This is a genomic window from Pseudomonas sp. NFPP02 (assembly GCF_900119355.1).
GTDB classification, from domain to species: Bacteria; Pseudomonadota; Gammaproteobacteria; order Pseudomonadales; family Pseudomonadaceae; genus Aquipseudomonas; species Aquipseudomonas paracarnis.
In genome coordinates, this window is record NZ_FPJI01000002.1 from 476698 (window position 1) to 534368 (window position 57671).

General features: G+C 61.0%; 47 protein-coding genes (2 of these 47 only partly in view). 18 read left to right on the forward strand and 29 right to left on the reverse strand.

Annotation, left to right across the window (positions count from 1 at the left end; genetic code table 11):
- Window position 1 carries a 1-nt sliver of a hypothetical protein gene (locus BT204_RS05510; protein ID WP_034125662.1) on the reverse strand. 182 nt of this gene lie to the left of the window's left edge, so just 1 of its 183 coding nucleotides falls inside the window; only part of the start codon is in view: it crosses the left edge, with 1 base visible at window position 1; the stop codon falls past the left edge of the window.
- Between the two features lie 333 nt (window positions 2-334).
- Between BT204_RS05510 and azu the strand changes: the two genes are divergently transcribed.
- Entirely contained in the window at window positions 335-781 is a 447-nt protein-coding gene (gene azu, locus BT204_RS05515) for an azurin (RefSeq protein WP_003188091.1), read from the forward strand.
- A 136-nt stretch (window positions 782-917) separates the two neighbouring features.
- Here the strand turns inward: azu and nadE are convergent, their stop codons facing one another.
- The 3 genes from nadE to BT204_RS05530 all read right to left on the reverse strand — a co-directional run bounded on the left by nadE (window position 918) and on the right by BT204_RS05530 (window position 4002).
- Complete coding sequence (gene nadE, locus BT204_RS05520; RefSeq protein ID WP_014716685.1) at window positions 918-1745, reverse strand: ammonia-dependent NAD(+) synthetase; 828 nt, start codon at window positions 1743-1745, stop codon at window positions 918-920.
- 3 nt (window positions 1746-1748) lie between these two features.
- The gene (pncB, locus tag BT204_RS05525; RefSeq protein WP_003188094.1) at window positions 1749-2963 is read right to left on the reverse strand and encodes a nicotinate phosphoribosyltransferase; all 1215 of its coding nucleotides are present in this window, start codon (window positions 2961-2963) and stop codon (window positions 1749-1751) included.
- Between the two features lie 148 nt (window positions 2964-3111).
- On the reverse strand, window positions 3112-4002 hold the full coding sequence (locus BT204_RS05530) for a LysR family transcriptional regulator (RefSeq protein ID WP_019818295.1): 891 nt from the start codon (window positions 4000-4002) through the stop codon (window positions 3112-3114).
- A 153-nt stretch (window positions 4003-4155) separates the two neighbouring features.
- On the opposite strand from BT204_RS05530, the gene BT204_RS05535 reads away from it, so the two are divergent.
- The 9 genes from BT204_RS05535 to BT204_RS05575 all read left to right on the forward strand — a co-directional run bounded on the left by BT204_RS05535 (window position 4156) and on the right by BT204_RS05575 (window position 15384).
- Window positions 4156-5646 carry an L-piperidine-6-carboxylate dehydrogenase gene (locus tag BT204_RS05535; RefSeq protein ID WP_019818294.1) on the forward strand — a complete coding sequence of 497 codons (1491 nt, stop codon included), beginning with the start codon at window positions 4156-4158 and terminating at the stop codon, window positions 5644-5646.
- Between the two features lie 154 nt (window positions 5647-5800).
- On the forward strand, window positions 5801-7084 hold the full coding sequence (locus tag BT204_RS05540; RefSeq protein ID WP_057975446.1) for an L-pipecolate oxidase: 1284 nt from the start codon (window positions 5801-5803) through the stop codon (window positions 7082-7084).
- Window positions 7085-7458: 374 nt separating this feature from the next.
- Window positions 7459-8595 carry a branched-chain amino acid ABC transporter substrate-binding protein gene (locus BT204_RS05545; protein ID WP_034125665.1) on the forward strand — a complete coding sequence of 379 codons (1137 nt, stop codon included), beginning with the start codon at window positions 7459-7461 and terminating at the stop codon, window positions 8593-8595.
- Window positions 8596-8879: 284 nt separating this feature from the next.
- Window positions 8880-9794: an ABC transporter permease subunit gene (locus BT204_RS05550; RefSeq protein WP_034125666.1), complete on the forward strand. Its 915-nt coding sequence runs from the start codon at window positions 8880-8882 to the stop codon at window positions 9792-9794.
- 2 nt (window positions 9795-9796) lie between these two features.
- Window positions 9797-11074 carry a high-affinity branched-chain amino acid ABC transporter permease LivM gene (gene livM / locus BT204_RS05555; RefSeq protein ID WP_072445902.1) on the forward strand — a complete coding sequence of 426 codons (1278 nt, stop codon included), beginning with the start codon at window positions 9797-9799 and terminating at the stop codon, window positions 11072-11074.
- On the forward strand, window positions 11071-11946 hold the full coding sequence (locus BT204_RS05560; RefSeq protein ID WP_005784285.1) for an ABC transporter ATP-binding protein: 876 nt from the start codon (window positions 11071-11073) through the stop codon (window positions 11944-11946). Before livM ends, BT204_RS05560 begins: the two co-directional genes overlap by 4 nt.
- A complete protein-coding gene (locus tag BT204_RS05565; protein WP_005784287.1) occupies window positions 11943-12659 on the forward strand; it encodes an ABC transporter ATP-binding protein in 717 nt (238 codons plus the stop codon). The genes BT204_RS05560 and BT204_RS05565 overlap by 4 nt, the downstream gene beginning before the upstream one ends.
- Before the next feature lie 822 nt (window positions 12660-13481).
- Window positions 13482-14249, forward strand: a complete 768-nt coding sequence (locus BT204_RS05570; RefSeq protein ID WP_034125868.1) for an SDR family oxidoreductase — start codon at window positions 13482-13484, stop codon at window positions 14247-14249.
- 229 nt (window positions 14250-14478) lie between these two features.
- Window positions 14479-15384 (forward strand): cation diffusion facilitator family transporter, encoded by a 906-nt coding sequence (locus BT204_RS05575; RefSeq protein ID WP_003188105.1) that lies wholly within the window; start codon window positions 14479-14481, stop codon window positions 15382-15384.
- A 109-nt stretch (window positions 15385-15493) separates the two neighbouring features.
- Here BT204_RS05575 and BT204_RS05580 read toward each other — a convergent pair whose 3' ends face one another.
- The 5 genes from BT204_RS05580 to ureE all read right to left on the reverse strand — a co-directional run bounded on the left by BT204_RS05580 (window position 15494) and on the right by ureE (window position 19160).
- Window positions 15494-16603 (reverse strand): AGE family epimerase/isomerase, encoded by a 1110-nt coding sequence (locus tag BT204_RS05580; RefSeq protein ID WP_054918835.1) that lies wholly within the window; start codon window positions 16601-16603, stop codon window positions 15494-15496.
- A gap of 161 nt (window positions 16604-16764) precedes the next feature.
- Window positions 16765-17337, reverse strand: a complete 573-nt coding sequence (locus tag BT204_RS05585; RefSeq protein ID WP_034125669.1) for a HupE/UreJ family protein — start codon at window positions 17335-17337, stop codon at window positions 16765-16767.
- A gap of 22 nt (window positions 17338-17359) precedes the next feature.
- The gene (gene ureG / locus BT204_RS05590) at window positions 17360-17974 is read right to left on the reverse strand and encodes an urease accessory protein UreG (protein WP_003188109.1); all 615 of its coding nucleotides are present in this window, start codon (window positions 17972-17974) and stop codon (window positions 17360-17362) included.
- 14 nt (window positions 17975-17988) lie between these two features.
- Entirely contained in the window at window positions 17989-18663 is a 675-nt protein-coding gene (locus tag BT204_RS05595) for an urease accessory protein UreF (protein ID WP_072445904.1), read from the reverse strand.
- Window positions 18660-19160, reverse strand: a complete 501-nt coding sequence (gene ureE, locus BT204_RS05600; RefSeq protein WP_054896372.1) for an urease accessory protein UreE — start codon at window positions 19158-19160, stop codon at window positions 18660-18662. The genes BT204_RS05595 and ureE overlap by 4 nt, the downstream gene beginning before the upstream one ends.
- Before the next feature lie 340 nt (window positions 19161-19500).
- Here ureE and BT204_RS05605 point away from each other — a divergent pair, with 340 nt between their 5' ends.
- On the forward strand, window positions 19501-20007 hold the full coding sequence (locus BT204_RS05605) for a C40 family peptidase (RefSeq protein WP_060764595.1): 507 nt from the start codon (window positions 19501-19503) through the stop codon (window positions 20005-20007).
- Window positions 20008-20012: 5 nt separating this feature from the next.
- Here the strand turns inward: BT204_RS05605 and BT204_RS05610 are convergent, their stop codons facing one another.
- Entirely contained in the window at window positions 20013-20645 is a 633-nt protein-coding gene (locus tag BT204_RS05610; RefSeq protein ID WP_003188114.1) for a TetR family transcriptional regulator, read from the reverse strand.
- Window positions 20646-20796: 151 nt separating this feature from the next.
- A complete protein-coding gene (locus BT204_RS05615; RefSeq protein WP_003188116.1) occupies window positions 20797-21117 on the reverse strand; it encodes a hypothetical protein in 321 nt (106 codons plus the stop codon).
- A gap of 357 nt (window positions 21118-21474) precedes the next feature.
- Here BT204_RS05615 and BT204_RS05620 point away from each other — a divergent pair, with 357 nt between their 5' ends.
- Window positions 21475-23541: an AsmA family protein gene (locus BT204_RS05620; protein WP_072445906.1), complete on the forward strand. Its 2067-nt coding sequence runs from the start codon at window positions 21475-21477 to the stop codon at window positions 23539-23541.
- Window positions 23542-23654: 113 nt separating this feature from the next.
- Here BT204_RS05620 and BT204_RS05625 read toward each other — a convergent pair whose 3' ends face one another.
- Together BT204_RS05625 and BT204_RS05630 are read right to left on the reverse strand one after the other, a co-directional pair.
- The gene (locus tag BT204_RS05625) at window positions 23655-24185 is read right to left on the reverse strand and encodes a ferritin-like domain-containing protein (protein ID WP_034125674.1); all 531 of its coding nucleotides are present in this window, start codon (window positions 24183-24185) and stop codon (window positions 23655-23657) included.
- Between the two features lie 97 nt (window positions 24186-24282).
- On the reverse strand, window positions 24283-25173 hold the full coding sequence (locus tag BT204_RS05630) for a DMT family transporter (RefSeq protein ID WP_072445907.1): 891 nt from the start codon (window positions 25171-25173) through the stop codon (window positions 24283-24285).
- Window positions 25174-25271: 98 nt separating this feature from the next.
- Here BT204_RS05630 and BT204_RS05635 point away from each other — a divergent pair, with 98 nt between their 5' ends.
- From BT204_RS05635 to BT204_RS05645, 3 genes are all read left to right on the forward strand, one after another.
- Window positions 25272-26060, forward strand: coding sequence for an AraC family transcriptional regulator (locus BT204_RS05635; protein WP_072445909.1), 789 nt, complete (start codon window positions 25272-25274; stop codon window positions 26058-26060).
- Between the two features lie 71 nt (window positions 26061-26131).
- On the forward strand, window positions 26132-26431 hold the full coding sequence (locus BT204_RS05640; RefSeq protein ID WP_072445911.1) for a PsiF family protein: 300 nt from the start codon (window positions 26132-26134) through the stop codon (window positions 26429-26431).
- Window positions 26432-26673: 242 nt separating this feature from the next.
- Window positions 26674-27687 (forward strand): AI-2E family transporter, encoded by a 1014-nt coding sequence (locus BT204_RS05645; RefSeq protein WP_003188124.1) that lies wholly within the window; start codon window positions 26674-26676, stop codon window positions 27685-27687.
- A 549-nt stretch (window positions 27688-28236) separates the two neighbouring features.
- Here the strand turns inward: BT204_RS05645 and BT204_RS05650 are convergent.
- Window positions 28237-29505: an Hsp70 family protein gene (locus BT204_RS05650; protein WP_034126391.1), complete on the reverse strand. Its 1269-nt coding sequence runs from the start codon at window positions 29503-29505 to the stop codon at window positions 28237-28239.
- Window positions 29506-29663: 158 nt separating this feature from the next.
- Between BT204_RS05650 and BT204_RS05655 the strand changes: the two genes are divergently transcribed.
- From BT204_RS05655 to BT204_RS05665, 3 genes are all read left to right on the forward strand, one after another.
- On the forward strand, window positions 29664-36605 hold the full coding sequence (locus tag BT204_RS05655; protein WP_072445913.1) for a dermonecrotic toxin domain-containing protein: 6942 nt from the start codon (window positions 29664-29666) through the stop codon (window positions 36603-36605).
- 230 nt (window positions 36606-36835) lie between these two features.
- The gene (locus BT204_RS05660) at window positions 36836-37774 is read left to right on the forward strand and encodes a DnaJ C-terminal domain-containing protein (protein ID WP_034126393.1); all 939 of its coding nucleotides are present in this window, start codon (window positions 36836-36838) and stop codon (window positions 37772-37774) included.
- 84 nt (window positions 37775-37858) lie between these two features.
- On the forward strand, window positions 37859-43030 hold the full coding sequence (locus tag BT204_RS05665) for a dermonecrotic toxin domain-containing protein (protein WP_072445915.1): 5172 nt from the start codon (window positions 37859-37861) through the stop codon (window positions 43028-43030).
- Here BT204_RS05665 and ureC read toward each other — a convergent pair.
- The 15 genes from ureC to BT204_RS05745 form a co-directional block, all read right to left on the reverse strand.
- Complete coding sequence (ureC, locus tag BT204_RS05670; protein ID WP_054896378.1) at window positions 43027-44727, reverse strand: urease subunit alpha; 1701 nt, start codon at window positions 44725-44727, stop codon at window positions 43027-43029. The two genes, BT204_RS05665 and ureC, sit on opposite strands and share 4 nt — an antisense overlap.
- Window positions 44728-44897: 170 nt before the next feature.
- Window positions 44898-45203, reverse strand: a complete 306-nt coding sequence (locus BT204_RS05680; RefSeq protein ID WP_054896379.1) for an urease subunit beta — start codon at window positions 45201-45203, stop codon at window positions 44898-44900.
- On the reverse strand, window positions 45200-45733 hold the full coding sequence (locus BT204_RS05685) for a GNAT family N-acetyltransferase (protein WP_054896380.1): 534 nt from the start codon (window positions 45731-45733) through the stop codon (window positions 45200-45202). The genes BT204_RS05680 and BT204_RS05685 overlap by 4 nt, the downstream gene beginning before the upstream one ends.
- Window positions 45734-45738: 5 nt before the next feature.
- Entirely contained in the window at window positions 45739-46251 is a 513-nt protein-coding gene (locus BT204_RS05690) for a GNAT family N-acetyltransferase (protein ID WP_019818288.1), read from the reverse strand.
- 9 nt (window positions 46252-46260) lie between these two features.
- On the reverse strand, window positions 46261-46563 hold the full coding sequence (ureA, locus tag BT204_RS05695; protein WP_003171437.1) for an urease subunit gamma: 303 nt from the start codon (window positions 46561-46563) through the stop codon (window positions 46261-46263).
- A gap of 158 nt (window positions 46564-46721) precedes the next feature.
- Window positions 46722-47561: an urease accessory protein UreD gene (locus tag BT204_RS05700; protein WP_054896382.1), complete on the reverse strand. Its 840-nt coding sequence runs from the start codon at window positions 47559-47561 to the stop codon at window positions 46722-46724.
- Window positions 47562-47591: 30 nt separating this feature from the next.
- On the reverse strand, window positions 47592-48290 hold the full coding sequence (urtE, locus tag BT204_RS05705) for an urea ABC transporter ATP-binding subunit UrtE (protein WP_072445919.1): 699 nt from the start codon (window positions 48288-48290) through the stop codon (window positions 47592-47594).
- Window positions 48291-48437: 147 nt separating this feature from the next.
- The gene (urtD, locus tag BT204_RS05710) at window positions 48438-49271 is read right to left on the reverse strand and encodes an urea ABC transporter ATP-binding protein UrtD (protein ID WP_161975077.1); all 834 of its coding nucleotides are present in this window, start codon (window positions 49269-49271) and stop codon (window positions 48438-48440) included.
- Window positions 49268-50335 (reverse strand): urea ABC transporter permease subunit UrtC, encoded by a 1068-nt coding sequence (urtC, locus tag BT204_RS05715; protein ID WP_034126400.1) that lies wholly within the window; start codon window positions 50333-50335, stop codon window positions 49268-49270. The genes urtD and urtC overlap by 4 nt, the downstream gene beginning before the upstream one ends.
- Window positions 50335-51837, reverse strand: coding sequence for an urea ABC transporter permease subunit UrtB (gene urtB, locus BT204_RS05720; protein WP_054896384.1), 1503 nt, complete (start codon window positions 51835-51837; stop codon window positions 50335-50337). Before urtB ends, urtC begins: the two co-directional genes overlap by 1 nt.
- Before the next feature lie 166 nt (window positions 51838-52003).
- Window positions 52004-53269, reverse strand: coding sequence for an urea ABC transporter substrate-binding protein (gene urtA / locus BT204_RS05725; protein WP_003188149.1), 1266 nt, complete (start codon window positions 53267-53269; stop codon window positions 52004-52006).
- A gap of 193 nt (window positions 53270-53462) precedes the next feature.
- Window positions 53463-54824 (reverse strand): PepSY-associated TM helix domain-containing protein, encoded by a 1362-nt coding sequence (locus tag BT204_RS05730; protein ID WP_072445921.1) that lies wholly within the window; start codon window positions 54822-54824, stop codon window positions 53463-53465.
- A gap of 118 nt (window positions 54825-54942) precedes the next feature.
- Window positions 54943-57003 carry a TonB-dependent copper receptor gene (locus tag BT204_RS05735; protein WP_072445923.1) on the reverse strand — a complete coding sequence of 687 codons (2061 nt, stop codon included), beginning with the start codon at window positions 57001-57003 and terminating at the stop codon, window positions 54943-54945.
- 93 nt (window positions 57004-57096) lie between these two features.
- The gene (locus BT204_RS05740; RefSeq protein ID WP_072445925.1) at window positions 57097-57495 is read right to left on the reverse strand and encodes a DUF2946 domain-containing protein; all 399 of its coding nucleotides are present in this window, start codon (window positions 57493-57495) and stop codon (window positions 57097-57099) included.
- Between the two features lie 10 nt (window positions 57496-57505).
- Window positions 57506-57671, reverse strand: the 3' end of a protein-coding gene (locus BT204_RS05745) for a copper chaperone PCu(A)C (RefSeq protein WP_054918811.1). It continues 317 nt past the right edge of the window; 166 of the gene's 483 nt are visible here — the last part of the coding sequence; its start codon lies off the right edge, out of view; the stop codon is at window positions 57506-57508.

Genomic DNA, 57671 nt, shown 5'->3' on the forward strand with positions numbered 1-57671 from the left:
TGGGCGATCCTCTAGGGTCGAAGGTGAGGGTGGGCGGCGCGCAGCTGCCTCGGGTCGTCATGGTAGCAGCTTCGGGGGGGCGTTTGCTTTCACTTACCGCAGGCGTAGGCAGCCAGGAGGCCGTTGAACAGGTGATTGAGGTGCATGGCATGAACTCCCGTGAGTGATGGGCCGATCATAATCAGGGTGCGGCAGTTTGGCTGGTTGATTGTGTTGATGAAGCTGATAGCCTAAAGTTGTATACAATCTGTTGATTCAGATCATAAGAACTCAAGCCTGATTGAGGCACCCTTACCGCAATCCGCGTTTTTAAAACCCTGCCTTGGAGATTCACATGTTTGCCAAACTCGTTGCTGTTTCCCTGCTGACTCTGGCGAGCGGCCAGTTGCTTGCTGCAGAGTGCAAGGTCACTGTCGACTCCACCGACCAAATGTCGTTCAACACTAAAGAAATCACCATCGACAAGAGCTGCAAGCAGTTCACCGTTGAGCTGACTCACTCGGGTAACCTGCCCAAGAACGTGATGGGCCATAACTGGGTGCTGACTACCGAAGCCAATATGCAACCGGTGGCAACCGACGGCATGGCTGCGGGGATCGACAAGGATTACCTGAAAGCCGGTGATGAGCGCATCATCGCCCACACCAAAATCATCGGTGCTGGCGAGAAAGACTCGGTGACCTTCGACGTCTCCAAGCTGAAGGCCGATGAGAAATACAGCTTCTTCTGCTCGTTCCCAGGCCACATCTCGATGATGAAAGGTGCTGTGGTCCTGAAGTAAGACCGCGTTATCGTTCATCGCAGACAAGCCAGCTCCCACATTCGACCGCATTCCCATGTTGGAATCCGGTCAAGTGTGGGAGCTGGCTTGCCTGCGATGGCGATCTGACAATCAATGCAAAACCATCGGGTTCACCTCAAGGCGCAAACGGCATCACCCGCTTGTGCTCAGTCTTGCGATAGGTCTCGCAGATAATCCTGAACGCCTCCTCACGCACCGGCTCCCCCTGCAGGAACGCATCGATCTCGGCATAGGTCACGCCATGTGACGCCTCGTCCGGCTTGCCCGGCGACAGGTCTTCGAGGTCGGCGGTCGGCACCTTCTCCACCAGCGATTCCGGCGCACCAAAGTGGCGGGCAATGGCCCGCACCTGATGTTTCACCAGCCCGCTCAACGGTGCCAGATCGCACGCGCCATCACCGAACTTGGTGTAGAAGCCCATCACCGCCTCCGCCGCATGGTCGGTGCCGATCACCAGCCCACCGGCCGCGCCAGCGATGGTGTACTGCGCCACCATACGCATGCGCGCCTTGGTGTTGCCCAGCACGAAGTCACGGGACGCCGCGGCCTTGCCTTCAAAGGCGGCCACTTCATTGGCCAGGGCTTTAACCGCTGGGCCGATGTTCACGGTGTGACGTTCATCCGGCTCGATAAAGTCCACCGAGGCCTGGGCGTCGTGCTCGTCGAACTGGGTTTCGTAGGGCAGGCGCACGGCGATAAAGCGGTACGCCTCATCGCCGGTGCTGGCGCGCAGTTCCTGCACCGCACGTTGGGCCAAGAGGCCTGCGGTCAGGGAGTCGACACCACCACTGATGCCGAGCACCAGGGTCTTGAGCCCGGAATTGCGCAGGCAGTCCTGGATAAAGGCCACGCGCCGGGCAACCTCGGCTTCGAGTGCGGCCTGGTCCTTGAACGGGGCTTGCACCTTGAGCTGTTGTGCAATCTCACGCTGTACGGCTTGCATGATTCACTCCTTGCTGGATAGGGCAGGTACTTTGAAAACGTGACGCAAATAGGCGACAAAATTCGGGTCGGTGCAATGGGTCTTGCCCGCTTCATCGGAGATCTTCGCGACGGGCTGGCCATTGCAGGCGGTCATTTTAAGCACGATGCTCATCGGTTCCACCCCTGGAATATCACAGGTCAGGTTGGTGCCGATGCCAAAGCTCACATTAATGCGACCGCGCAACGCCCGGAATATTTCCAAGGCTTTGGGCAATGTCAGACTGTCGGAGAACACCAGGGTCTTGCTCATCGGTTCGATGCCCAGCTTGTGGTAGTGAGCGATGGCTTTTTCTGCCCACTGGATCGGATCACCGGAGTCATGGCGCAGGCCGTCGAACAGCTTGGCGAAGTACAAGTCGAAGTCGCCGAGGAAGGCGTCGGTAGTGATGCAATCGGTGAGGGCGATACCCAGCAGGCCACGGTACTCGCGTACCCAGCAATCAAGGGCGGCGATCTGGCTGTCGATCAGGCGCGGGCCGAGTTGCTGGTGGGCCATGATCCACTCATGGGCCATGGTGCCCAGCGGCTTCATATCGAATTCGCGCGCCAGGTGCACGTTGCTGGTGCCGACAAAGCGCCCAGGGAAATCGTGCTTGAGCACGCTGACCACTTCCTCCTGCACCCGGTAGGAAAAACGCCGGCGCGTGCCGAAGTCCGCCACTTGCAGCTCCGACAGCTCATCGCTGCTGGCGTTGGCGGTCAACCAGTCGAACTTGCGATACAGCTGCTCGCGGGCCTGTTCAAGGATCACGGTCTGGTAGCGGTAGCGGTTACGCACCTCGCTGACGATGGCCAGCATTGGCACTTCAAACAGGATCACATGCAGCCACGGTCCGCGCAGGCGGATAAACAACTCGCCGTTCTCGATGCCGGTTTGCACATACCGCAGGTTGAAGCGAAACAGCCCGAGGAAGCGCAGAAAATCCGGCTTCATAAAGCTGATGCGTTCCAGGAACCCCAGTTGATCGGGGCTCAGGCTCAGCTCGGCGAGGCGCTCGATCTGGTAACGAATCTCCGCCAGGTAAGGGCGTAGGTCTTCACTGTTACGGCAACGAAACTCCCATTCAACTTCCACGTTCGGGTAGTTGTGCAGCACCGCCTGCATCATGGTCAGCTTGTAGAAGTCGGTGTCGAGCAGGTTCTGCACGATGCGATCGGCAAACACACTCTCGCTCATAACGGGAATCTCCAGACGGGTCGGCGATGGAGGCCGGCCTTTACGCACAATTGAGGAAGGGGGTTAGTGGCGCATAGACTTGTGGGGTTTTGCCAGTGATTTTTTCAGTAAGGCCACTGGCTTGCCTGCGATGGCGATTCTCCAGGCGCTAAAGCACCTGCTCCATCATCCACTTCACAAACTCGCGCACCTTGGGCACCTCCGCCGAATGCTCGGGATACGCCAGGTAGTAAGCATCCTGGCTCGGCATCGCATGTTGCCAGGGGATCACCAACTTGCCCTCGGCCAATTCCTCCTCCACCAGAAAGCGCGGCAACAGCGCCACGCCGCATCCCACCTGCGCCGCACGGATACACATATAAAACGTGTCGAACCGCGGGCCATGGTAGCTGTGCTCGGTATGGAAGCCCTGGCTGGCGAACCAGTCATGCCAGCCCTGGGGCCGCGAGGCGTTTTGCAGTAGCACCAGGTCGCTCAGTTGCGTGGGGTCGGTGAAAGGCTGGGCGGGCAGGCTGTCGGGCGAACACACCGGTACCAGCTCTTCACTGAACAGTTTCAGGCTCTCGGTGCCGGGACGTGCGCCCTGGCCGAAATAGAACGCCATGTCGGCCTTGCCTTGCAGTAACTCGTCCGGGTCCTGTTCGTTGCACAGGTCCAGGTGGATCTGCGGGTGGCGCAAACGCCAGCCTTTGAGGCGCGGCACCAGCCAGCGTGCTCCGAAGGTGTAGGGCGTGGACACGCGCAGCACTTCGGTTTCGCCCCCGTAGGAGCGCAGGTAGTGGGTGGACATTTCCACCTGGGTGAGGATCTTGCGCACCTCCACCAGGTACAGGTCGCCCGCCGGGGTCATCTGCAAGCGGCGGCGCACGCGGCGAAACAGCAGGTGTTGCAACAGTTCTTCCAGCTGCGCTACTTGTTTGCTCACCGCGCTTTGGGTGAGGTTCAGTTCCTCGGCGGCGCGGGTGAAGCTCAGGTGGCGGGTGGCCGCTTCGAAACACTGCAGGGCGGTGATCGAGGGCAAATATCTTTTGTTCAGCACGGCATGCCTCTTTTTATTCTTTGCATGAATAAAGGGAATGATATCTCGCCTAATCGTCGTTTGTTGGCAAGTCTTGAGCCAGCTACAAATAGGCTCAGGATCGCCGTGCAAGCAGCGGCGCGATTTTTCTACGCAGATTTGAAGGAGTGACCCATGGTTGCCGCATTGCTTGATCGTCTCGGGGTAAACCCGGCGCTGTACCAGGCTGGGAAACAACCCGTGCATTCACCGATCGATGGCAGCCGTATCGGCAGTGTCCATTGGGAAGGCGCCGCCGAGGTGGAGCAACAGGTCAGTCGCGCCGAGCATGCATTCGAAGCCTGGCGCAAGGTGCCGGCGCCGCGACGTGGCGAGCTGGTGCGCCAGTTCGGCGACGTATTGCGCGAGTACAAGGCCGACCTGGGCGAACTCGTTTCCTGGGAGGCCGGCAAGATCACCCAGGAAGGTTTGGGTGAAGTGCAGGAAATGATCGACATCTGCGACTTCGCCGTCGGCCTGTCGCGCCAGTTGTACGGCTTGACCATCGCCTCCGAGCGCCCCGGCCACCATATGCGTGAAACCTGGCACCCGCTGGGCGTGGTCGGCGTGATCAGCGCCTTCAACTTCCCCGTGGCCGTGTGGGCGTGGAACACCGCGCTGGCCTTGGTGTGCGGCAACGCGGTGATCTGGAAACCGTCGGAAAAGACCCCGCTCACTGCACTGGCCTGCCAGGCCTTGTTCGAGCGCGTACTGAAAAAATTCGACGGTGCCCCCGAGTACCTCAGCCAAGTGATCATCGGCGGCCGCGACGCCGGCGCTGCGCTGGTGGATGACCCGCGCGTTGCCCTGATCAGCGCCACCGGCAGCACGCGTATGGGCCGTGAAGTGGCACCCAAAGTCGCCGCGCGTTTCGCCCGCAGCATCCTTGAGCTGGGCGGCAACAACGCGATGATCCTCGGCCCAAGCGCCGACCTGGACATGGCCGTGCGCGCTATCCTGTTCAGCGCAGTGGGCACAGCCGGCCAACGCTGCACCACCCTGCGCCGGCTGATCGCCCATGAGTCGGTCAAGGAAGAAATCGTCACCCGCCTCAAGGCCGCCTATTCCAAAGTGCGCATCGGCCACCCACTGGAAGGCAATCTGATCGGCCCGCTGATCGACAAGCACAGTTTCGACAACATGCAGGACGCCCTTGAGCAAGCCTTGAGCGAAGGCGGCAAGGTGTTCGGCGGCAAGCGCCAACTGCAAGACAAATTCCCCAACGCCTACTACGTATCGCCGGCCATCGTGGAAATGCCCGAGCAAAGCGACGTAGTGTGCAGCGAAACCTTCGCGCCGATTCTTTACGTGGTCGGCTACACCGACTTCGCCGAAGCCCTGCGCCTGAACAACGCCGTGCCACAAGGCTTGTCATCCTGCATCTTCACCACTGACGTGCGTGAAGCCGAGCAGTTCATGTCGGCGGTGGGCAGCGACTGTGGCATTGCCAACGTCAACATCGGCCCGAGCGGCGCGGAGATCGGTGGCGCGTTCGGGGGTGAAAAAGAAACCGGCGGCGGGCGTGAATCGGGCTCGGATGCGTGGCGCGGGTATATGCGCAGGCAGACCAATACCGTGAACTACTCGCTGGAGCTGCCGTTGGCACAAGGCATCACGTTCGACTGATCTGGCACGGTCGATGTGATCGTTCCCACGCTCTGCGTGGGAACGCATTCTGTGACGCTCCGCGTCACGACAATGCGGACGCGGAGCGTCCAAGGCTACATTCCCACGCAGAGCGTGGGAACGAGCGGTGGTGAATTCATCCCGGAGTCTGGCAATGGCACTGCGCGAAACATGTTTATGGGAACACCTCACTCCAGGCCGCCCCGACCGAGCCGCGCTCAAGGGCGCGGTCAAGGTGGATGTGTGCGTGATCGGCGCTGGCATCACCGGTTTGTCGGCGGCCATTCATTTGCTGGAACAGGGTAAAAGCGTCGCCGTACTCGAGGCCCATCGCACCGGCCACGGTGGTTCGGGGCGCAACGTCGGGCTGGTTAACGCCGGCCTGTGGATTCCACCGGACGAGATCGAGGCCGGTTTCGGCACGGCGGTGGGCAGCCAGCTCAACCGCATGTTGGGTGCGGCGCCGTCCCTGGTGTTCAGCCTGATCGACAAGTACAACATCGACTGCCAATTGCGCCGTGAAGGCACCTTGCACATGGCGCACAACGCCCGTGGCGAGGCGGATTTGCGCAGCCGTGAGGAGCAGTGGAAACGCCGTGGCGCACCGGTTGAGTTACTCACCGGCCAGGCCTGCGAGCAGGCCACCGGTACCCGGAAAATCGCCGCCGCGTTGCTGGATCGGCGCGCCGGCACCTTGAACCCCATGGCCTACACCACTGGGTTGGCGAATGCCGCCGCAGCGTTGGGCGGGCAGTTGTTCGATCATTCCCCGGTCACCCAGCTTGAACGCCAAGGCGCCGATTGGTCGGTGCAGACCGCCGAGGGCGCGGTGCAGGCCGCGCAGGTGGTGATCGCCTCCAACGCCTACACCGAAGGCGAATGGACCGAACTGCGGCGTAACTTCTTCCCCGGCTATTACTATCAGGTGGCCTCGGCGCCGCTGACCGATGACGCGGCCAAGCAGATCCTCCCCGGCGGCCAGGGTTCGTGGGACACGCGCCAGGTCCTGAGCAGCATTCGCCGCGATGCCGATGGCCGCCTGTTGCTGGGCAGCCTGGGTAACGGCAACCAGAAACCGGCGTGGTTCCTCAAGGCGTGGGCCGATCGGGTGCAGCAACACTACTTCCCGTACCTCAAACCGGTGCAGTGGGAATACACCTGGACCGGCTGCATCGCATTCACTCCCGACCACTTGATGCGCCTGTTCGAACCGGCCCCCGGCCTGGTGGCGGTTACCGGTTATAACGGACGCGGGGTGACCACCGGCAGCGTGGTGGGCAAGGCGTTTGCCGACTACCTGTGTCACCAGGACACCCAAGCCTTGCCGATCCCTTTTACGCCCATGCAACCCTTGGCCGCGGTGGGCTTGCGCAGCTGCCTGTATGAAGCCGGCTTCTCGCTCTATCACGCCGGGCAATGCCTGAGGATCGTGATCTGATCAGCGAAATACCCCTCAAAAGCCTGCGTTTTCTTAGCAGGCTACCCATCTGTATTGGTGCAAGTCGTAGCAATCACGCACTGTAAATGTGCAGTTCCGTTACGCACATTGTTACAGCTGCAGGAACTGTCGTTTATGCCTGTGGTTGCAGGTGCGACCTGCCAGGGTTGTACTTTTTTGAAGTGTTGGTTGCACCTATAGACGCTAGACGGTTGCACGTCCTGGCAAAAGGCGTCGAAACGCCTGTAATAACAATGACACCGTGTCTTTTTGAAGAATAAAAAAGTAATGGCACGCGGCTTGCTCTGAGCTTTCGGTGAAAGGTTTGAATGCAAGTTGTCGTGCCAAAAATCAAAAATATCGGAGCACCACTCATGTCCCAGACGTTTTACAAGAAAGGTTTTCTGGCCCTCGCCGTTGCTGCGGCGCTGGGTGTTTCTACGTTTGTTCAAGCTGATGTGAAAATTGGTGTGGCGGGCCCGATGACGGGTGCCAACGCCGCTTTCGGTGAGCAGTACATGAAGGGTGCCCAGGCGGCAGCCGACGTTATCAACAAGGCCGGCGGCATCAACGGTGAGCAGATCAAGCTGGTGGCGGGCGATGACGCCTGCGAGCCCAAGCAGGCCGTGGCCGTGGCCAACCGCCTGGCCGACCAGGACAAAGTGATCGGTGTGGTCGGGCACTTCTGCTCATCCAATACCATCCCGGCGTCTGAGGTTTACGACGAAGCAGGCATCATCGCCATCACCCCAGGCTCCACCAACCCACAAGTGACCGAACGCGGCCTGGGCGCCATGTTCCGTATGTGCGGGCGTGACGACCAGCAAGGCATCGTCGCCGGCGACTACATCGTCGACGTGCTCAAGGGCAAGAAAGTCGCGGTGATCAACGACAAGGACACCTACGGCAAAGGCCTGGCCGACGCCACCGCCGCCCAGTTGACCAAGCGCGGCGTCAAGCCGGTGCTGGAAGAGGGCCTGACCCGTGGCGAGAAAGACTTCAGCGCCCTGGTCACCAAGATCCGCTCCCTGGGCGCCGACGTCGTGTACTTCGGCGGCCTGCATCCGGAAGCCGGCCCACTGGTGCGCCAGATCCGTGAAGCGGGCTTGAAAGACGTCAAGTTCATGTCCGATGACGGCGTGGTCACCGACGAGTTGGTGTCCACCGCAGGTGGTGCGCAGTACGTCGATGGCGTGTACATGACCTTCGGCGCCGACCCGCGCCTGCTGCCGGACAGCAAGACGGTCGTGGAAGAGTTCCGCAAGAACGGCACCGAGCCTGAAGGCTACACCCTGTACGCCTACGCTTCGATCCAGGCCTTGGCCGCCGGCTTCAACGGTGCCAAGTCCAACAAGGGCGAAGACGCTGCCAAGTGGCTCAAGGCCAACCCGGTTAAAACCGTCATGGGCGAAAAAGCCTGGGATACCAAGGGCGACCTGAAAGTCTCTGACTACGTGGTTTACCAGTGGGACAAAGACGGCAAATACCATCAGCTGGAAAAGCAGAAGTAAGTACAAGCACCACGGGCCTAAGGTTAGGGGGGCTTGCTGTGGCGAGGGAGCTTGCTCCCGCTGGAGTGCGTAGCACTCCCAACCGCTTACCGAAATACATCTGATGTATCTCGATTGCCCAGTTTGGGGCTGCTTCGCAGCCCAGCGGGAGCAAGCTCCCTCGCCACATAAGCCAGCTCCCACAGAGGGCGTGGTTGCCTGCTCCATTGCAACAAACCTGTCTTTTCCTCCAGAAGCGCCGCACACCCACCGGTGTGCAGGTGCTCACCGCGTGAGATTGCGTTATGGATGGTATTTTCCTGCAGCAACTGGTCAACGGCCTGACCCTCGGGTCGGTCTATGGCCTGATCGCCATCGGCTACACAATGGTCTATGGCATCATTGGCATGATCAACTTCGCCCACGGCGAGGTTTATATGATTTCCGCTTACCTCGCGGCGATCAGTCTGGCACTGCTGGCTTACTTCGGCATCGAATCCTTCCCGCTGCTCATTCTCGGTACCTTGATCTTCACCGTGGTCGTCACCGGAGTGTACGGTTGGGTGATTGAGCGTGTCGCCTACAAACCCCTGCGTAACTCCACCCGCCTGGCACCGCTGATCAGCGCCATCGGTATCTCCCTGATCCTGCAGAACTACGCGCAGATCGCCCAGGGCGCCAAGCAACAAGGCATTCCCACCCTGCTGGCCGGCGCCTGGCGCGTCGATATCGGCACCGGGTTCGTGCAACTGACCTACACCAAAGTGTTCATCCTGGTCGCCGCTTTTGCCGGCATGGCCTTGCTCACCTACATCATCAAATACACCAAGCTCGGCCGCATGTGCCGCGCTACCCAGCAAGACCGCAAGATGGCCTCGATCCTGGGCATCAACACCGACCGCGTGATCTCCTACGTGTTTGTCATCGGTGCCGCCATGGCCGCCCTGGCCGGCGTGCTCATCACCCTCAACTACGGCACCTTCGACTTCTATGCCGGCTTCATCATCGGCATCAAGGCGTTTACCGCGGCGGTACTCGGCGGCATCGGCTCCCTGCCTGGGGCGATGCTGGGCGGGATCATCCTCGGTATCTCCGAGTCGCTGTTCGCGGGGTTGATCAACTCTGACTACAAAGACGTGTTCAGTTTCTCCCTGCTGGTGGTGATTCTGATTTTCCGTCCCCAGGGCCTGCTTGGTCGCCCACTCGTGGCGAAGGTGTAAACATGTCTGCTGCCAAATCCATTGATATCAAGAAAAGTGTGGTCGATACGGTACTCGCGGGGCTGATTTCGCTGATCGTGTTCGGCCCGATTGTCGGCGTTGTGCTCGACGGCTACAGCTTCAACCTGGAACCTGCGCGGGTTGCCGTGCTGGTCGCCATCGTGATGGCCGGGCGCTTTGCCCTCAGCCTGTTCCTGCAAACACCCAAGGGCGTGAAGATCCTGCAGGGGTTCGAGAGCAGCGGCTCCGGCGTGCACGTGCTGCCACCGGACTACAAGTCGCGGCTGCGCTGGATCATCCCGGCGCTGATCGTGATCGCCATCGTGTTTCCGATCTTCGCCAACAAATACCTGCTCACCGTGGTGATCCTGGGGCTGATCTACGTGTTGCTCGGCCTGGGCCTGAACATCGTGGTGGGCCTGGCGGGCCTGCTCGACCTGGGTTATGTGGCCTTCTACGCCATCGGTGCCTACGGCCTGGCGCTGGGTTATCAATACCTGGGCCTGGGCTTCTGGACGGTGCTGCCACTGGCGGCCATCGCGGCGGCGTTGGCGGGTTGCATACTCGGCTTCCCGGTGCTGCGAATGCACGGTGACTACCTGGCCATCGTGACCCTGGGTTTTGGTGAAATCATTCGCCTGGTGCTCAACAACTGGCTGTCGTTCACCGGTGGCCCCAACGGTATGCCCGTGCCGTCACCGACCTTTCTGGGCCTGGAGTTCGGCAAGCGTGCGAAGGATGGCGGCATTCCGTTTCACGAGTTTTTCGGCATCGATTACAACCCCAACATCAAGTTCATGTTCATCTACATCGTGCTGTTTCTGATGGTGCTGGCCGTGCTGTACATCAAGCATCGCCTGACGCGCATGCCGGTCGGCCGCGCCTGGGAAGCCCTGCGCGAAGATGAAATCGCCTGCCGTTCCATGGGCCTGAACCATGTGCTGGTCAAACTCTCAGCCTTCACCATCGGCGCGTCCACCGCCGGTTTGGCCGGGGTGTTCTTTGCCAGCTACCAGGGCTTCGTCAACCCGTCGTCGTTTACCTTCTTCGAGTCGGCGTTGATCCTCGCCATTGTGGTGTTGGGCGGCATGGGCTCGACGGTTGGCGTGGTGATCGCAGCGTTCGTGTTGACCGTGGCGCCGGAACTGCTGCGTAGTTTTTCCGAGTACCGCGTGCTGCTGTTTGGGGTGTTGATGGTGGTGATGATGATCTGGCGACCGCGTGGCTTGATTCGGATTAGCCGTACCGGTGTGACGCCACGCAAAGGGGTAGCGCCATGAGCAAGGAAGTCGTGCTGTCTGTCGAACACCTGATGATGCACTTCGGTGGTATCAAAGCCTTGAGCGATGTAAGCCTCAAGGTTGAACGCAACTCGATCTTCGCCCTGATCGGCCCCAACGGCGCCGGCAAGACCACGGTGTTCAACTGCCTCACCGGCTTCTACAAAGCCAGTGGCGGCAAGATCGAGCTCAACGTGCGCGGCAAGCAAACCAACGTGATCCAACTGCTCGGCGAGCGCTTTGAGGCCACCGACTTCGTGTCGCCCAAAAGCTTCCTCAGCCGCGTTTACTACAAGATGTTCGGCGGCACCCACCTGGTGAACCGTGCCGGCCTGGCGCGCACCTTCCAGAACATTCGCCTGTTCAAGGAAATGTCGGTGCTGGAAAACCTGCTGGTGGCCCAGCACATGTGGGTCAACCGCAACATGCTTGCCGGCATCCTCAACACCAAGGGCTACCGCAAGGCCGAAAGCGATGCGCTGGACTGCGCGTTCTACTGGCTGGAAGTGGTCGACCTGGTGGACTGCGCCAACCGTCTGGCCGGCGAGCTCTCCTACGGCCAGCAGCGCCGCCTGGAGATCGCCCGCGCCATGTGCACGCGGCCGCAGATCATCTGCCTGGACGAACCGGCAGCGGGCCTCAACCCGCAGGAAACCGAAGCCCTCAGCGCGATGATTCGCCTGCTGCGCGACGAACACGACCTTACGGTGGTGCTGATCGAACACGACATGGGCATGGTGATGAGTATTTCCGACCACATTGTGGTGCTGGACCACGGCAACGTGATCGCCGAAGGCGGCCCGGATGCGATCCGCAACGACCCGAAAGTGATCGCCGCCTACCTGGGCGCGGACGAAGAGGAGCTGGTATGAGCGCACCTATCCTCGAAATGAAGGACCTGGACGTGTTCTACGGCCCGATCCAGGCCCTGAAAAAAGTCTCGCTGCACATCAACGAAGGCGAAACCGTCAGCCTGATCGGCTCCAATGGCGCGGGTAAGTCCACGTTGCTGATGTCGATCTTCGGTCAGCCTCGGGCCGAGTCGGGGCAGATCCTCTACAACGGCGTCGACATTACTCACAAGTCGTCCCACTACATCGCTTCCAACGGCATTGCGCAGTCGCCGGAAGGGCGGCGGGTGTTCCCCGACATGACCGTCGAGGAAAACCTGCTGATGGGCACCATCCCCATTGGCGACAAGTTCGCCAGCGAGGACATGCAACGCATGTTCGAGCTGTTCCCCAGGCTCAAGGAGCGACGCAACCAGCGGGCGATGACCATGTCCGGTGGTGAGCAACAAATGCTCGCCATCGCCCGTGCGCTGATGAGTCGGCCCAAGCTGTTGTTGCTCGATGAGCCAAGCCTGGGGTTGGCTCCGATTGTGGTGAAGCAGATCTTTTCCACCCTGCGCGAGCTGGCGTCCACCGGGATGACCATTTTCCTGGTGGAACAGAACGCCAACCATGCGTTGCGCCTGTCGGACCGGGCGTATGTGATGGTCAATGGTGAGATTCGCCTGACAGGCACCGGCAAGGAGTTGCTGGTGAACGAGGAAGTGCGCAACGCCTACCTGGGCGGTCACTGACCCAAGATCCAGGCGCATCAACCCTGTGGGAACCGGGCCTTATGTGGGAGCCGGGCTTGCCCGCGATAGCATCACCTCGGTTTAGCTGACATACCGAGGTGGCCGCATCGCAGGCAAGCCAGCGCCCACCCAAAGCCGGTTCCCACATTTGTTTTTGCGGTGTCAACAAGCCCTCCACCAAATTGTGGAAAACAAATCCAGCCCACCTCAAAAGCGCGACATATAGCCGCCGCAAATCCCTGTTTTGTCACAGTTTTGACTTGTCCCCATCCACTGTGGAACCGGCTGTGGGTAACGTGGGAGTAGCTGGCTGAAAGCCTTTAACCACGTGGCTTGTAGCGTGTTGGTTGTTTTTCGATCAGGGTATTTTTCGCGACCGTCTCAAGGGTTTGTCAACCTGTTTAAAGACACAGGTATATGAACGAAATAAGTCCTTCCAGCCTGTGGATAAGTCTGTGACTAAACTCTGGAAAGACTTGCGCAGGGGCCGGAATGACTGGCCTGGAGCCATCGTTGTGTTTTTCTGCATTTGTCAGCGGCTACATAGGCGCTCGCCCAGGTCAAGCAAAAAACTTTATAAAACCGCCTGCAACCCTTGTACACAGCGGCTTTGAGCCGTTTGCACTTGCCCCCAAAGACTGTGGGCGCAGTTGTGGATAACCTGCGCGCATATGGCTGCAAGCTACGGTTTATAAGGCTTTGCGAAGATTGGTTAAAAAATGATCAGCCAAGCATGCGTGTGTGTGCACAGCGGTTGCCGCAAACGCGGCGTAAGGGCATTCTGCTGGCTGTTTTTTTCCCGATGCCCGCAAGGAGAACCCCATGTCTGACACGCTGTTTATCACTGGCGCTACTTCAGGTTTCGGCGAAGCCTGTGCCCGTCGCTTTGCCGAGGCCGGCTGGAAACTGGTGCTCACCGGTCGTCGTGCCGAGCGCTTGAACGCCTTGGTCGAAGAGCTTTCCAAGCAGACCGAAGTGCATGGCCTGGTGGTGGATGTGCGCGACCGTAAGGGCATGGAGGAGGCCATCGCCAACCTGCCGGCGTCGTTCGCCACGCTGCGCGGCCTGATCAACAACGCCGGCCTGGCCGTGGGCACCGACCCTGCGCCCAAGTGCGACCTCGACGATTGGGAAACCATGGTCGATACCAACATCAAGGGCCTGCTGACCACCACTAACCTGCTGTTGCCGCGCCTGATTGCCCATGGCCGCGGTGCCGGGATCATCAACCTGGGTTCCATCGCCGGTAACTACCCGTACCCGGGCAGCCATGTGTATGGCGGTTCCAAGGCGTTCGTGAAGCAGTTCTCGTTGAACCTGCGCTGCGACTTGCAAGGCACCGGCGTGCGCGTGACCAATATCGAGCCGGGCTTGTGTGAAAGCGAGTTCTCCCTGGTGCGCTTCGGCGGTGACCAGGCGCGTTATGACGCCACCTACGCAGGTGCGGAGCCGATCCAGCCGCAGGACATTGCCGATACGATTTTCTGGGTGATGAACACTCCGGCGCACGTGAACATCAACCGCCTGGAGTTGATGCCGGTGAGCCAGACTTGGGCGGGGTTTGCGATTGAGCGTGGGGCCAAGGGCTAAGCGCCTGCGCGACACACGCTGATCGTTCCCACGCTCCGCGTGGTAATGCCGCCGGGGGCGCTCTGCGCCCCGCTTTCTGCTGGTGACGCAGAGCGTCACGCGATGCATTCCCACGCGGAGCGTGGGAACGATCAGTGGCGGCAAATCGGTCAAAATGCGGCATAAGGTACACTGCCCGCCTGAAAACCCCACCGCACCCAGCGGTTTAAAGGTTTTGACAGGAGGCAATGTGAGTAACCGAGGTGAGCAGGCACTGCTCAAACAATCGACTATCCTGATGTTCGCAGTCGCGATCGCAGGGATTGTCACGGGTGTGATATCCGGCGCCCAATCCATTCTGTTCGACGGCTTTTTCTCGCTGATCGCCACCGCCATCAAGGTGCTGATGCTGATCACGGCCAAGCTGATCGCCAAGAAAAGCAACGAGCGTTTCCAATTCGGCTATTGGCACCTGGAGCCGATGGTGCTGCTGATAGAAGGCAGTTTCCTGCTGCTGATCGCCATCTACGCGTTCCTCAATGGCGTGTTCGGCATTATCAATGGCGGGCGCGAAATCGAGTTGGGGCTGGTGATCATTTATGCGGCGGTATTTACGGTCGTGGAGTTCGCGTACTTCTTTTATGTGCGCTACCGCAATCGCACACTCAAATCGTCATTGATCCAGTTCGACAACATCAGCTGGCTGGTGGACGCGATGCTGTCGGTGGGCTTGCTGATCAGCTTCCTGGCGGCGCTGTTGCTCAAGTCCCAGGGCTATGGCGAGTGGGCGGTCTACGTGGACCCGTTGATCCTGATCCTGCTGGCCCTGAGCATGCTGGCGCCGGCGTTCAAGATCCTGCGCCCGGCGCTGCGCGAAGTGTTGGGGATCGCGCCGGATCACTTGGACGACAAGGTCCGCGAGGTGATGGACGCGGCGCAGGCCAAGCATGGTTTCGACGACTACGTGTCCTATGTGCAGAAGCACGGGCGGGCGCGGTTTATCGAGATTCATGTGGTGCTGCCAGCGGATTACCCGGTGGATAACGTCGCCACCCTCGATGGGCTGCGTGAAGAGATATCCACAGGGCTGGGGGCGGCGGATGCGGCGCGGTGGTTGACGATCAGTTTTACGGGCGACCGCAAGTGGATTGCCTAAAGTCTGTTAGAGCGAGGTGAGGCTATCGCAGGCAAGCCAGCTCCCACATTTAAATGTGCGAACACAATCAACTGCGGGAGCTGGCTTGCCTGCGATGGAGCCCTGCAGGTCAGCCCAGATGCTGGACCAAACCCTGATAGCAAGTCGCCAAATGATAGGGCGTAGTCGACGGCATATCCCGTCGGCTCACCTTACCCTCGGCATCCAGGCATTCATGCCAACCCTTGGCATGCAAAAAGCGCTGTTGCAGCGCCTGCAACTGACGCTGCAGCATCGCCTCGCTGCCTGGCCGCAAAGTCAGTGCCCGCAGGTACTCCGCCTGAGCCCAGATCCGTTGGGTACCGTCGCGCACCGTGCCATCCAGCGCCAGCATGCCGCTGACCGCACCGCTTAACTTATCCACACCCTTTTGCTCGGCATAGGCAAATGCCCGTGTCAGCGACTCATGCAGTGCAGTGCCGCGCAGCACAGCTGAAGATTCCAGCAAAAAGAACCATTCGAACTGGTGCCCCGGCTCAAACCAGTTATCCACAGCGCCCAAAGGTTTCTCCATCATCACGCCGTGCTCGCGGTCGATGAAGCGTTGCTGCATGGCCGTCGCCAGTGCCAGCAGGGCCGCTTGTACCTGGGCGTCCTCACGCACCGCGAGGGTGGCGAGGAAGCCTTCAGCCAGGTGCATCAACGGGTTTTGCAACGGGCCGGAGTCGAGCGAGGCCCAGTTGCGCTCCAGTACGGCCTCGTACAAGCCGTCACCGGTGGCAAAGCGTTGGGCGACGACTTCCAGGGCAGCGTTGAGTACCGACTCGACCAACGGCTCACGCACCTTGGCCCAGTAATGGGCGCAGGCAAAGATAATGAAGGCGTGGGTGTAGAGGTCTTTGCGCTCGTCCAGCGGCTGGCCGGCGGGGTCGATGCTGTAGAACCAGCCACCGTGTTCGGCATCATGAAAGTGCCGTTGCAGGGAGCGAAACAGCGCAGCCGCACGTTCTTCGGCGAAAGCCGCGCCGGGTTCGCCGATCAGGCTGGCGAACAGGTACAACTGCCGGGCGCAAGCCATGGCGCGATAGCGCTGGGGGGGCAGTGGCTGGTGATCGGCATCCAGTGCCTCAAAGGGCAGTGCCAGGTCGGCATTCCAGCCCGGGCCTTGCCAGAGAGGCACGATCAGGTCATGGAAGTGCGTGAGCACAGGCGTCAGGGAAGAGGGGGAAGCGATGGGCATTGGCTGGCGTCGTCACGGCAGGGGTGTAGGCGCGCATGGTAGCAGGCTGATCGTTCCCACGCTCTGCGTGGGAATGCATTTTATGACGCTCTGCGTCATGCTTTGGGACGCAGAGCGTCCTAGGCTGCATTCCCACGCGGAGCGTGGGAACGATCTTTTCCTCAGCCCGCCAGCAACCACACCCCAGTCGCCGCCGAAGCAGCCCCGGCCACTCGCACCAAGGGTGCCGCAGCTGCCGGCAAAAAGCGCACCACTGCATAACCCGCAGCGTGCAACACGGCTGTTGCCCCCACGAACCCAGCCGCATACGCCCAAGGGCTGGTCATATCCGGCAGTTCCAGGCCATGGGCCACGCCATGAAACAGCGCAAACAACGCCGTGGCGCCCACGGCCACGAACAGCGGCGGCCGGACCGCCAACGCTACCGCCAGGCCCAAGGCCAGCACCGATGCAGCAATCCCGCTTTCCAGCGCCGGCAATTGCAGCCCTTCGAAACCCAACACCCCGCCGATCAGCATGGTACCGACAAAGGTGCACGGCAGCGCCCAGCGCGCGGCGCCTTTTTGCTGGGCCGCCCAGAGGCCCACCGCAAGCATGGCCAGCAAGTGATCGAGGCCGCCCAAGGGGTGGCTGATACCGGCCACCAGGCCATTGTCGCCATGGCCCGGATGGGCGAAGGCCAAGGCAGGGGCGAGCAGCAGCGCGGCGGCGGCGAAAAGTCTGTTGAGTCTCATGGACAGGTTCCTTATGGGTTGATCAGGCGGCGGTCAGCAGGCCCTGGCGTTCGATGAAGGCGACGATGTCGTCCAGGCCGACCCCGGTCTTCTGGTTGCTGAACACAAAGGGTTTGCCGTTGCGCATGCGCTGGGTGTCGCTGTTCATCAGTTCCAGCGAGGCACCCACCAGCGGGGCCAGGTCAATCTTGTTGATCACCAGCAGGTCGGATTTGCAAATACCGGGCCCGCCCTTGCGCGGCAGTTTGTCGCCCGCAGAGACATCAATCACATAGATGGTCAGGTCCGACAGTTCCGGGCTGAAGGTGGCCGACAGGTTGTCGCCGCCGGACTCCACCAGAATCAGGTCCAGGCCGGGAAAACGGCGGTTGAGTTGGTCTACGGCCTCCAGGTTGATCGAGGCATCTTCGCGAATCGCCGTGTGTGGGCAGCCACCGGTTTCCACGCCGATAATGCGCTCCGGCGCCAGGGCCTGGTTACGCACCAGGAAGTCGGCGTCTTCACGGGTGTAGATGTCGTTGGTGACCACCGCCAGGTTGTAGCGATCGCGCAGCGCCAGGCACAGGGCCAGGGTCAGGGCGGTCTTGCCCGAGCCTACCGGGCCTCCGATACCGACGCGCAGGGGTTGTGTGTTCATGTGCTTCTCCAGAATCAGGAACGGAACAGGCGGCTGTACTGGCGCTCGTGGGCCATGCACGCCAGGGACAGGCCAAAAGCGGCGCTGCCCAAATGGTTAGGGTTAATGCGTTCGGCATCCTGCTGTGCTTGTTGCAGCAGCGGCAGCAGTTCGCTGGTCAACCGCTGGGCCGCTTGCTGGCCCAATGGCAGGGTTTTCATCAGTACCGCCAGTTGGTTTTCCAGCCAGCTCCATAGCCAGGCGGCAAGAGCATCGCCGGGGTTAATGTGCCAGGCGCGCGCGCCCAAGGCCCAGCCCAGGGCCAGATGCGGTTCGTCGCGTTGTGCAAGAAAATCACGGGCGCTGTCGTCCAGTTCCGGCAAGCCGTTGAGCAGTTGTTGCAGTGAATAGCCCATCTGACGACTCTCCTGATACAGCTCCCGGGTCTCACGGCTGGCGCGATGCTCGTCGCACCACTGCGCCAATTGGGCCCAGTCCTGTTCGACGGCTGCGCGGCAGTGGGCGAGCAGCAGCGGGGCTTCGAAACGCGCCAGGTTGAGCTGCAACTGGTCACTGATCCAGCGCCGGGCGCTCGCGGCATCCTGCACGCGGCCGTTGTCCACCGCCATTTCCAGGCCTTGGGAATAGCTGTAGCCGCCAATCGGCAGTTGCGGACTGGCCAGGCGCAGCAGCGCCCAGGCTGGGTTCATAGACGCACGCCGAACTGATGCAGCTTGGGCGCGTAGTTGAAGTCTTCATCACCATGCCGTGAATGATGATGGCCGCCGCCATAGGCGCCGTGCTCGGGTTGAAACGGCGCCTCGAGGGTCTGCGCATCGGCACCCAGTTGCTCGAGCATGGCCTTGAGCACGTAGTCATCGAGCAGGCGCAGCCAGCCGTCACCGACTTGCAGGGCCACATGGCGGTTGCCCAGGTGATAGGCGGCACGGGTGAGCTCGAAGGCGTTGCGGCAGGTGACGTGCAGCAGTTGTTCAGGGCGGGCGCATACCCGTACGACGCGTCCGTCTTCTGCCTGCAGGAATTCACCATCGTGCAAGGGCGGCTGGCCCCGCTCCAAAAACAGGCCGACGTCTTCACCGTCGGCACTGAAACAGCGCAGGCGGCTTTTGCTGCGGGCTTCGAAGTTGAGCAGCAACTCGGCGGCCCAGAGGGCTTGGGGGGCGATTCTGCGGTGTATCACCAGCATCAGAGAGCTTCCAACTGTGAGCGATGAAAGACCTAGAGCAAGGGGCTTGCCAATCACGGAATCGAGTAGGAATTCCCTGTAGTCAGGCAGGCATGCTGCTCAATAGGGCGTCGGATGATTTCCGCGCGTGTATCAATTTGGTGCGTGCCGAGGTTTATAGCACCGGGGAAGGGCATTCTGCGTTGATGGCGCCGCTCAGTTTGATGAAGTTTCTTTCATCTTTTTCTTTGTAGGTGTTTTTTAGGATTTTTCCTACGGGTCATCAGGATTTGGAGCTCATGAGATTACCTGCGGGTTCTTTAGGCTATGCGGCCTGTTTAATTCCACCGCGACGTTCATCATGCTTCGATCAATTTTTTGTGTATGCCTTGTCAGCCTGACCTGCTTTATTTCATCGGCAAAGGCCAATTTTCAACCCCGCGCCACCTTCAGCTCTTCGCTGCAAAGCATCAAGCCGGCCTCTATCGACGATGTCATTGATCGCGCCCATGAGTTGCTGGGTACGCCCTATAAGTGGGGCGGCACATCGGCAGAGCAGGGCTTCGATTGCAGTAGCTTCCTGGTGTACTTGTTCAAGACCCAAGCCAATATCCAGCTACCCCGCACCACTGCCGCCATGCACCGCTCATCGGCGGCGACAATCAAACGCAGTGCTTTAAAGCCAGGGGATGCAGTGTTTTTCAAAGGCAACGGGCGGGGCCAGGTCAGCCATGTCGGCCTTTATATCGGCCAGGGCAAATTCATCCATTCGCCGCGTACCGGCAAAACCATCCGTATCGATTCATTGAGCAATAGCTACTGGAACAAGCACTACACCACCGCCAAACGGTTCCACACGGCGGGTTGATTGACTTACTCGGTACTGCCCAGCCCTTGCCAATGTTTAAGGCCGATAAAGATAAAGCGCAGCTGCTGGGTGATTTTCGCCTGGGGCGTAAGGTGGGCCGGCAAGGCGTGGGCCGGTGGGTCGATGATATCGGGCAGGGTGGCGAACACACTCTTGACGATCAGGTCGGCCATCACGTGCAAACCTTCGGCATCCAAGTGCTGAAGTTTGGGCATCAGTGTCAGGTCGGCGGCCAGGTCGCGAGTGATGTCTTCGCGCAGGGCAGCGATGGCTTGGCGCACGGCCAGGCAGCCGCCGTACTGTTCGCGAGCCAGGAACAGGAACTGAGAGCGGTTAGCCGAAACCACATCGAGAAAGATGCGCACCGAGGCATCAATGATGCCGCCCATCACGAATTCGTTGTGGCGCACCAGGCGGATCGTGGCGCGAAAGGTCTGGCCGACCTCGCTTACCAGTACCAGCCCAAGTTGGTCCATGTCGGCAAAGTGACGATAGAAACCGGTGGGCACGATACCCGCGGTCTTGGCCACTTCGCGCAGGCTCAGGCTGCCAAACCCACGGCCACACTCCATCAGATGGCGGGCTGCGTCCATCAGGGCGAGGCGGGTCTGTTGCTTCTGTTCGGCGCGGGGCAGCATGAGCGGATGAGCTTTGTCGGCAAGTACAGCGACGCACTCTAGCAAAAGCGCTTTGCCGGCGTCGAACTTGGCAGGGGCGGGGCGTGACGCGTTCTATATAAAAGCAAAAGCCCGATCGGCAGATCGGGCTTTTTTCTGGGCCACCACAGGCTTAGCTCTGTGCTTGATGCAGTTCTTGCAGACGGTCGGCACCGCCTTCAGCAACGCCTTCGGTGTAGGCGCGTTTGTTGGCTTGTTCAGCACCGCCTTCGACCAGACCTTTCTCTTGCAGGCGGTTGTAGCCATTTTCAGCTACGGCGCCTTTGGCGTAATCACGGTTTTCGTCTTCTTGCGAACCGCTGCGAGCCACGGTTTGGCTGGTTTGCACGGCTTGAGCTTTGTTCTGCGGGGTGGCCTGTTCGGCAGCTGGCAGGGCAAAAGCGCTGGAAGCCAGGACAGATAACAGAACGGTAGCGAGTAATTGGCGTTTCATGATGGTTGCTCCTAGGGAGGGCGATAAAGTGGGTACAGGGCTAATGTTACCCTTGATAAGTCGATATAAAAGTTCATAAACACAATGGTAATAATCAACAGAATTGATTGTTCTCGCCGGAGGCTCTAGATCGAGCCTCTCAAGCCCGCGGCTTTGCACCGATGTGGGTATTTTCGACACGAACCTGGGTAACAATGGTGCGTCGTCGATGGGGGAAATTGTCTGGTTGATCAGGAAAATCGCTTTTTTCGGTTAAATCCGCGGTTGCGTTAAACCCCCAGGCACTTTGCCAGTCGTAGTCCTATAAGCTGTTTAAAAGGCTGTTGCCCAGCCAGTCGTATTCAGGAGTCCTGTGCAATGACGCGCACTCGTAAAATTCTCGCTTGGAGCTGCGCCAGCTTCGTTCTGTTGATTGCCATCGTGGTACTGGTGTTGGTGTTCTTCGACTGGAACCGCATCAAGCCGCCCCTCAATGCCAAGGTCTCCGAAGAACTGCATCGTCCGTTCGCCATCAACGGCAACCTCGCCGTGGTGTGGCAGCGTGAGCCCGATGAAGGCGGCTGGCGCGCCTGGGTGCCGTGGCCCCATGTGATTGCCGAAGACCTGACTCTGGGGAACCCCGATTGGTCGAAACAACCGCAGATGGTCACGCTCAAGAAGGTTGAGCTGCGCATTTCGCCCCTGGCCTTGCTGGTGCAGCGTGTGGTGATCCCGCGCATCGACCTCACCGAACCCAGTGCCCAGTTGCAGCGCCTGGCTGATGGCCGCGCCAACTGGACGTTCAAGTTCGACCCCAAGGACCCCAACGCCGAACCGTCCAATTGGGTGGTGGATATTGGCGCCATCGGCTTCGACAAAGGCCATGTGACCCTTGACGATCAAAGCCTCAAGACCCAGTTGGATGTGATCATCGACCCGCTGGGCAAGCCGATTCCCTTCGGTGAAATCGTCGGCGATGCCGATGCCAAAAAAACCCTGGAAAAAGGCTCGGCGCCCCAGGACTACGCGTTCGGCCTCAAGGTCAAAGGCCAGTACCACGGCCAGAAACTCGCGGGCACGGGCAAGATCGGTGGCTTGCTGGCCTTGCAGGACGCGGCCAAGCCGTTCCCGCTGCAAGCCCAAGTCAAGATCGCGGACACCAGCATCGCCCTGGCCGGCACCCTGACCGACCCGCTGAACCTCGGTGCCCTGGACCTGCGCCTGAAACTGTCGGGCAGCAGCCTGGGCAACCTGTATCCGTTGACCGGCGTGACCCTGCCGGATTCGCCGGCCTATTCCACCGACGGCCACCTGATCGCCAAACTGCATGAGGCCAGCGGCGCCTCCTTTCGCTACGAGAACTTCAACGGCAAGATCGGCAACAGCGACATCCACGGCGACCTGGCCTATGTTGCCAGCCAGCCACGGCCCAAGCTCAGCGGCGCGCTGGTGTCCAACCAACTGCTGATGGATGACCTGGCGCCGCTGATTGGCGCAGATTCCAATGCCGAGCAAAAAGCCCGTGGCGGTGAAAGCAAGCAACCGGCGACCAAAGTGCTGCCGGTTGAAGAGTTCCGCACCGAACGCTGGCGCGAGATGGATGCCGATGTGGAGTTCACCGGCAAGCGTATCGTGCACAGTGCCGACTTGCCCTTTACCGACCTCTACACCCACCTGGTGCTCAACGACGGCCAACTGAGCCTTGAACCCCTGCGCTTTGGCGTGGCCGGTGGGAAGCTCGATGCGCAGATTCGCTTGAACGGCCGCACTACGCCGATGGAGGGCCGCGCCAAGCTGACGGCGCGCAACTTCAAGCTCAAGCAGCTGTTCCCGACTTTCGAACCGATGAAAACCAGCTTCGGTGAACTCAACGGCGATGCCGATATTTCCGGGCGCGGCAACTCGGTGGCGGCACTGTTGGGCACGTCCAACGGTGACCTGAAGATGCTCATCAACGATGGCGCCATTAGCCGAAGCCTGATGGAAATCGCCGGGCTCAACGTGGGCAACTACGTGGTCGGCCGCCTGTTCGGCGACGAGGAAGTGAAGATCAACTGCGCAGCGGCGGACTTCGGCATCAAGACGGGCCTGGCGACCACGCGGCTGTTTGTGTTCGATACCGAGAACGCGATCATCTACATCGACGGCACCGCGAATATGGCCACCGAGCAGTTGGACCTGACCATCACGCCGGAATCCAAGGGCTTTCGCCTGTTCTCCCTGCGTTCACCGCTCTACGTCAATGGACCTTTCATCAAGCCCAATGCTGGCGTGAAAGCCATTCCGTTGGCGCTACGCGGTGCGGGCATGGTCGCCCTCGGCGTGATCGCCGGGCCTGCTGCTGGCTTGCTCGCCTTGGTTGCCCCAAGCGGTGGCGAGCCCAATGAGTGCGCACCGTTGCTGCAACAGATGAAGGAAGGCAAGGCGCCCAAGACCGTGAAGTAACTGTGGGAGCGGGTTTGCTCGCGATAGCGGAGTATCAGTCAAAGATTTATCAACTGATCCAACGCTATCGCGAGCAAGCCCGCTCCCACAGGGGGATGTTGCGGTGTTAGTTATTACAGATCCTGCAGAATATCCGCCATATCGTCGGCGTGTTCTTCTTCCTGAGCCAGGATGTCTTCGAAGATGCGACGGGTAGTCGGGTCTTTGTCACCGATGTACTGGATGATCTCGCGGTAGCTGTCTACCGCGATCCGCTCGGCCACCAGGTCTTCGTAGACCATTTCCTTCAAGGTGTTGCCCGCCACGTATTGCGCATGGGAGTTTTTCGACAGCAGGTCGGGGTTGAACTCCGGCTCGCCGCCCAGTTGCACGATACGCTCGGCCAGTTTGTCAGCGTGCTCGGCTTCCTGGGTCGCATGTTCCAGGAACTCATCGGCAGCCACGCTGGCCTTGAGGCCGTTGGCCATGAAGTAGTGACGCTTGTAGCGCAACACGCAGACCAGTTCGGTGGCCAGCGACTCGTTGAGCAGGCGGATGATTTCTTCGCGGTCGGCGTCATAGCCTTCGGTCACGGCGCCGTTTTCGACGTTCTGGCGGGCGCGGCTGCGCAGGGTTGCAACGTCAGTCAATCGTGCTTCAGTCATTTCAATCTCCTGGGGCTAATCCGGTTGTACGCCACGCTCTGCCGGCGTGATCGCTATTGGTTGTGAGTCCCGGGCCAGGCGAAAAGTTTTATCGGATTTAACAGGATGTGTCCTGAGGGCGTCTGACCGGTGTGGTCCAACGCTCTGACAGAATTACTCCACCCAGGGTCAGCAAGCCCCCCACCAGGTGATACAGCGCCAACTCCTCCTTCAGCACCACGGCTGCAATCAGCGCGGTAATCAACGGCAGCAGGTTGAAAAACAGTGTGGTACGGCTTGGCCCCAGGGTCTTGACCGAGTGCATCCACGCCAGCGGTGCCAGCATCGAAGCCAGCAGGCAGGCGTATAGCACCAGCGGAATATTCGCCCAGCCCAAACCGGCCTTGGCCGAGAACAGATACAGCGGCAACAGCACCACCACCGCGACCAGCACCTGCAAATACAGCAGCACCAACGGCGGCAGGCGCAGTTGCCATTTTTTCAGCAGGGTGCTGTAGACCGCATAAGCCAGGGTCGCCACCAGCATCATGCCGTCGCCCAGGTTGACCCCATGTTGCAGCAACGCGCCCAGGCTGCCGGCCGACACGACCACTACCACGCCTGCGAACGACAGCACCGCGCCGGTCAGCGCGCCAAAGGTCAGGCGTTGGCCGAGGCTGATAATCGCGGCGGTCAACGCCATCAGTGGCATCAGCGAGAGGATGATGCCCATGTTGGTGGCACTGGTCAGCGTTGCGGCGTAGTAGGCCAGGCTTTGATACACCGCCATACCGAGCACGCCGAGGATAAAGATCTTGCCCAGGTTGGGGCGGATCTGCGGCCAGTGGGCGATCACCTGCTTGAGCATGAACGGCGTGAACAGCAACGCAGCGAACAGCCAGCGGTAAAAGCCGATTTCAGCCGGGAAGATCGAGCCCACGGCCAATTTGTTGACCACGGTGTTGCCGGCCCAGATAAAGATAGCCAGCAGCGGATACGCGTATTGCATTGAAAAGAAACCCAGTGTGTTGACGAGGCAGGATTATCCTCTGTCTGGATCGAAGCCTATACTGCGATCCAGACAACTGAGCGTTGAATCCAGACAATATGTCCCGACATACCGTGCGCCTGCCCGATTTTGCCCGCCTGCCAAGCCCGGTGTACTTTCGGTATTCCGATTTTGCCCCGGACACCGAATGCACCCCGCACCAGCACACCTGGGGCTCGCTGGATTACTCGGCCAGCGGTGTGATGCGCATGGAAGTGGCGGGCAATCGCTTCATGTCGCCACCGCAATACGCGGTGTGGGTGCCGCCGCATACCGAGCACAGCTCCTACAATGCCGAGGCGATTGTCTACCACTCCGTAGGGCTGGCGCCGCAGCTGTGCGAGCAGTTGCCACAGCAGCCTTGCACGCTGGCGATCAGCGACATTCTCAAGGCGATCCTCAAGGATTTCGCCCTGCGCGATGTCAATGCACCGCGCACCGACGCCGACATCCGCCTGGCCCAGGTGCTGGTGGATCAGCTCAGGCAGGCGCCGGTCCACGACTGCTTCCTGCCCTACGCCCGCCACTCGGGATTGCTTGGGGTCTTGGAGGGCATGCAGGCAGAGCCGGGAGACAACCGCCCTCTGGCGCAATGGGCCGAGCAGGTGCATGTGAGCGAGCGCACCCTGGCGCGCCAGTTTGTGCGCGAGCTGGGCATGAGCTTTGGCGAATGGCGCCAGCGCCTGCGCTACCTGGCGGCCATCGAGGCGCTGGACAGCGACCGCAGTGTGCAACACGTGGCGTTTGATCTGGGCTACAGCACCGCCTCGGCGTTTATCGCCATGTTCCAACGCCACGCCGGCTGTACGCCGGAGCAATACCGGCGGGCGAATATTCGTGGCCGGTGAAGTTGTAACAGGTTTTGACTACACTGCGCTGTAGGCCGTGCCCGTCGGCACGGTAACAGGGAGAAAACTCCATGAAGATGCTGCGTATTCCGTTGTTGATGATGGGCCTGCTGATGTGTGCCCAGGGTTTTGCCGCCACTGCCCAGCAGAACAAAATGACCACCTGCAATGCCGAGGCCACCACCAAGACGCTCAAGGGCGATGACCGTAAGGCCTTCATGAAGACCTGCCTGTCGGCACCTGCCGCCAACGACGCCAAGACCCTGACCCCGCAGCAGCAGAAGATGAAAGACTGCAATGCGTCGGCGAAAACCAAGGCGTTGACCGGTGATGCGCGCAAGACATTCATGAGCACCTGCTTGAAGAAATAATAGCCCCGGGCCATAGAAGGCTGCGACACTCGCACACAGCCCCTTTGTAGGAGCGAGCAAGTGTGGCGAGGGAGCTTGCTCCCGCTGGAGCGCGAAGCGCTCCCAAACCGAACAGACGAGTATGCCTGGTGCACACCGGCTCAATGGTTTGGGGCTGCTTCGCAGCCCAGCGGGAGCAAGCTCCCTCGCCACAGTAAGCTCGCTCCTACAACATCCTTCAACGCCGTTTGTTTTGAGGCTGTATGCCAACGTTTTCTCAGCGTCATGTGTTGTTGCTGTCCAGCTACATCATCATTTTCGGCGGGTTGCTGCTGGTACTGCCGCTGAAATTGCTGCCCAGTCTGCTGGCCGGCCTGTTGGTCTATGAACTGGTCAACATGCTCACCCCTCAACTGCAACGCCTGATCGAAGGCCGGCGCGCGCGTTGGCTGGCGGTGGCCTTGCTGGGCACCTTGATCGTCAGCGTGTTGGCCTTGATCTTCGCTGGCGCCATCAGCTTCCTGCTCCACGAAGCGGAAAACCCGGGGGCTTCCCTGGACAAATTCATGGGCGTGGTCGACCGCGCGCGCGGTCAATTACCGCCGTCCATCGACGCCTATTTGCCCGCCAGCGCCGCGGAGTTTCGCGTGGCCATTGGCGATTGGCTAAGCAAGCACTTGAGCGAACTGCAACTGGTCGGCAAAGACGCCGCCCACATGTTCGTCACCTTGCTGATCGGCATGGTGCTGGGTGCGATCATCGCCTTGCAGCGCGTGCCCGACCTGACCAAGCGCAAACCCTTGGCCGCCGCGCTGTTCGACCGCCTGCACCTGCTGGTCCAGGCGTTTCGCAATATCGTGTTCGCCCAGATCAAGATCGCCGCGCTCAACACCGCCTTCACCGCGGTGTTCCTGGCAGTGGTGCTGCCGTTATGCGGCATTCACCTGCCGTTGACCAAGACCCTGATCGTGCTGACCTTCCTGCTCGGTCTGCTGCCAGTGATTGGCAACCTGATCTCCAACACCCTGATCACCATCGTGGCGTTGTCGCTGTCGATCTGGGTGGCGGTGGCGGCGCTGGGGTATTTGATCGTGATCCACAAGGTCGAGTACTTCCTCAACGCGCGAATCGTCGGCGGGCAGATCAGTGCCAAGTCATGGGAGTTGTTGTTGGCGATGCTGGTGTTTGAGGCAGCGTTCGGCCTGCCGGGGGTGGTGGCGGGGCCGATTTACTATGCCTATCTGAAAAGCGAGCTGAAGCTGGGTGGGATGGTTTAAGCCTTGTGTCGCCTGGGCTGACGCCATCGCGGGCAAGCCCGCTCCTACATTGAAATGCGATCACCTGTGGGAGCTGGCTTGCCTGCGATGACGGCCTCACAGCCGGCCCCTATCTATCTGACGCCCCGCGATCAAACTGTGGGAGCGGGCTTGCTCGCGAAGGCGGCCTGACTGCCGACCGGGATATTGGATTTGACCGCGTACATATCCGTTATTTAGGTAACGGCCACTTAGGGTTCCGCCCTGACGGCGGCTCACTTTTGAAAAGCGCAAAAGTAAGCAAAACGCTCTTGCCCCACCACTCGGCACCTCGCCTAGGCTCGGTGTGCCCGTAATCCGACAGGGATTTGGGGGGCCGCCGCCACGCGCCATCCATGGCGCGGGGCGGCTAAACCGGCATCCCTGCCGGTTTACCCCCCAAATCCCTGTCGAATTCCGGCCAGCGTGGTTTAACGGGGCGCCTAAGATCAAAAGCAGATCAAGATCAAAAGCGGCTCGCTTCGCATCGTGGTTACCGTCAAGTGGGCGCGCCACGGTTTCAGCTGAAACTCAGCTGCCGTAGCGCTTGCTCGCCTCAATCGCCAAACCACTGCCAATACTGCCGAAGATATTGCCTTCCACATGCCGCGCATTCGGCAGCATTGCAGAGATGCTGTGGCGCAGCGCCGGGATGCCGCTGGAGCCGCCGGTAAAGAACACCGTGTCCACCTGCGCCACGCTCACCGAGGCGTCGTTGAGCAACTGCGTGACGCTGCCGCGTACACGTTCCAGCAAGCTGTCGATGGACGACTCGAACAGTGCGCGGCTCAGGTCTACGCTCAGGCCCGCTTCGATGCGGTCCAGCGGCACGTGGCGGCTGTCTTGATGGGTGAGCTGGATCTTGGTTTCTTCCACTTCCATGGCAAGCCAGTGCCCGGCGCGCTGTTCGATCAGTTTGAACAGGCGGTCGATGCCGCCGGTGTCTTCGATGTCGTAGCGCATGCTGCCCAGGGCCAGCTGGGATTTTTGCGAGTACACCGAGTTGATGGTGTGCCAGGTGGCCAGGTTCATGTGGTGGCTGGTGGGCATGTAGGCACCGCTCTTCATGCGGCTGCCGTAGCCGAACAGCGGCATCATGCCTTGCAGGCTGAGCTGTTTGTCGAAGTCGGTACCGCCGATGTGCACGCCGCCGGTGGCGAGGATGTCGCTCTGGCGATTGTCGTTGTGACGACGATCCGGCGACAGACGCACCAGGGAGAAGTCGGAGGTACCACCGCCGATGTCGACGATCAGCACCAGCTCTTCTTTCTCGATGGTCGACTCGTAGTCGAACGCCGCTGCAATCGGTTCGTACTGGAACGAGATGTCCTTGAAGCCGATCTTGCGCGCCACATCCACCAGGGTGTTTTCCGCTTCCTGGTCGGCCATCGGGTCGTCATCGACGAAGAATACCGGGCGGCCCAGTACCACTTCTTCGAATTCACGACCGGCGTTGGCTTCGGCGCGGCTCTTGAGTTGGCCGATAAACAGTGCCAGCAGGTCGGTGAAGGGCATGGCAGTGCCGAGCACGCTGGTGTCGTGCTTGATCAGCTTGGAACCCAGCAGGCTCTTGAGCGAGCGCATCAGGCGGCCTTCGTAGTTCTCCAGGTATTCGTGCAGCGCCAGGCGACCATATACCGGGCGGCGCTCCTCGAAGTTGAAGAACACCACTGACGGCAGGGTGATCTTGTCGTCCTCCAGCGCGATCAGCGTCTCCTCGCCGGGGCGGATCCAGCCGACGGTGGAGTTGGACGTGCCGAAATCGATGCCGCAGGCACGGGCTGGAGATTCGTTTTTCATGTCTTACAGGTTCCGGGCAAAAAACGGCCGCGCAGTGTATGTCACTCGCGAGCGGATGCGTAGACCGGCGATCCGTAAATTCGCGCTATATAGCTACGTCTTGAACCGGCAGGGGCTTGGTTAGGCTCGGGTTTTACTGCCCTCACGGACGAATCGCTATGCCTGATGCAACCTTCAACGCCGACCTGCGCGGCGTGCATTACGACTTTCTCAAACAACGCGTGCCGAACTGGTTCATGGAAGGCACGCCGCAACGCCAGCAAGAGCTAGGCACGCACGAGATGGATATTCCTGCCTGGTACCTGGCCGCCACTCACCAAGACAAAACCACTCTGGCTGCCCGGCACACGCGCTTTCGCGAAACGCTCAATGCGATTGAAGAGCACCTGGGCCAGATCGAAGACGTCCTGGCCTTCGCCGAACAGCCGCTCAAAGAGGCGATCAAGAAAGAGTTCAACCTGGAACTGGATGTGCGCAATGTATTTTTCGTGCGCAAATACGGCTCAAAAGGTGCTCGCGATGACTTCTACGGTGCCTTTGTTTTCGAGCAGCAAAACGACCCGTCACTGAGCTACAGGTATCGCGGCATTTCCCTGTTGGAAGCGGCCCTGGCCAATTTCGAGGCCGATGAAGAGCAGCCGTCGTCGTGCACCGATTGCCAACTGATCACCACCTTCAACCTAGAAAACCCCCACATCATTGCGACCTTCGCGGCCGTCCATGCACAGGCGGTGGCGATCACGCCCCATGCTTTCGCCAGGCTTTGCCGCACATTGGACCTTGGCGCGCTTTATCAGGCGCATATCAAGGCCATTGTAGAGCCCCAGGACGCGGATGAACGCCAGGCGCTTGAACAGCTGTTGGAAGAGCATCAACGCGAGCAGTTGGCACTGTGCATCGATATTGCCCGGTTGCAAAGCACCGGACCGCTCAGTGCCGACGCCTGCCAGATGCTCCAGAATGTGGTCACGGGCTCCGCCACGCCGAAACTGGCCGGGAAGCCAGTGACATACACCGCGCTCAACGTGTTCGACAGCGTATTGGTGGGGCCGCTGCTGATCGGCCCTGATCGGCAAAACACCAACCGCCCCGAGCCTCTGGTGGTGTACATCCCCGGCGACCCGCAACAGCCCCTCAAGGAGTATGCGTCCAGTGGCGAATTCATGGCCGACTTGCGTACCCGTCTGCACAGCGCATCGTACCGGCGCTTCTTCAGCCGCTTTGTGCCGGTGCGCGAACAAGGCGGGTTCTTCACCCGGTTCAACCGTCTGTACCAGCCTGCCAGTAACGGCAATGGCGGCGCGGACTACCCGTTGCGCACGCCGTTGGCGCGCTTGCCTATGCAAGAGTTCGCCCTTGCCGGTGAGCTGTGGCAGCGCAGTCGCCAAGCGCATATCAGCAAGATCTTGAGCGATGCACGCGCAGTGGCCGTGCCCACCGAGGACGAGGACCGCAAGGCCCGGCTTGAACGCCTGGAAGGCTTTTTCGAGGCGGCCGTCAGCGTATTCAACCTGGCCGCGTTCGTGGTGCCGGGGCTTGGCCCGATCATGTTGGCCGTGGGTGCATCGCAGATGTGCTACGAAGTGTTTGAAGGCATCGAGGCCTACGATCAAGGCGAGCCCCGGCAGATGTGGGCGCATTTTTCATCGGTAGCCCTGAACGTAGCGTTCATTGCCACGGGGTCCAAGGTGGTGCCCGCCGTCAAATGGCAAAGCGCAGTGGATCACCTCAAACCGGTGACGCTGCCCGCGGGCAAGCAGGTGCTGTGGAACCCCGACCTCAGGCCCTATGCCTCTACCACCAAGCCGGCGCCAGAGGTCAAGCCCAATGCGTTGGGCCTGTACGATCATGCCGGTCAGCAATGGGTGTCGTTCGAGGATGCGCATTACCAGGTCAAGCAAGACCCGAGCGGCCAGTACCGTATCCAGCACCCGACTCGCCCTGACGCCTATGCGCCGGAATTGGAACACAACCATAACGGGGTGTGGACCCATGAGCTCGAAGAACCGCTGACCTGGGACGAACCCACCTTGATCAAGCGCCTCGGGCTGGTCGAGCAGGCGGATCCGTTGCGTATCAGCGGTGTCGAACCTGACGCTCTGCGCCAGGTTGCGGTCGATCATGAACCCTTGCCGCTGTTGCTTGACGACACCATCAAGCGCTTCGAGCTGCATCAGCAACTGACCACCTTTGTCGAGCAAATCAAAAGCAGCGACCCGCTGGTCTACCAGAAGGCCGAACCGGCACTGCAGTTTGACCTGCTTCAACGCCGCGGCCTGCTGCCTGATGGCGTAGCGCTGAAAGTCATCGGCCCAACGGGCGAGGTCGTGTGGGAAAGCGCCGATGCGTCTCCCCTATTGCCCAAGCGCGTGATGGTGTTGACCGAGACCGCCATGGCCCAGGGCCGCTTACTCAGGGAGTTGCTGTACACCTTGCAAGGTGTCGACCCGCAGCTCAAGGAATTCCCCGGCAGCCCCGAAGAGTCGCTGGACGTTCGCGCCGCCAAGCTGCGCCAGTACCTTGGCGATGCCGTTGATAGTCTCAAGGGACCGCTGCTGGAGGAACGTTACCGTGCGTTGAACCCAACGCCTGACGCCGATGTGCAGCGCGTGCTGGATGCCTACCCGGCCTTGCCGACGCTGGCCGCCGAACGCTTGCTGCAAGGCGCTGCTGTGGATGAGCTGACCGCTTTTCGCAGCAGCGGCAGCCTGCCTGACCGGTTGGCCACGCAGGCTCAATGGTGCGCGCAGGAAACCCGCGTGGCGCGCGCCTACGAAGGGCTGCACCTGGACACTCAGACCCACCTCGACAGTCAGCGCCTGGCCTTGCGTACCCTGGAAACCCTGCCGGGCTGGCACCGTGGCTCGCGGGTGGAGTTGCGTCAGTATTCGGCGCAGGGCACGCTGATGGATGCCATCGGCTCCCCCGACTTCCCGCACAAGCGCAGCCTGATACTGCTGGACAGCGGTGAGTTCCAGGCAACCATGCCCGGCGATTTCTACAGCGCCATCTGGGAGCAACTCGCGCCCGATGAGCGTCAGCGTCTCGGGTTGGCCAGCGCGGCCGAATTGAAGCAGGCGATTCAACGCAACCCTCTTTCGCGCCAGGCGTTGCGCACGGTGCTGGAGGACTACCCGCTGCGCAAGCCCGAGTACGATCCGATGGTCCGCTTGATGGGCGGCGCTCCGGGCTTTCGGCATATGGCAAGGGTGGCGGCTAATGTGCTTCGCTCTCCGGCAGAGCGGGTACGCCGGTTGTATCCATCATTCAATGAGGAGCAAGTCACAGCGTTTATTCAGTCGCTGGGCGAAGATGTCCCAGGCGGGTTGGCCAGTCGTGAGCTGGAATACCACCACCTGAAAAAATCCTTGAAAGCGTGGGCTCGCTCCAGAGGGCCACATGCCCTGGCGTACTACAGCGCCGAATGGCGTGTGAGTGATGCAATCAAACGCTGCTGGCGTCGCGAGACCGCAAGCCAGTTGAATATTCGCCTTTCAAAAGACGAGATTCGTTGGGTGGATTTGCCGCCGCTGAAGGCCGACTTCAGTCATGTCCAGGAAGTGGCGTTATCGGGGCTCACATGGAAGGGGCACTCCAGCTCGTTGTTCCTCGAAAATTTCACGCATATCAAGAGCCTGAGCATGACTGGCGCCGAGTTGGTCGAGTTGCCGGCGGTGATCGGCGATATGAAGCAGCTCACGTCGTTGAAACTGCCCTCCAATGAACTGAAACTGAGCGAGCGTAGCGCGGCAAGCTTGAGCGCTCTGGATGCCTTGCAAGTGCTGGATCTTTCGGAAAATCCGCTGGGTACATTGCCTGATTTCGGCGGTATGCCGCATTTAAGAGCGCTGAATCTATCTTTCACCCGAATCGAGCGTTGGCCTTCGGGGTTGAGGACGCAGACTGGGCTGGAGCGCGTCGACTTACGTCACAATCGACTGCTGCAGGTACCGCAGGACAATCTTGTTCCGCCGGCAGATCAACTGGAAACGATCGTGCGGATCAATAACGTCACCTTGCTTGATGGCAATCGCTTCCCACACGATTACTGGGAAACATTCGATAAGTATTGGCAGGACGTGAACCAGTCACGCCCCGACCTTGTGTCAGGCGCTCTCGATGGCGCCTTTGACAGCAGAAATCCACGCCTGGAAATGGTGCAGCACATGTACCCCGAGTATTCCCTGCAAAAGGCCCGGGAGCTTGTCTGGAGCTGGGGCGAAGGCGCCGATACCGAGCTGGACCGGCGCTGGCAGGAGTTTTCTGTGCTGCTCAGGCAGTTGAACGCGTGGGCATTTTCAGGCGGCGGCGAGCGCCAGCGCTATGTGCGCGTGGGGGAGCGCGCCACCGATGCTGCGTCACTGCGTGATCGCAACCTGGCGCACAACCGCATCATGCGCTGCTGGCGCCGTGAAACCCCGCAACAGCTCACCAACGACGGCGAGCCCTTCGGCCTGGAGCTGGACCTCAGCGGCCTGACGCTGCCAAGCCTGCCCGACCTGGATGCGGACTTCAGCCACGTAGGCTCACTCAAGCTGAGCAACATGAACCTCAGTACTTCGCCTGAGGGGTTCCTCGCTCGCCATCAGGGCGTACGCTGGCTGGACATGTCGCGCAACCAGTTGCGCGAGTTGCCGCCGGCGCTGGGGCAGATGCATGGTCTGACCCGGCTGTCGTTGCAAAATAACCAGATACGCCTGAACCCGGAGTCGGCTGCGATGCTGGCGTCGCGCAGCACCCTCAGAGCCTTGATCCTCAATTCAAACCCCCTTGATATCGCGCCGGATTTCAGCCAGATGACGGATTTGCGTTCGCTGGGGATGGGCAACACCCATATTGAAACCTTTCCCACCGGGCTGGGGGCGCAGCCCAGCCTGGATGCGGTGTACCTGAGGGGCAGTCGGATTTCAACGCTGCCCGATGCGCTGATTGCCCCCTCGGACGAGGCGTTGGCGCAATCCCTGCGGGTAACCAGCGTCACTGACCTGGGCCTGAACCCCTTGTCCGCCGAAACTCAGGCGCGAATCGCCGATTACAACCGTCGGCTTACCGACCCGGAGCGAGCGGCCAACAGGTTGGTGCGCAGCACTCTGGAGGTGGCTGTGCCGCAGGCCGTTACTGGCGACTCAGCGCCGTTTCAGCGCTGGGCCAGAGGGTTGTCAACGCAGCAGCTTGCCCAGCGCCAAAGCCAATGGTCCACCCTGCGTGCACTGCCAGGCTCGGACGGTTTTTTCGACATGCTCAGAGACCTGAACGTGGCGCCCGCTGAATATGAGGATGTGCAGCAGCGGGTGTGGGAGGTGATCGACGCGATTGCCAGCCACAGCGCCGAGTCGGAGCAGCTGCGCAAGGAGATGTTCGAATGGGCGGGCCAGGCGACGTGTTGCGACCGTGCCGCGTTGACCTTCGGTAATCTGGAAATCCTGCTGATGACCAGCAATGCCAAGGCCCAGGCGTTGGATTCGACTCAGGGCGCCGCGCTGGTGAAGCTGTCCAGGGGCTTGTTCCGTCTGGAGGAAGTGGAAAAGATCGCCCTTACGGATATCGACCAGCGCCGGACTGCGATCAATAGCCGCGAAGACCTGACGGCGACGCAGAAGGCTGACGCTCTAAGGGCTCTGGAAGAAGTGGAAATCAGGCTGGCCTATCGTTACGGCCTTAAAGAGCGGCTTGACTTGCCTGGCCAGGCGCAGCAGACCAGGTTCATTCGTTTCGGCAACGTCAGCCAGGCGATGCTGGATGCTGCGTACGATAAGGTGATCGGCCTGGATAATTCGGTGCATGAGTTTCAAGCCATGCTTGCCAGAGAATTCTGGCAAGACTACATCGCGAACAAATACCGCTCGCGGTTCGAGGCGCAGAACCAACCCCATCACGAACAAATGAATGCGTTGTTGCGCGATTTCGAGTCCGGTGCAATCTCCAAGGCGGTGTTCGACGGTGAGGCCGAAGCACTGCAGGGGCAGTTTGCAATCGAAGAAGCACAGCTGATTCAAACCCTGTCCCGCGATGAAGTGGCGCAGGCGTTGATGCCCACTGCGAGCCTTGAAGTGTTGGTGGAGCCTGTGGGTCAGGAGCTGCAACTGTCTGAGGCTAAAGCCATCGATTTCAACGGCAAACAGTATTTTGTCGCGAGCATGCCGGATGCTGGCGATGGCGAGCATTACATCTTGCGGGTGCAGGCACCCCAGAACCCGTTGGCGCTGGTCAGCAGTGGTGTGGTAGCCAAGCCCGATATCCATGGGGTCTGGAAGCGCAGGGGTTTGGCGGGTGGAATGAAGCCGCAGGGCTCCGACGATGAGTTTTTCGACGCGTCGGAGTCCATGCCGGTAACGCCCTACACGGCGGAGGAACTGCGCCATATGCGTCGCGATATCCACTTTACGGCCAGCCCCAATCGCATCGGCAGTTATAACCGTGCCAATAACGGCAAATACCCGCTCAGGGACTATCAAGGCCGGGCGATCCGCATTCGCGAATTGGAGCAAGCGGTCACGATAGATCCCGGTGTGCGCTACACCTCGGAGCAGATCAAGCCCTACATTCAATTTCAGGGCTATGAGCAGGTGGGCGCACGCTATGAAGAGAAACTCCAGCTACGTTCGTTTACGGCCCAGGACATGAAAGCGCCCGGTGAAAGCGCGTTGATAGGCCAGGCCATGGTGGTTGCCAACCGGCGTATCGCCAAGGGCGAAATCGTCGGCGTGTACGGCGGAACGGTATTGCCCATGGGGATCTTCGGACCCAGCGGGCAGACGTACACCATGAGGGTAGGAAGCAAGAAGGTCGCGAGGGGCAATACCCTGGTGGAAGAGCCGATCCACCTGTCGGGGGATAATATTATTTCCAGAATCAATACCCTCTTCGAGTATGACGCCCAGGGCAAACCGTTGCGCCAGGCCCCCAGTGGCTACAACGTTGAAGCGGTGGGCTTCAATGTCGAGGCAGACAGGTGGATGGGGGTAGGGGAGGGTGCGCGAACCAAACGCGAGAATTTGATACTGACGGCGGTATTTGCCACTGAAGACATTTCAGCGGGCGCCGAGCTGCGCATGGATTATCAGTACACTGAGGGGGCAATAAAAAACCTGTTCGCTTGATCCTACCCGAGTAAGTAACGGGTCTGTCGTCGTAAATAGCCATATCCCATCTTGAAAGGGCGGGTTTTGCCCCAATCTTGTGGGCATATCCAGGCGGTACACAGTGATTGCACTGACCCTGTGTGCCGCCGATTAACTTATGACGCGCCCTGACATCAATTCCCAGGCTGCCAGCCATGGCGTGCCGTGTGGCGGGCTGCGCGATATCGATAACGGATGGTGATGCCCCCATGGATTTCAAAGATTATTACAAGATTCTCGGTGTCGAGCCCACGGCTGACGACAAAGAGATCAAGTCGGCTTATCGCAAGCTGGCGCGCAAATATCACCCGGACGTCAGCAAGGAAAAGGACGCCGAAGCCAAGTTCAAGGACGCGTCCGAAGCCTATGAAGCGCTGAAAAGCGCCGACAAGCGCGCCGAATACGACGAACTGCGCAAGTACGGCCAGCACGGCCAGCCATTCCAGGGGCCGCCGGGCTGGCAGAGCCGTGGTGGTTTTGGCGGTGGCCAGGACGCGGGCGATTTCTCGGACTTTTTCAGCTCGATCTTCGGCTCGCGTGGCGATGCTTTCGGTGGTGGACAGCGTCGTCCTACCGGGCGCAAGGGCCAGGATGTGGAGATGCAGCTCACGGTCTCCCTGGAGGAAACCCTGTCCACTGAGTCCAAGCAGATCAGCTTCCAGGTGCCGCAATACGATGCCTCCGGTCGGCATGTGAGCAACACCACCAAAAGCCTGAACGTGAAGATCCCGGCCGGTGTGGCCGATGGCGAGCGCATTCGCCTCAAGGCCCAGGGCGCGCCTGGCATTGGCGGCGGGGCCAATGGTGATTTGTACCTGATCATCAAGTTTGCGCCCCACCCCAGGTTCGAGGTGGACGGCGAAAACCTGATCATCAACCTGCCGCTGGCACCCTGGGAGTTGGCGCTGGGCACGGAAGTGGCCGTGCCGACCCTCACCGGCAAGATCAACCTCAAGGTGCCTGCCGGTAGCCAGAACGGCCAGCGCATGCGTGCCAAGGGCCATGGTTTGCTGAACAAGGCCGGGCAACGCGGCTATCTGTTCATCCAGCTCAAGGCCGTCATGCCCAAGGCGGCGGATGATGAGGTCAAGGCATTGTGGGAGGCCCTGGCGCAAAAGGCTGCGTTCAACCCGCGCGAGCAGTTCTGAACGGGTCATTGATTTAGTTAGCGCCAGCCGCAAAAACGGCGTGCCTAGGATGACAACCTCTTCCAAGAAAAAGGTTGTCATCCCATGCCGGACTTTCAGGTCACCGACCCCGCCACGCCGCTTCCCGGTGAGCAGGGCCAACATTACGAGCTGATCAAACAGGCGATCCCCACTTGCCTGGTCAACAGTTCGCCCTCCCGTCGCAAGGCCCTCAAAGACACGCCGCCAGCCATTCCCCGCTGGTATGACGCTGCTTCCCAGGCACACAAAGATCAGCTCAAAGTGTTGCTGGACGCCCGTTGCGATTCGCTCAACGAACTGGAGAAAACCTTCAGTCACATACACTCGGAGCAAGCGTTTGCCCAACCCTTGTTGGAAGCCAAGCTAAAGGCTATCGGCCACGAGCTGGACGTCAATCAAACCTGGTTGCGCCTGTATGTACCGGTGGAAGATGCCTTTGGCGTAAAGACCAGTGGCTTCAGGGTCAAAACGTTCTCCCTGCTGCACGCTGCCCTTGGCAACTTTGAGCAACGCGAGACTCGAGAGGGCTATTTCGACAGTGCCTCAGGTTTCATCACCCAACCGGACGTGCGCGATCATTTCGAGCGCCACACCACGACCCTGAAGATTCATGCGTTCACCCAGCTGTGCCGAGACCTGGACCTGGGCAAGCAGTACCAGGCTCACCTCAAGGCGCAGTTGAAACCTGACCACGCCGAGTCCCAGGCCGAACTGCGCGAGCGTTATGTCCGGCACCAGAAAGCCGCCTTCAAGGCGGCAGCGTACCTGGCGTTGCTCAAGGGCGACATTGGTGACAGCGACCACGCCTTGCTGATGCGTGTGGCGGCCGGGGAAAAACACATTCTCAGCGACGGCAAGCCCATCGTGTATCGCAGCCTGAGCCTGATGAACCTGCACCTGCATGATTGCCTGGTCATCGACGCTTGCGCCAAGCCTGGCTACACCTGCTGGGTCATCGTTTATATTCCCGATGACCCCGACCATCCCATCAAGCGCTATGACACCTTCAATGACTTCAGCACTGCATTGACCGAGCGCCTGAGCGCGAAAACCACCCAGGAAGCTGACCGCTCCCAAGGCTGGAGGGCTACGCCGAACCAGCATTTTTTTGCCCGGTTCGTTGCCGACAAAGACCGCGCCTACTACTACAAACGGCTGACCGAACTGGTGCTGGACGCACCTCCCCAGCCGTTTGGCGCACAGGCCTTGCGATCGGAATGGGGGCGCCTGCTCACTTCTCCGTCCTTTGCCACGCCTTCGACACTGGGCGAACCACATCCCTACGTGCGCGTGCATGCCACTGCCCCTGAATTCAACATTCGCGCCCACACCCTGACGGACCTATGGCAAGTTGCAGACCTGTGGACCTATCGCCTGGGCAGCCTGCGTGCCCGCCTGTTCGAGAATGCGCGGCATCGTGCGGTGAGCACCGCCGATGTCGATGAGGCCTCGCGCTCACTGCGCGCCGCGCATTACATGAGCATTGGCCTGTTCGGTCTCAACCTGGTGGCCATGGCGGTGCCACCGCTTGGCGTGCTGATGGCCGTGGCGATGGCCGGGCAAATGCTCTACGAAGTCATCGAAGGTGTCATCGAGCTGAGCGAAGGCGATCGCGAAGAGGGCTGGGCGCACATCACCGACGTGGTGGAAAACCTGGCGACGCTGGCGGTGCAGGCAGCCGTGGTGCACTTCACCGTGTCGCCGTTTATCGAGCAGCTCAAGGCCGTCACTCTCCCCAGTGGCAAGACTCGGCTGTGGAAACCCGACTTGTCGACCTATGAGCACACCGCGTCCCTACCTTCAGTGGCGGCGGATGAGCAAGGCCTGCACCGGCACAACGGCCAGACCGTGCTGCCATTGGAGGGTAAACGCTATGCCGTGCAACAAGACCCGCTGACCGAGCAATACCGCATCCTCCATCCCACGCGCGCCGAGGCCTATCAACCGATATTGAAGAGCAACGGCGCTGGCCTCTGGAACCATGAAGTGGAACGCCCGCACACCTGGGAAGGCGCCACGTTGATGCGGCGATTGGGCCCGGTGACGGAGGGCTTCAGTGATGCCGAGTTGGAGCAGGTGCGCAGCGTTGCGGCGGTGAGTGAGGACGTGCTGCGCCGCGTGCATGTGGAAGGCGAGCCGGTACCGGCGATCCTGCTCGACACCCTGCGCCAGTTCAGGGCGTATCGCGATGCGGTGAGCGTCGCCGAGGGTATTCGCCATGGCTCGCTCAGCAGCGCACTGTGCAGCTATGCCGCATCCCTGGCGGTGGAGTTGCCTGGATGGCCAGCGAGCAAGGCGATCGAGGCATTTTCCGGCACCGAGTTGAGCGGGCCGTCGATCAAATACGGTAATCAGCAGGCTGCGGCGGCGGACACCGTGCAGGTCCACCGCGCCGAATTGATGAGCGGCCAGTTGCCCATACGCATTATCGAAGCGTTCAGCGAACCTCAGCGCGATGCTCTGGTGGGCAGTTACACCGCCCGCACACCCGAGGCGAGAACCGAGGCCCTGCAATTGAAACTCGAACAAAGGGCCATCGAGGTGCGCGAGCGGTTGATGAAGAGTATTTACGTCGAGCAGCAGCCACTCTCCGACACCGCGATTATGCTGATCCAGCGTGACTTCAGCGGTGTGCCGACGATTTTGGCGCGCGAAGTGCTGGCGGACGCGACGCCGACCGAGCGCGACACGATGAGCCGCGCCAAGCGCATTCCCCTGCGCCTCGCTGAAAAGGCGCGCCGGGCGCAGCAGCAAATGCGCCTGACCCTCGCGTATGAAGGCTTGTACCTCGATGCGTTGGCCGGCCCAGACACCGAAACCCTGGCCCTCCACACACTGCCGGCGCTGCCCGGCTGGTCGGACAATCTGCGCCTGGAAGTGCGCGAGGGTCGGTTTGAAGGCCCATTGCGTGCCAGTTTTGGCCCTCAGGAGGCGAGCAATCGCAAGGTCCTGGCACGTACGGAGGATGGACGTTATCAAGCCTTTGATGAGCGCGGTCAGGATCTGCATGGCCTCAATGGTTTCTATGGCGCCTTGCAGCACGCGTTGACCGACGCCCATCGCAACGCGATTGGCCTGCCCCATGTCGGCCAGGGTGAGCAATTGAAGGGGTTGATCCAGCAACATGCATTAGGCCGAGCACCGTTGCGCAAAGCCTTGGGCATGTCGCCGGAAAAGCTGCCGTTTTTTCGACCGCCGAGCGTGTTGCCGGGCGAGCGTCGCGGCTATCCATTGAGCGGGCGCGGTGGCACTGAGTGGGAAAAAATCACACGCGAGCGGGTCCGCAGCCTGTACCCGGAAATCACCCGGGACGAAATGCTCGCCCTGATCAACGAGCGCGGCGCGCTGGATCTGAGCTGGCTGCGTGCGTTGGAGCAAGAGTACAAGACCCTGCAGGCCACCTTGCACAACTGGTTGAGCACACCGCCCCAAGGCATGGAGGCGTTCGGTGACCAGCAACGCCAGGTGCTGAGGGCCAGGCGCAAGATTTATACGGCGCTGGATGACGCCTGGAGAAAGGTTGGCCCACGGCACTACGATCGAAATGGGCGCCTCTTGGGGCAGAAAATCGAATGGTTGGAAGAGGACCTGGCGCAGCAGCTCCGAACCTTGCCCGCACTGACTGCAAACTTCGACCATGTCAGCTACTTGGGCATTGTGGGAACCGAAGGCTCGCAGCTGACGGATGCGGATGTGCAGCCACTGCTCGCCAACTTTCGCGGTCTGCGTCGATTAGGGATCGAGGCCGCTCAACTGACACGCCTGCCGTCAGCCATCGAACAGATGCCGCATTTGCAGCGGTTGCATTTGGGCGGTAACAGTATTGTCCTTACGCCTGAAGACGTCTTGCGTTTGAAAGATCGGGTGCATCTCAAAGAGTTATTTTTGGAAATGAACCCACTCGGCTTGCCACCGGATGTCGGGCGCATGCCGCGCTTACATACCTTGCTGCTCAATGAAACAAGCCTGGTGGAGTGGCCTAGCAGTGTGTTCCGTGTGCCCAGGCCGGAAGACTTCATTCTGGATATGCGGCAGAACCCGATAGCGCGGATTCCCGAGTTCGCGCCGGGCTCGGATAAGGCATTGATTGTGGCGAAAACCTTCCTCACCCGTGAAACGCTGACGCCTGAACTGCTTGCTCAATTCAAGCGGTACATCGAGGCTGCCGGCCGGGATCCGGATCGCCAATTGCCGAAAAGGGGCGCGCGCGACAGCGAGCAGTGGAAAACCGGTTATTCGGCGCAGGAATGGCCCTCCAGGCAAGTGTTATGGGACATGCTTGAAGGTTCGTTTGGCTCTGAGGGCTTTTTCAATGTTCTTCGTGCCGTCAGAAACTCCGGGGACTCGACACTCAGGGGCGGCGTATGGTTGCCGGAACTGACCGCCAAGGTCTGGCGCATACTCGAGGCGATGGGCGAAGACGCCGAATTGCGCGAGCAGTTGTTCCTGATGGCCCGGGACCCTGCAGCCTGCGTGGACGCCGGAGCCCAGATGTTCAATGCGATGGGCGTTGCCGTGCTGCATTGGTCGGCGTACTTCAGCGAGGACGTGGCCTCCGTGCGCAAAACTGTCTTCAACCTGGCCAGGGGCAAGTGGCGGCTCGATGAGTTGGGCCGTATCGCCCATGAGCGCGTGTCCCAACTGCAGGATGACGGCGTCAAGTTTCCGGAGTACGACGCCAAAGGCGCACGCATCGATCATTACGATGCCCGCGGCAATTTGATCGCTGATATCGACGAAGTCGAGATCTACCTGGCGTACACAACGCCATTGGCAACCCGTCTGGACCTGCCCTGGCAATCGCGGAGCATGATGTTCCGCGAGGATTATGTGACGGCGCCCATGGTCGAGGAGGCATTCAACCGCGTACAGCTACTGGACCAAGGCGAGCTGCTGCGTGGCAACCTGCTGGAGCAACCGATGTGGACCGACTTTCTGCAGCGGGCTCATCCAGCTGACTACGCGTCGATTGCCGCAAAATTCGATGCACTGATTGACTATCAGGCCGCGCAGGAACAATGGGCCGCCGCAGCCAACCTCCCTGAGAGCGCGAGGCAGGCCCTGCGCCAAACCATCAGCCGGTCGGCCCAGCGCCTGGGCCGACCGGCTTCGGAAAGTGAGCCGGGGCAACTGATGTCCCAGCAAGACTACGACGACACCTTTGGTCGCATCAATGGCGAACTGATCACCTTGAACCAGACACTGACCGATCAAGCGATCCGCGCCATCCTCTAGAACAGGAAGTACCGCTGGGCCATCGGCAACACCTCGGCCGGTTCGCACCACAGCAACTGACCGTCAGCCTTGACCTGATAGGTCTGTGGGTCCACCTCGATATCCGGCAGGTAATCGTTGTGGATCAGGTCGGTTTTCTGCACGTCGCGGCAACCTTTGACCACCGCGATCTGCTTCTTCAGGCCCAGGGCCTCGGGCAGTCCGGCCGCCTGCGCGGCCTGGCTGATAAACGTCAGGCTGGTGGCGTGCAGGGAGCTGCCGAAGCTGGCGAACATGGGGCGGTAATGCACCGGCTGCGGCGTCGGGATCGAGGCGTTGGCGTCGCCCATCAGGCTCGAAGCAATGGCGCCGCCCTTGAGGATCAGCGTGGGCTTGATGCCGAAAAACGCCGGGCGCCACAGCACCAGGTCGGCCCATTTGCCGACTTCGATGGAACCGACGATATGGCTGATACCGTGGGTGATCGCCGGGTTGATGGTGTACTTGGCGATGTAGCGTTTGGCGCGGAAGTTATCGTTGCCCACGCCGTCGCCCGGCAGGGGGCCACGCTGTTTTTTCATCTTGTCGGCGGTCTGCCAGGTGCGTGTGATCACTTCGCCGACACGGCCCATGGCCTGGCTGTCGGAGCTGATCATCGAGAACGCGCCGAGGTCGTGCAGGATGTCTTCGGCGGCGATGGTTTCGCGGCGGATGCGGCTTTCGGCGAAGGCCACGTCTTCGGCAATGCTTGGGTCCAGGTGGTGACACACCATCAACATGTCCAGGTGTTCGTCGATGGTATTACGCGTGAACGGCCGCGTCGGGTTGGTGGAGCTGGGCAGCACATTGGGGAAGCCGCAGGCCTTGATGATGTCCGGTGCATGGCCGCCACCGGCACCTTCGGTGTGGTACGTGTGGATGGTGCGGCCCTTGAGCGCGGCGAGGGTGGTTTCGACAAAGCCCGACTCATTGAGGGTGTCACTGTGGATCGCCACCTGCACGTCGTAGGCATCGGCGACGCTCAGGCAGTTGTCGATGCTGGCGGGCGTGGTGCCCCAGTCTTCATGTAGCTTCAAACCGATAGCACCGGCCTTGACCTGCTCGATCAGCGGCTCGGGCAAACTGGCGTTGCCCTTGCCGGTAAAGCCAATGTTCATCGGGAACGAATCGCTGGCCTGCAGCATCCGCGCAAGGTGCCACGGGCCGGAGGTGCAGGTGGTGGCGTTGGTGCCGGTAGCCGGCCCCGTGCCGCCGCCGATCATGGTGGTGACGCCGCTGGTCAGGGCCTCTTCGATCTGCTGTGGGCAAATGAAATGCACGTGGGAGTCGATGCCGCCGGCGGTGAGGATCATGCCTTCACCGGCAATCACTTCGGTGCTCGCGCCGATGGCCATGGTCACGCCGGGCTGGATGTCCGGGTTGCCGGCTTTGCCAATCGCGTGGATGCGGCCATTCTTCAAGCCGACGTCGGCCTTGACGATGCCCCAGTGGTCGATGATCAATGCGTTGGTGATCAGCGTGTCGACCACTTCATGGGCGAGCAATTGGCTCTGGCCCTGGCCGTCACGGATCACCTTGCCGCCGCCGAATTTGACCTCTTCGCCGTAGACGGTGAAGTCCTGCTCGACTTCGACGAACAGTTCGGTGTCGGCCAGGCGCACCTTGTCACCGACGGTGGGGCCGTACATGTCGGCGTAGGCTTGTCTGGATATCTTCATGGGTGTGTCCTCGATCGTTCCCACGTTCTGCGTGGGAATGCATCCTGTGACGCTTTGCGTCACGACGTAAAGAGCGGACGCAGAGCGTCCCTGGCGGCGTTCCCACGCGGAGCGTGGGAACGATCTAATTGCATTCCAACGGTGGGAGCTGGCTCGCCTGCGATGAGGCCCTAAAGGTCGCCCATGACTCGCCCTGCAAACCCAAATACCCGCCTTGCACCACTCAACTCCACCAACTCCACCTCCCGACGCTGCCCCGGCTCAAACCGCACCGCCGTGCCCGCCGGAATATTAAGGCGCATGCCACGGCTGGCCGCGCGGTCGAATTCCAGCGCGTCATTGGTCTCGAAAAAGTGGTAATGCGAGCCCACCTGGATCGGCCGGTCGCCGCTGTTGGCTACGCCGAGGATGAGGGTGCGGCGGCCGACATTCAGTTCGATCTCGCCAGGCTGGATCTGATATTCACCAGGAATCATGCAGGTTGCCCCAGGGTCTTGTAGTAGATGGCGGTCGGGCTGTAACGCCCGTCCGGGCTTTGGCAATAGTCGGGCAGTTCACCGAGCTTGGTGTAGCGCAGCGACTGGTAAAAGGCTTCGGCGCCGGAGCCGGCCTCGGTGTCCAGGTACAGCAGGCCACGCTTGTGCTGGCGCGCGGCGAGTTCCAGGGTATTCATCAATTGCTGGCCCAGGCCATGGCGACGGGCGCTGCTGTGCACCAGCAACTTTTGCACCTCGGCGCGGTTCAGGCCGTTGGCTTTCTGGCACAACGCCAATTGCACGCTGGCGATCACCTGCTCGTCGCGCACCACTACCCACAGCAGCAGGCTGGTGTCCTCGACGCCGGCTTGCACGCCGGTCAGGTAGTCCCGGGCCTGGGCCTCATCGAAGTCGGCCATGAAGCCCACCGACGCGCCGTGCTGCACCGCGTCCAGCAACAGCTCGATCAAGCCCCGGCGGTAGTGGGCAAAACTTTCCGCATTGACTCGACGCAGTTGTGCAGCGCTCATCGATGTCACTCCTTGGGCGGTTGTGCGCCCGGGTTCAAGGTCAGTTGCATAAAGGTCAGGTCCAGCCAGCGGCCGAACTTGATGCCCACTTGCGGCATTTGCCCGGTAGTCACGAAGCCCAGGCGCTCATGCAGGCGGATCGAGGCCAGGTTGCCGCTTTCGATGGCGGCGACCATGACGTGCTTGCCGCAGCTGCGGGCGCGCTCGATCAGGGCCTGCATCAGGTGTGGGCCGAGGCCTTTGCCACGCTGGTCATTGCGCACGTATACCGAGTGTTCGACGCTGTAGCGGAAGCCTTCGAAGGGGCGCCAGTCGCCGAATGAGGCGTAGCCGGTGACTTCGTCGTTGTCCACCGCGACCAGGATCGGGTACTGCTGGGCCTGGCGCGCACTGAACCAGGCCTGGCGGTTGGCCAGGTCCACCGGTTGCTCGTTCCAGATCGCCGTGGTGTTCAACACCGCGTCGTTGTAGATGGCGCGGATCGCCGGCAGGTCGTGTTCGGTTGCATCACGAATCATGGCTGCGCCTCAGGCAATGGGCTGGTGGACGGTGACCAGCTTGGTGCCGTCGGGGAACGTGGCTTCCACCTGGATATCCGGGATCATTTCCGGGATACCTTCCATAACCTGTTCGCGGCTGAGCAGGGTGGTGCCGTAGTGCATCAGGTCGGCCACCGTGCGGCCATCGCGGGCGCCTTCCATCAGGGCGGCGGAGATATAGGCGATGGTCTCCGGGTAGTTGAGCTTCACTCCGCGTGCCAGGCGCCGTTCGGCGACCAGGCCTGCGGTGAAGATCAGCAGTTTGTCTTTTTCCCGTGGGGTCAGGTCCATGGTTCAGTCCGTAGTAAGGCAGTTAAAAAGACGAGCGCTTACCCCTGTAGGAGCGAGCTTGCTCGCGAAAAACCCGAGGGCGCCGCGTGCATTCAGGAGGCCCGCGTTATCGTTAACGATTTTCGCGAGCAAGCTCGCTCCTACAAAAGGGCGCATCTTCATGTGCTCCAGATTCTTGGTGCGACTGCTTCACGCCCAAACAGCGCCGGGCGTAAAAGCCGCCATAAATCAATCAACCACCCCCGCGCCAGCAGCGCTTCACTGGCCAAACAACGCGCCACCAGTAAGCCAGGCAATTGGGTCAAATCCCCGCGCACCGCATGGGGCAGTGAGCGGCATTGCTCAAGCAGTTCAGGGTCGATCTCGCCTGTCACCAGCAACGTGGCAAACACCGGTTGCCCATCCAGCCCGATAGGCGAATCCAGCAATCCATCGGCGCCCACAATGCGCTGGCGCTCATGCCAGAGCAACTGGCCGTCGCGGCGAATGTCCAGGTGCGATTGAAAGTGGCCAAGGTCGAACCGTTCGCCACTGGCCGGGCGGCCCAGAGCGACCACATCCCAGTAGAACAACCGCGCATCGCCCGACAGCTCCACTCGCGTGGTCAGTTCGGCCTGGGCGGCGCTGAATACGATGGTTTCCTGGGGCAGCCATTCCAGCGTCGCGCCGGCCTCGACGGTCAACTTGACGTGTTGAAACGCCGGGCCGCTGGCGCGGTACCACTTGGCGGCGCCGGGGCTGGTCAGTTGTGCCCAGGCACCCGTGCCCACATGGGCGCTGATGTCCAGGCGATCGCCACCGGCAATCCCGCCGGGCGGATGCACGATGATGTGCTGGCATACCTCGGGGCCTTCGGCGTACAGGTGTTTTTGCACCCGCAGCGGGCCAAGGTGGCGGCGCAGCACCGGGCGCGTGGTGTCATTGACACGCGCGTAGCCGAGTTCCAGCTCGGCGTGCCAGCTGGGCGTGAACAGGGCAGGGGTAACGGGCAGGTTCATGGCGTGTGCTTATCGTTAGGAGGCTACAGATTAGATGGTTACCAGCCCACGCACACCTTCGCGTTCCATATTTTCACCACGGCCCTGCTGCACGATTTCCCCACGGGACATCACCAGGTACTGGTCAGCCAGTTCAGCGGCAAAGTCATAGAACTGCTCCACCAACAGGATCGCCATATCGCCGCGCGCCGCGAGCTTCTTGATCACCGCGCCGATTTCCTTGATCACCGACGGCTGGATGCCTTCGGTGGGCTCATCGAGAATCAACAGGCGCGGGCGGCTCGCCAGGGCACGGCCAATCGCCAACTGTTGCTGCTGCCCGCCGGACAAGTCGCCGCCGCGTCGATGCTTCATTTGCAGCAACACCGGGAACAGTTCGTAGATGAAGGCCGGCACCTCTTTGGCTTCGGAACCGGGGAAACGCGACAGTCCCATCACCAGGTTTTCTTCTACGGTCAGCCGCCCGAATATCTCCCGGCCCTGGGGCACGTAGGCGATGCCGGCATGTACGCGCTGGTGCGGCTTGAAACCGGTGATGGCCTTGCCTTCCCAGTTCACTGCGCCCTCCTTGGCCGGCAGCAGGCCCATCAGGCACTTGAGCAGGGTGGTCTTGCCCACGCCGTTGCGGCCCAGCAGGCAGGTGACTTCACCGATCTTCACGTCAAAAGACAGCCCACGCAGGATGTGGCTACCGCCGTAGTACTGGTGCAGCTTGTCGACTTGCAGCATGTTCGATTCTCCTCAATGATCGTTCCCACGCTCTGCGTGGGAATGCTTCCCGTGACGCTCTGCGTCACCGTTGCTCAGCGGGACGCGGAGCGTCCAACTTGGCATTCCCACGCGGAGCGTGGGAACGATCAGCCGTTCGTGTCAGCGTTAGCGGCCGAGGTAAACCTCGATCACCCGCTCGTTTTCCTGCACCTGTTCCAGCGACCCTTCGGCCAGTACGCTGCCCTGATGCAACACCGTCACGTGGTCGGCAATCGAGCCGACAAACCCCATGTCATGTTCCACCACCATCAACGAGTGCTTGCCGGCCAGGCGCTTGAACAGCTCGGCGGTGAATTCGGTTTCGGCATCGGTCATGCCTGCTACCGGTTCATCCAGCAGCAACAGTTGCGGGTCTTGCATCAGCAACATGCCGATTTCCAGAAACTGCTTCTGGCCGTGGGACAGCAAACCGGCGGGGCGATGCACGGAGGCGGTGAGGCGGATGGTGTCGAGCACTTCCTCGATGCGGTGCTTCTGTTCCCCGTTCAGGCGCGCACGCAGGCTGGCCCACACCGACTTGTCGGTCTTCTGCGCCAGCTCCAGGTTTTCGAACACGCTCAAGGCTTCGAACACCGTGGGTTTCTGGAACTTGCGCCCGATGCCGGCCTGGGCGATCTGCACTTCGCTCATGCGGGTCAGGTCCAGGGTTTCGCCAAACCAGGCCTTGCCGTGGCTGGGCCGGGTCTTGCCGGTGATCACGTCCATCAGCGTGGTCTTGCCCGCGCCGTTGGGCCCGATGATGCAGCGCAATTCGCCAACACCGATGTACAGGTTCAGGTCGTTGAGGGCCTTGAACCCATCGAAGCTGACGCTGATATCTTCCAGGGTCAGAATGGTGCCGTGCCGGGTGTTGAGCCCTTTGCCCGCGACCTGGCCGATGCCAATCGCATCGCGGCCGCTGCCTGCGTCGAAAATAGGTTCAAGCATGACGTTCCTCATTTCTTCAGCAGGCCGATAACGCCCTTGGGCAGGTACAGGGTGACGATGATGAACAGCGCGCCCAGGAAGAACAGCCAGTACTCGGGGAAGGCCACGGTAAACCAGCTCTTCATGCCATTGACCACTCCAGCGCCGAGCAACGGCCCGATCAACGTGCCACGCCCGCCCAGCGCTACCCACACAGCGGCTTCGATGGAGTTGGTCGGTGACATTTCGCTGGGGTTGATGATGCCCACCTGCGGCACATACAGCGCACCGGCAAGGCCGCACAACACTGCGCTCAACACCCACACGAACAGCTTGAAACCGCGTGGGTCGTAGCCGCAGAACATCAGGCGGTTCTCGGCATCGCGCAGGGCGGTGAGCACGCGGCCGAACTTGCTTTTCGCCAGGCGCCAGCCGATGTAGAGGCTGGCCACCAGCAACAGCACCGTGGCGAAAAACAACACCGCCCGGGTGCCAGGTTCAGTGATGCCAAAACCTAAGATGCTGCGGAAGTTGGTAAAGCCGTTGTTGCCGCCGAACCCGGTCTCGTTGCGAAAGAACAACAGCATCCCCGCGAACGTCAGGGCCTGGGTCATGATCGAGAAATACACGCCCTTGATCCGCGAGCGGAACGCGAAGAAACCGAACACCAAGGCCAGCACACCGGGGGCCAGTACCACCAGGCACAACGCCCACAGGAAGTGGTCGGTGCCGGCCCAGTACCAGGGCAATTCGGTCCAGGACAAAAAGGTCATGAACGCCGGCAACTCGCTGCCTGCCGCCTGGCGCATCAAGTACATGCCCATGGCGTAGCCGCCCAGGGCGAAGAACAAACCGTGGCCCAGGGACAACATCCCGGCGTAACCCCACACCAGGTCCAGCGCCAGGGCGACGATGGCGTAACAGAGAATCTTGCCCACCAGGGTCAAGGTGTAGGCCGACACATGCAGCGGGTTGTCCGCAGACAATAACGAACACAGGGGCAACGCCAGCAGCAGGAGCAGGATGACTGCACCGACTGCAATCGTGACTTTGGGGCCGGCCTTTTGCGTGGCCGTAAGCATCAATGGCTGGTTCATCAGTCGATCACCCGTCCTTTCAGTGCGAAGAGTCCTTGCGGGCGTTTCTGGATAAACAGAATGATCAGCGCGAGGATCAGGATCTTGCCGAGCACGGCGCCGATCTGGGGTTCGAGGATTTTGTTGGCGATCCCTAAGCCAAAGGCGGCCATGACACTGCCGGCCAACTGGCCGACGCCGCCGAGCACCACCACCAGGAACGAGTCGATGATGTAGCTCTGGCCCAGGTCCGGGCCGACGTTGCCGATCTGGCTCAGCGCCACACCGCCCAAACCTGCGATACCGGAGCCGAGGCCAAAGGCGAGCATGTCCACGCGCCCGGTGGGCACGCCGCAGCAGGCGGCCATGTTGCGGTTCTGGGTGACGGCGCGCACGTTCAGACCCAGGCGCGTCTTGTTCAGCAGCAGCCAGGTGAGCACCACCACGAACAGCGCGAAGGCAATGATCACGATGCGGTTGTACGGCAGCACCAGGTTGGGCAGTACCTGGATGCCGCCAGACAGCCAGGCCGGGTTAGACACTTCGACGTTCTGCGCGCCGAATACCAGACGCACCAGCTGGATCAGCATCAGGCTGATGCCCCAGGTGGCGAGCAGAGTTTCCAGGGGGCGGCCATACAGGTGGCGAATCACCGTACGTTCCAGCGCCATGCCGATGGCCGCGGTGACAAAAAACGCCACCGGCAACGCGATCAACGGGTAGAACTCGATGGCCTGGGGCACATAGCGCTGCATCATCAATTGCACCACATAGGTGGAGTAGGCGCCGAGCATCAGCATCTCGCCGTGGGCCATGTTGATCACGCCGAGCAGGCCGAAGGTGATCGCCAGGCCCAGGGCCGCCAGCAGCAGGATCGAGCCCAGGGACATGCCGCTGAACGCCTGGCCGAGGATCTCACCCATCATCAGTTTGCGTTTGACCTGGGCCAGGCTGGTCTCAGCGGCGGTGTGTACGGCGGCGTCGGCTTCCACGCCTGGCGCCAGCAGCGCCTCTAGGCGCGTGCGGGCCAGCGGGTCGCCGGTGCTGCCGAGCAAGCGCACGGCCGCCAGGCGCACCACCGGGTCGGGGTCGACCAGTTGCAGGTTGGCCAGGGCCAGGCTGAGGGCGCTGTGCACCTGCTCATCCGTCTCGGCGGCGACCTGCTGGTCGAGGAATTTAAGTTGTGCAGGCACCGCGCTTTTTTGCAGGGTGCGCGCTGCGTCCAGGCGCACCTTGGGGTCGGCGGCGAGCAGTTGCTGGCTGGCTTGCACGTTATTGATCAAACCGCGCAGGCGGTTGTTCAGGCGCACGGTCTTGGTTTCACCGTTGAGTGTGAGTTGGCCTTGCTCAAGGGCATCCACCAACTCGATACGCGTTGGGTCGGGTTGGGCGGCCCAGTCCTGCAGGAGTTTGGCTTGCTGCACCGGGTTGGCGGCAAGGAAGTCTTCGGCGTCGCTGGCGTGTGCGCCAAAGGGCAGCAACAACAGCAGGGCGAGGATGAGGCGGTGGAGGGCAGTGGGCATATAAAAATGTCCTGGTCATGCGGGGACAGTGTGGGAGCAGGCTGTGTGTAAGAGCTGGCTTGCCTGCGATGGCATCGCTGCGGTGTGTCAGGCACACCGAGTTGTTTGCATCGCAGGCAAGCCAGCTCCCACAGTGACCATGTCCCACATTCGAGCCGTGGGGACGTTAGTTGCTCTTCACGGCATAGTCCGGTTTTTTGTCATTGCCCGGAATGTAAGGGCTCCACGGCTGTGCACGAATCGGCGCTTCGGTCTGCCACACCACCGAGAACTGCCCGTCGGCCTGGATCTCACCGATCATCACCGGCTTGTGCAGGTGGTGGTTGGTCTTGTCCATGGTCAGGGTGAAGCCCGACGGCGCAGCGAAGGTCTGGCCGCCCAGGGCTTCACGCACCTTGTCGACGTCGGTGGACTTGGCTTTTTCCGCCGCCTGCGCCCACATATGGATGCCCACATAGGTGGCTTCCATCGGGTCGTTGGTCACGGCTTTGTCGGCGCCCGGCAGGTTGTGTTTCTTGGCGTAGGCTTTCCAGTCGGCCACGAACTTCTGGTTCACCGGGTTTTCCACCGACTGGAAGTAGTTCCAGGCCGCGAGGTTGCCCACCAGCGGCTTGGTGTCGATGCCGCGCAGTTCTTCTTCACCCACCGAGAACGCCACCACCGGTACCTCGGTGGCTTTCAAGCCCTGGTTGGCCAGTTCTTTGTAGAAGGGCACGTTGGAGTCGCCGTTCACGGTGGAGACCACCGCGGTCTTGCCACCGGCGGAGAACTTCTTGATGTTGGCGACGATGGTCTGGTAATCGGCGTGGCCGAACGGGGTGTAGACCTCCTCGATGTCTTTATCCGCCACGCCTTTGGAATGCAGGAACGAGCGCAGGATCTTGTTGGTGGTGCGCGGGTACACGTAGTCGGTGCCGAGCAGGAAGAAACGCTTGGCGCTGCCGCCTTCTTCGCTCATCAGGTATTCCACCGCCGGGATCGCCTGCTGGTTCGGGGCCGCACCGGTATAGAACACGTTGGGCGACATCTCTTCGCCTTCGTACTGCACCGGGTAGAACAGCAAGCCGTTGAGTTCTTCGAACACCGGCAGTACGGATTTACGCGACACCGAGGTCCAGCAGCCGAACACCACGGCCACCTTGTCCTGGGTCAACAGTTGCCGACCTTTCTCGGCGAACAGCGGCCAGTTGGACGCCGGGTCCACCACCACCGGTTCGAGCATCTTGCCGTTCACCCCGCCCTTGGCGTTGATCTCGTCGATGGTCATCAGCGCCATGTCTTTGAGTGAGGTTTCGGAGATCGCCATGGTCCCGGACAGCGAGTGCAGGATGCCGACCTTGATGGTCTCGGCGGCCTGGACGGTCCAGGTCAAACCCATGGCGGCAATAGATGCCGACAAAGTGAAAGCCTTGATCAAGCTGCGACGCTTCATGGTGCGATCTCCGTGTACCGATAATTGTTGTGGGGCAGATACACAGGGCTTTGCAAAGGCTGTGCCTGCTACGCCAGACACGGTTTACCGGCGGGTTCGGGAGGTAAAGCCGCTCCGTGGCGCACCAGGTTGGCGCCACGGAGGCCGTTGAGTGCACGGCAGGCTTCAAAAGAGGGCGTTGCGCGACAATGCTTCAGGCGGTTGCGCTGATGCGTGACAGCAACAAGCGATCCAGCGCCCACACCAGGACCAACGAAGCCCCTACCAACGGAAAAATGATCGCCAGCCCGAGCATGATCGCCATCGCGGTTTTCCACTTGGGCAGGTCATGGCGCAGCGGCGGTACACCTAGCCCGCCTTGTGGCCGGCGCTTCCACCAGATCACCACGCCGCTGACCGCGCTGAGCAGAATCATCAGGCAGATCACCAGCACGATCAGTTGGTTGACCCAGCCGAACATCTTGCCCTCGTGCAGCATCACGCCGGTCTCGGTGGCCCGTGCGACCAGGTTGTAATGATCCCAGCGCACATCGGCCAGGACCTTGCCGGTGTACTGGTCCACGTGCAGGGTGGCGTCGTTGCGCGGGTCGTCGGCGAACACCGCGACGGTGAATACACCAGTGGCGGTGGTGGGGAAGGTAATGCTGTAGCCGGGCTCGACCTTGCGTGCGTTGGCCAGGTCGACCACCTGTTGCAGACGCACCGTAGGTGCGGCCGGGCCTGCGTGCATTGCGCCGTGATTCATATGCTCGGCGTGGTCGCCGGACATTGGCATCGGCGTGTTTTCCAGGGCCCAGGGCACGGTCTGCTGGGTGGCGGTGTTGAGCACACGGGCCTGCTGGTCGGACTGCGGCACGCTGTTCCACATCGCGGCTGGGAAGGTGTTCCACAGGTCGGCGTATTGCTTGCCCCAGAACCCGGTCCAGGTCATGCCGCTGAGCAGCATCACCAGCAGGAACGCTGCGCCCCAGAAGCCGGCGACAGCGTGCAGGTCACGCCAGAACACCCGACCACGGGTATTGAAGCGAGGCCACAGAATGCCTGCAGATGACTTGCCCCGCGGCCACCACAGGTACAGGCCGGACACCACCAGCATCACGCCCCAGCCGGCGGCGAGTTCGATCAGGCGATCGCCGACGGTGCCGATCATCAGTTCGCCGTGCAGGGCGCGGACGATGGCTTGCAGGTTGTTGTTTGCGTCCTGCTCACCGAGGACGGTGCCGCGATAGGGGTCGATGAACACCGTCACTTCGTGGGCATCGTTGCGCATCACGAACTGCGCGCTGCGAGTGGCGTCGGCAGGGGGCAGGTATTTGCTGATCGCGGCGTGGGGGTAGGCGGCCTGGACGCGCTGCAGTTGCTCGTCGGCGCTCAGCGCGTGTTCGGCGGCGGGCACGGTGAGCAGGTGGCCGTACATCAGCGGGTCGAGCTGGGGTTTGAACAGGTAGATGATGCCGGTGAGGGCCAGCAGCACCATGAAGGGGGCGACGAAGAGGCCGGCGTAAAAGTGCCAGCGCCAGGCCAGGTTGTAGAAGGAAATTTTTTGTGTGGTCATCGGGTGCTCCGCATAAGGCTTTTGATTTTTCTTGGTCTGTTACGCCGTCATCGCAGGCAAGCCAGCTCCCACATGGGGCTGTATTGCACCTGTGGGAGCTGGCTTGCCTGCGATGCTTTTAGAAGCTCATGTCCACCTTGGTCCAGAGCGTACGCCCCGGCTCCTTGATGGCCTGCGGGTCGTTGGCTGGGTAACCGAAGCCTGCGTTACCGGCCAGATTCAGATGCTCGGCATAAGCCTTGCCGAACAGGTTGTCGACCCCGGTACTGACCTTGAAGTGCTTGTTGATGCGGTATGCCGCGTTCAGCGAGAACACGCCGAAGCCGCCGCTCTTGTCGTAGTCTTTGCCGACCACGTTGCCTTTGTTCGGATCGATACGGTGTTGCGCCGCGACCACCCTCCACAACGCACCCGCGCTCCAATCGTCTTCGCTGTAGGTCAGGCCCAGGCGCGTGTCCAGCGGTGGCATTTGTGGCAGGGCCTTGCCGTCGCTGCTGTTCTTGCCCCAGGCATAGGCGAGGCTGGCGTCGGCTTTCCAGTGTTGGCTCAGCTTGTACGCTGCGCCCACTTCGCCGCCCATGATACGTGCGTCCACATTGCGCGCCTGGGAGGTGGTGCCCATCATGCCGGGCCTGTAGTCGAACAGGATGAAGTCGCGCACCTGGCCGACATAGCCCGACACCCAGGCTTCCAGGTCGGCGCTCTTGTACTGGGCACCGAAGTCGAGCTGGGTGGTTTTCTCGGGCTTCACGCCGTCGAAGGCATTCACCGAACCGGCCGCGCCGGTGTTGGGGGAAAACAGCTCCCAGTAATCCGGGAAACGTTCCGCGTGGCCCAGGCCGGCATACAGCGTGGTGGGGCTGTCCGCCAGGTCGTGCTCATAACGCACAAAGCCCGAGGGCAATGTATCGGCGCGGGTGTCGCCGGCGGTCGGGTTCGGGCGCGACATCATTCCCGAGCCGGTGCGTTGACGGAAGTCCTTGGCCGAGGCGCGGTCCAGGCGTGCGCCGGTGATCAGGCGATCGTTGTCGGCGGCGTACCAGGTCAGTTCGCCGAACACACCGTAGTTGTGGAAATTGGCGTCCTTGTTGCGCGGCAGATCCTTATACGTGTCGATGCCCATGCTGCTGCGCGCACGGTGTTCATTGGTCTGTGCATCCAGGCCGCTGATCAATTGCACATCCGCCCAGCGCCAGGTCGCCTTGATGCGTGCGCCAAGGGTGCGGCGGTCGACGTTGGACGCCATGGGGCCCGCCATCATGCCGGTGCCCGAAGGGACACGCAGGCTGTAGTTGTCCATCACATGGTCGGCGTAGTTGTAGTAGACCTGGGCCTCGACCTTATCCAGCACCTCGCCGATATTGGATTTCTCGAAACGCAGCCCCAGGCTTTCGCGCAGGAACTGCGAGCCGTCCATGCCGCGACCGGCGTAGCGCGCTTCACCATCGCCACGCCCGGCGGTGAGTTCCAGCAGGGTGTCGGCGTCGGGCGTGAAGCCCACAGCCACGTCACCGTTCCACTTGTCATAGCGCGAGGCGACGGTGTCGTTGTTGCCGTCCTTGTAATCGTCGGCGTGGGCCTGGTTGCCGATCACGCGCACATAGCCCAATGGGCCGCCGGCAGCAGCATCGATGACCTTGTCGAAACGCCCGTTGGAACCGGCCAATACGCTGGCGTTGACCCGCGTGCCCAGCTCGCCGAACTGCTCGGGTTCACGGTCGAACAGGATGGTGCCCGCTGACGCGCCCGGGCCCCAGAGCACGGTTTGCGGGCCTTTGATCACGGTGAGCTTGTCGTAGGTTTCCGGCGAAATATACGAAGTTGGCGCATCCATGCGGCCCGGGCACGCGCCGAGCATCATGCCGCCGTTGGTGAGGATATTCAGGCGCGAGCCGAACATGCCGCGCAGCACCGGGTCGCCGTTGGTGCCGCCGTTGCGCACCAGGGCGAAGCCGGGGATGGTCTTGAGGTAGTCGCCGCCATCGCTGGCGGGCACCGGTTGGCGAGGGTCTTTGGGGTTGGTGACCACGGTCAGCGGTGAGCTGGGGGCGATCGCGGTGATGACGGTGGGGCTCAGCTCATGCTCGTCGGCGTGAGCGTTGGCAGCCAATAGTGCGCCGCATAAGGCGGTGAGCAGGGCAGTACTTCCCAAACGGGTGTCAGCAGAAAACCTGGACATGACAAATTCCATCAATCAATCGTAAACAACACGGCCAGCAGCCTGCGGCTGTCTGTCTAAAGTCGGCCGGGGTGAAGTAACGCGGTGAAGGGCTTACGAAACGATGGGCGGCGCGCGGCTGCGGGCTCCGGGGAAGATGCTCTGCCGGGCATGGCCCAGGCGCGTGGCGGGGGTGAGGGCGTTGGCGGGCGGCGGGGTGCCGAGGGTTACGTAGGAGACGCTGCCGGGCAGGGCCGGGCAACTGAACAGCAGGCTGCAATAGCCGCATTTTTCCCAGAGAACATGATGCTCGTCGGGGGCTTTGCTGTGCTGCGCAGGTTCACCATGGCAGTTGGGCATGTCCATGGTCATGGACATGCTGGCGTGATGATCCATCGGCATCGCTTGGGAAATCAGCGGACCGATAAAAATCATCAGCATGGCGAACAGGCTGATCCAACTGCCGCGCATCAGACGGCGGTGGGGAGACAACCTGGCGCGAGGGGCGCCCATCGAGGTTGGCTTACTGGGCGTGCATGTGCTCGTGGCCGGCCATTGGCGGCGCTTTGTGCACCGACACTTGCACCTCGACCTTGCCGGCTTTTTCGAAGGTCAGGGTCAGCGGGAATTGCTTGCCGTCGGCCAGCAGGCTGCGGTCTTTGAGGCCAAGCAGCATGACGTGATAGGCC

What these genes read in the sequence shown, in the direction of transcription:
- pncB (WP_003188094.1), bottom strand. Translation starts at nt 2,963, where the DNA reads ATGAGCGAGAGTGTGTTTGCCGATCGCATCGTGCAGAACCTGCTCGAC.
- BT204_RS05650 (WP_034126391.1), bottom strand. Translation starts at nt 29,505, where the DNA reads ATGAAAAACGAATCTCCAGCCCGTGCCTGCGGCATCGATTTCGGCACG.
- ureA (WP_003171437.1), bottom strand. Translation starts at nt 46,563, where the DNA reads ATGGACCTGACCCCACGGGAAAAAGACAAACTGCTGATCTTCACCGCA.
- BT204_RS05665 (WP_072445915.1), top strand. Translation starts at nt 37,859, where the DNA reads ATGCCGGACTTTCAGGTCACCGACCCCGCCACGCCGCTTCCCGGTGAG.
- BT204_RS05685 (WP_054896380.1), bottom strand. Translation starts at nt 45,733, where the DNA reads ATGAGCGCTGCACAACTGCGTCGAGTCAATGCGGAAAGTTTTGCCCAC.
- BT204_RS05630 (WP_072445907.1), bottom strand. Translation starts at nt 25,173, where the DNA reads ATGCAATACGCGTATCCGCTGCTGGCTATCTTTATCTGGGCCGGCAAC.
- BT204_RS05605 (WP_060764595.1), top strand. Translation starts at nt 19,501, where the DNA reads ATGCTTCGATCAATTTTTTGTGTATGCCTTGTCAGCCTGACCTGCTTT.
- BT204_RS05660 (WP_034126393.1), top strand. Translation starts at nt 36,836, where the DNA reads ATGGATTTCAAAGATTATTACAAGATTCTCGGTGTCGAGCCCACGGCT.
- ureE (WP_054896372.1), bottom strand. Translation starts at nt 19,160, where the DNA reads ATGCTGGTGATACACCGCAGAATCGCCCCCCAAGCCCTCTGGGCCGCC.
- BT204_RS05700 (WP_054896382.1), bottom strand. Translation starts at nt 47,561, where the DNA reads ATGAACCTGCCCGTTACCCCTGCCCTGTTCACGCCCAGCTGGCACGCC.
- BT204_RS05635 (WP_072445909.1), top strand. Translation starts at nt 25,272, where the DNA reads ATGTCCCGACATACCGTGCGCCTGCCCGATTTTGCCCGCCTGCCAAGC.
- BT204_RS05615 (WP_003188116.1), bottom strand. Translation starts at nt 21,117, where the DNA reads ATGAAACGCCAATTACTCGCTACCGTTCTGTTATCTGTCCTGGCTTCC.
- BT204_RS05610 (WP_003188114.1), bottom strand. Translation starts at nt 20,645, where the DNA reads ATGCTGCCCCGCGCCGAACAGAAGCAACAGACCCGCCTCGCCCTGATG.
- BT204_RS05570 (WP_034125868.1), top strand. Translation starts at nt 13,482, where the DNA reads ATGTCTGACACGCTGTTTATCACTGGCGCTACTTCAGGTTTCGGCGAA.
- azu (WP_003188091.1), top strand. Translation starts at nt 335, where the DNA reads ATGTTTGCCAAACTCGTTGCTGTTTCCCTGCTGACTCTGGCGAGCGGC.
- BT204_RS05655 (WP_072445913.1), top strand. Translation starts at nt 29,664, where the DNA reads ATGCCTGATGCAACCTTCAACGCCGACCTGCGCGGCGTGCATTACGAC.
- BT204_RS05640 (WP_072445911.1), top strand. Translation starts at nt 26,132, where the DNA reads ATGAAGATGCTGCGTATTCCGTTGTTGATGATGGGCCTGCTGATGTGT.
- urtA (WP_003188149.1), bottom strand. Translation starts at nt 53,269, where the DNA reads ATGAAGCGTCGCAGCTTGATCAAGGCTTTCACTTTGTCGGCATCTATT.
- BT204_RS05540 (WP_057975446.1), top strand. Translation starts at nt 5,801, where the DNA reads ATGGCACTGCGCGAAACATGTTTATGGGAACACCTCACTCCAGGCCGC.
- BT204_RS05735 (WP_072445923.1), bottom strand. Translation starts at nt 57,003, where the DNA reads ATGTCCAGGTTTTCTGCTGACACCCGTTTGGGAAGTACTGCCCTGCTC.
- BT204_RS05690 (WP_019818288.1), bottom strand. Translation starts at nt 46,251, where the DNA reads ATGATTCGTGATGCAACCGAACACGACCTGCCGGCGATCCGCGCCATC.
- ureC (WP_054896378.1), bottom strand. Translation starts at nt 44,727, where the DNA reads ATGAAGATATCCAGACAAGCCTACGCCGACATGTACGGCCCCACCGTC.
- BT204_RS05730 (WP_072445921.1), bottom strand. Translation starts at nt 54,824, where the DNA reads ATGACCACACAAAAAATTTCCTTCTACAACCTGGCCTGGCGCTGGCAC.
- BT204_RS05565 (WP_005784287.1), top strand. Translation starts at nt 11,943, where the DNA reads ATGAGCGCACCTATCCTCGAAATGAAGGACCTGGACGTGTTCTACGGC.
- BT204_RS05550 (WP_034125666.1), top strand. Translation starts at nt 8,880, where the DNA reads ATGGATGGTATTTTCCTGCAGCAACTGGTCAACGGCCTGACCCTCGGG.
- urtD (WP_161975077.1), bottom strand. Translation starts at nt 49,271, where the DNA reads ATGAGGAACGTCATGCTTGAACCTATTTTCGACGCAGGCAGCGGCCGC.
- ureG (WP_003188109.1), bottom strand. Translation starts at nt 17,974, where the DNA reads ATGAACACACAACCCCTGCGCGTCGGTATCGGAGGCCCGGTAGGCTCG.
- BT204_RS05740 (WP_072445925.1), bottom strand. Translation starts at nt 57,495, where the DNA reads ATGGGCGCCCCTCGCGCCAGGTTGTCTCCCCACCGCCGTCTGATGCGC.
- BT204_RS05585 (WP_034125669.1), bottom strand. Translation starts at nt 17,337, where the DNA reads ATGAGACTCAACAGACTTTTCGCCGCCGCCGCGCTGCTGCTCGCCCCT.
- BT204_RS05535 (WP_019818294.1), top strand. Translation starts at nt 4,156, where the DNA reads ATGGTTGCCGCATTGCTTGATCGTCTCGGGGTAAACCCGGCGCTGTAC.
- BT204_RS05620 (WP_072445906.1), top strand. Translation starts at nt 21,475, where the DNA reads ATGACGCGCACTCGTAAAATTCTCGCTTGGAGCTGCGCCAGCTTCGTT.
- urtE (WP_072445919.1), bottom strand. Translation starts at nt 48,290, where the DNA reads ATGCTGCAAGTCGACAAGCTGCACCAGTACTACGGCGGTAGCCACATC.
- BT204_RS05580 (WP_054918835.1), bottom strand. Translation starts at nt 16,603, where the DNA reads ATGCCCATCGCTTCCCCCTCTTCCCTGACGCCTGTGCTCACGCACTTC.
- BT204_RS05680 (WP_054896379.1), bottom strand. Translation starts at nt 45,203, where the DNA reads ATGATTCCTGGTGAATATCAGATCCAGCCTGGCGAGATCGAACTGAAT.
- livM (WP_072445902.1), top strand. Translation starts at nt 9,797, where the DNA reads ATGTCTGCTGCCAAATCCATTGATATCAAGAAAAGTGTGGTCGATACG.
- BT204_RS05545 (WP_034125665.1), top strand. Translation starts at nt 7,459, where the DNA reads ATGTCCCAGACGTTTTACAAGAAAGGTTTTCTGGCCCTCGCCGTTGCT.
- urtB (WP_054896384.1), bottom strand. Translation starts at nt 51,837, where the DNA reads ATGCCCACTGCCCTCCACCGCCTCATCCTCGCCCTGCTGTTGTTGCTG.
- nadE (WP_014716685.1), bottom strand. Translation starts at nt 1,745, where the DNA reads ATGCAAGCCGTACAGCGTGAGATTGCACAACAGCTCAAGGTGCAAGCC.
- urtC (WP_034126400.1), bottom strand. Translation starts at nt 50,335, where the DNA reads ATGAACCAGCCATTGATGCTTACGGCCACGCAAAAGGCCGGCCCCAAA.
- BT204_RS05645 (WP_003188124.1), top strand. Translation starts at nt 26,674, where the DNA reads ATGCCAACGTTTTCTCAGCGTCATGTGTTGTTGCTGTCCAGCTACATC.
- BT204_RS05595 (WP_072445904.1), bottom strand. Translation starts at nt 18,663, where the DNA reads ATGAACCCAGCCTGGGCGCTGCTGCGCCTGGCCAGTCCGCAACTGCCG.
- BT204_RS05625 (WP_034125674.1), bottom strand. Translation starts at nt 24,185, where the DNA reads ATGACTGAAGCACGATTGACTGACGTTGCAACCCTGCGCAGCCGCGCC.
- BT204_RS05560 (WP_005784285.1), top strand. Translation starts at nt 11,071, where the DNA reads ATGAGCAAGGAAGTCGTGCTGTCTGTCGAACACCTGATGATGCACTTC.